54 protein-coding genes and 2 pseudogenes (2 of these 56 running past the window's edge) are annotated in these 55,656 nt (G+C 65.8%); 35 read left to right on the top strand and 21 right to left on the bottom strand.

Annotated elements, in window-relative coordinates; translation table 11 throughout:
• The 19 genes and pseudogenes from DAT35_RS49045 to DAT35_RS48955 form a co-directional block, all read left to right on the top strand.
• A protein-coding gene (locus DAT35_RS49045; protein WP_158502194.1) for a UbiA family prenyltransferase crosses the window boundary here: on the top strand, positions 1-495 show its 3' portion. 414 nt of this gene lie to the left of the window's left edge; 495 of the gene's 909 nt are visible here — the last part of the coding sequence; its start codon lies beyond the left edge, outside the window; its stop codon occupies positions 493-495.
• A 39-nt stretch (positions 496-534) separates the two neighbouring features.
• Positions 535-813, top strand: a complete 279-nt coding sequence (locus DAT35_RS49040) for a hypothetical protein (protein WP_108076281.1) — start codon at positions 535-537, stop codon at positions 811-813.
• Positions 814-934: 121 nt separating this feature from the next.
• A complete protein-coding gene (locus tag DAT35_RS49035; RefSeq protein ID WP_108076280.1) occupies positions 935-1,621 on the top strand; it encodes a hypothetical protein in 687 nt (228 codons plus the stop codon).
• A gap of 204 nt (positions 1,622-1,825) precedes the next feature.
• Complete coding sequence (locus DAT35_RS49030) at positions 1,826-2,932, top strand: enolase C-terminal domain-like protein (RefSeq protein ID WP_108076279.1); 1,107 nt, start codon at positions 1,826-1,828, stop codon at positions 2,930-2,932.
• 214 nt (positions 2,933-3,146) lie between these two features.
• The gene (locus tag DAT35_RS49025) at positions 3,147-3,650 is read left to right on the top strand and encodes an excisionase family DNA-binding protein (RefSeq protein WP_233262163.1); all 504 of its coding nucleotides are present in this window, start codon (positions 3,147-3,149) and stop codon (positions 3,648-3,650) included.
• A gap of 75 nt (positions 3,651-3,725) precedes the next feature.
• Positions 3,726-4,244, top strand: a pseudogene (locus DAT35_RS49020) (PIN domain-containing protein); the annotation flags it as partial.
• Between the two features lie 180 nt (positions 4,245-4,424).
• Positions 4,425-5,072, top strand: coding sequence for a cytochrome c3 family protein (locus tag DAT35_RS49015; RefSeq protein ID WP_108076276.1), 648 nt, complete (start codon positions 4,425-4,427; stop codon positions 5,070-5,072).
• The gene (locus DAT35_RS49010) at positions 5,060-8,077 is read left to right on the top strand and encodes a TAT-variant-translocated molybdopterin oxidoreductase (protein WP_108076275.1); all 3,018 of its coding nucleotides are present in this window, start codon (positions 5,060-5,062) and stop codon (positions 8,075-8,077) included. The genes DAT35_RS49015 and DAT35_RS49010 overlap by 13 nt, the downstream gene beginning before the upstream one ends.
• A complete protein-coding gene (gene nrfD / locus DAT35_RS49005) occupies positions 8,070-9,506 on the top strand; it encodes an NrfD/PsrC family molybdoenzyme membrane anchor subunit (RefSeq protein ID WP_108076274.1) in 1,437 nt (478 codons plus the stop codon). Before DAT35_RS49010 ends, nrfD begins: the two co-directional genes overlap by 8 nt.
• A 3-nt stretch (positions 9,507-9,509) precedes the next feature.
• Entirely contained in the window at positions 9,510-10,043 is a 534-nt protein-coding gene (locus tag DAT35_RS49000; protein ID WP_108076273.1) for a DUF3341 domain-containing protein, read from the top strand.
• On the top strand, positions 10,040-10,663 hold the full coding sequence (locus tag DAT35_RS48995; RefSeq protein ID WP_108076272.1) for a cytochrome c: 624 nt from the start codon (positions 10,040-10,042) through the stop codon (positions 10,661-10,663). Before DAT35_RS49000 ends, DAT35_RS48995 begins: the two co-directional genes overlap by 4 nt.
• Positions 10,664-10,668: 5 nt before the next feature.
• The gene (locus DAT35_RS48990; protein WP_108076333.1) at positions 10,669-11,844 is read left to right on the top strand and encodes a hypothetical protein; all 1,176 of its coding nucleotides are present in this window, start codon (positions 10,669-10,671) and stop codon (positions 11,842-11,844) included.
• Positions 11,841-12,236 carry a hypothetical protein gene (locus DAT35_RS48985; RefSeq protein WP_108076271.1) on the top strand — a complete coding sequence of 132 codons (396 nt, stop codon included), beginning with the start codon at positions 11,841-11,843 and terminating at the stop codon, positions 12,234-12,236. The genes DAT35_RS48990 and DAT35_RS48985 overlap by 4 nt, the downstream gene beginning before the upstream one ends.
• A gap of 80 nt (positions 12,237-12,316) precedes the next feature.
• Positions 12,317-13,417 (top strand): cytochrome c oxidase subunit II, encoded by a 1,101-nt coding sequence (gene coxB / locus DAT35_RS48980; protein WP_233262169.1) that lies wholly within the window; start codon positions 12,317-12,319, stop codon positions 13,415-13,417.
• On the top strand, positions 13,395-15,017 hold the full coding sequence (locus DAT35_RS48975) for a cbb3-type cytochrome c oxidase subunit I (protein WP_108076269.1): 1,623 nt from the start codon (positions 13,395-13,397) through the stop codon (positions 15,015-15,017). The genes coxB and DAT35_RS48975 overlap by 23 nt, the downstream gene beginning before the upstream one ends.
• Entirely contained in the window at positions 15,007-15,645 is a 639-nt protein-coding gene (locus DAT35_RS48970; RefSeq protein WP_108076268.1) for a cytochrome c oxidase subunit 3, read from the top strand. Before DAT35_RS48975 ends, DAT35_RS48970 begins: the two co-directional genes overlap by 11 nt.
• A 12-nt stretch (positions 15,646-15,657) precedes the next feature.
• Positions 15,658-16,053 carry a cytochrome C oxidase subunit IV family protein gene (locus DAT35_RS48965; protein WP_108076267.1) on the top strand — a complete coding sequence of 132 codons (396 nt, stop codon included), beginning with the start codon at positions 15,658-15,660 and terminating at the stop codon, positions 16,051-16,053.
• Between the two features lie 609 nt (positions 16,054-16,662).
• Positions 16,663-17,664, top strand: a complete 1,002-nt coding sequence (locus tag DAT35_RS48960) for a YwqJ-related putative deaminase (RefSeq protein ID WP_158502193.1) — start codon at positions 16,663-16,665, stop codon at positions 17,662-17,664.
• On the top strand, positions 17,661-18,086 hold the full coding sequence (locus tag DAT35_RS48955; RefSeq protein ID WP_108076265.1) for a toxin-antitoxin system YwqK family antitoxin: 426 nt from the start codon (positions 17,661-17,663) through the stop codon (positions 18,084-18,086). Before DAT35_RS48960 ends, DAT35_RS48955 begins: the two co-directional genes overlap by 4 nt.
• A 164-nt stretch (positions 18,087-18,250) precedes the next feature.
• Here DAT35_RS48955 and DAT35_RS48950 read toward each other — a convergent pair whose 3' ends face one another.
• Entirely contained in the window at positions 18,251-19,684 is a 1,434-nt protein-coding gene (locus tag DAT35_RS48950; protein WP_108076264.1) for a hypothetical protein, read from the bottom strand.
• A 268-nt stretch (positions 19,685-19,952) separates the two neighbouring features.
• Complete coding sequence (locus DAT35_RS48945; protein ID WP_108076263.1) at positions 19,953-20,468, bottom strand: hypothetical protein; 516 nt, start codon at positions 20,466-20,468, stop codon at positions 19,953-19,955.
• A 291-nt stretch (positions 20,469-20,759) separates the two neighbouring features.
• Between DAT35_RS48945 and DAT35_RS48940 the strand changes: the two genes are divergently transcribed.
• Complete coding sequence (locus DAT35_RS48940; protein WP_146210195.1) at positions 20,760-21,386, top strand: hypothetical protein; 627 nt, start codon at positions 20,760-20,762, stop codon at positions 21,384-21,386.
• A complete protein-coding gene (locus tag DAT35_RS48935) occupies positions 21,383-22,408 on the top strand; it encodes an alpha/beta fold hydrolase (RefSeq protein WP_108076261.1) in 1,026 nt (341 codons plus the stop codon). Before DAT35_RS48940 ends, DAT35_RS48935 begins: the two co-directional genes overlap by 4 nt.
• Before the next feature lie 112 nt (positions 22,409-22,520).
• On the opposite strand, the gene DAT35_RS48930 is transcribed toward DAT35_RS48935, so the two are convergent.
• Together DAT35_RS48930 and DAT35_RS48925 are read right to left on the bottom strand one after the other, a co-directional pair.
• On the bottom strand, positions 22,521-23,171 hold the full coding sequence (locus DAT35_RS48930; protein WP_146210194.1) for a hypothetical protein: 651 nt from the start codon (positions 23,169-23,171) through the stop codon (positions 22,521-22,523).
• An 89-nt stretch (positions 23,172-23,260) separates the two neighbouring features.
• Positions 23,261-24,397, bottom strand: coding sequence for an epoxide hydrolase family protein (locus DAT35_RS48925; RefSeq protein ID WP_108076259.1), 1,137 nt, complete (start codon positions 24,395-24,397; stop codon positions 23,261-23,263).
• 323 nt (positions 24,398-24,720) lie between these two features.
• On the opposite strand from DAT35_RS48925, the gene DAT35_RS48920 reads away from it, so the two are divergent.
• Positions 24,721-26,295: a dienelactone hydrolase family protein gene (locus DAT35_RS48920; RefSeq protein WP_199243238.1), complete on the top strand. Its 1,575-nt coding sequence runs from the start codon at positions 24,721-24,723 to the stop codon at positions 26,293-26,295.
• A 245-nt stretch (positions 26,296-26,540) separates the two neighbouring features.
• On the opposite strand, the gene DAT35_RS48915 is transcribed toward DAT35_RS48920, so the two are convergent.
• The 3 genes from DAT35_RS48915 to DAT35_RS48905 all read right to left on the bottom strand — a co-directional run bounded on the left by DAT35_RS48915 (position 26,541) and on the right by DAT35_RS48905 (position 28,476).
• A complete protein-coding gene (locus tag DAT35_RS48915) occupies positions 26,541-27,023 on the bottom strand; it encodes a hypothetical protein (protein WP_108076257.1) in 483 nt (160 codons plus the stop codon).
• A 269-nt stretch (positions 27,024-27,292) separates the two neighbouring features.
• The gene (locus tag DAT35_RS48910; RefSeq protein WP_158502192.1) at positions 27,293-27,745 is read right to left on the bottom strand and encodes a hypothetical protein; all 453 of its coding nucleotides are present in this window, start codon (positions 27,743-27,745) and stop codon (positions 27,293-27,295) included.
• 65 nt (positions 27,746-27,810) lie between these two features.
• Positions 27,811-28,476 (bottom strand): hypothetical protein, encoded by a 666-nt coding sequence (locus tag DAT35_RS48905; protein ID WP_108076255.1) that lies wholly within the window; start codon positions 28,474-28,476, stop codon positions 27,811-27,813.
• Positions 28,477-28,924: 448 nt separating this feature from the next.
• Between DAT35_RS48905 and DAT35_RS48900 the strand changes: the two genes are divergently transcribed.
• The 3 genes from DAT35_RS48900 to DAT35_RS48890 all read left to right on the top strand — a co-directional run bounded on the left by DAT35_RS48900 (position 28,925) and on the right by DAT35_RS48890 (position 30,739).
• Positions 28,925-29,503, top strand: coding sequence for a GNAT family N-acetyltransferase (locus DAT35_RS48900; RefSeq protein WP_199243237.1), 579 nt, complete (start codon positions 28,925-28,927; stop codon positions 29,501-29,503).
• A 164-nt stretch (positions 29,504-29,667) separates the two neighbouring features.
• Positions 29,668-30,210 (top strand): TetR/AcrR family transcriptional regulator, encoded by a 543-nt coding sequence (locus DAT35_RS48895; RefSeq protein WP_199243236.1) that lies wholly within the window; start codon positions 29,668-29,670, stop codon positions 30,208-30,210.
• Positions 30,211-30,334: 124 nt separating this feature from the next.
• Positions 30,335-30,739, top strand: a complete 405-nt coding sequence (locus tag DAT35_RS48890; RefSeq protein WP_199243235.1) for a VOC family protein — start codon at positions 30,335-30,337, stop codon at positions 30,737-30,739.
• Between the two features lie 86 nt (positions 30,740-30,825).
• Here the strand turns inward: DAT35_RS48890 and DAT35_RS48885 are convergent, their stop codons facing one another.
• Positions 30,826-31,806 carry a hypothetical protein gene (locus DAT35_RS48885; RefSeq protein ID WP_108076252.1) on the bottom strand — a complete coding sequence of 327 codons (981 nt, stop codon included), beginning with the start codon at positions 31,804-31,806 and terminating at the stop codon, positions 30,826-30,828.
• Between the two features lie 396 nt (positions 31,807-32,202).
• Here DAT35_RS48885 and DAT35_RS48880 point away from each other — a divergent pair, with 396 nt between their 5' ends.
• The 5 genes from DAT35_RS48880 (at position 32,203) to DAT35_RS48860 (ending at position 40,025) form a co-directional block, all read left to right on the top strand.
• Positions 32,203-34,056, top strand: coding sequence for an SBBP repeat-containing protein (locus tag DAT35_RS48880; protein WP_108076251.1), 1,854 nt, complete (start codon positions 32,203-32,205; stop codon positions 34,054-34,056).
• 452 nt (positions 34,057-34,508) lie between these two features.
• The gene (locus DAT35_RS48875) at positions 34,509-36,416 is read left to right on the top strand and encodes an MBL fold metallo-hydrolase (RefSeq protein ID WP_108076250.1); all 1,908 of its coding nucleotides are present in this window, start codon (positions 34,509-34,511) and stop codon (positions 36,414-36,416) included.
• Positions 36,417-36,631: 215 nt separating this feature from the next.
• The gene (locus tag DAT35_RS48870; protein ID WP_108076249.1) at positions 36,632-37,831 is read left to right on the top strand and encodes a hypothetical protein; all 1,200 of its coding nucleotides are present in this window, start codon (positions 36,632-36,634) and stop codon (positions 37,829-37,831) included.
• 183 nt (positions 37,832-38,014) lie between these two features.
• Positions 38,015-38,860: an IPTL-CTERM sorting domain-containing protein gene (locus DAT35_RS59515; RefSeq protein WP_158502191.1), complete on the top strand. Its 846-nt coding sequence runs from the start codon at positions 38,015-38,017 to the stop codon at positions 38,858-38,860.
• 271 nt (positions 38,861-39,131) lie between these two features.
• On the top strand, positions 39,132-40,025 hold the full coding sequence (locus tag DAT35_RS48860) for an alpha/beta hydrolase (protein ID WP_108076248.1): 894 nt from the start codon (positions 39,132-39,134) through the stop codon (positions 40,023-40,025).
• Positions 40,026-40,109: 84 nt separating this feature from the next.
• Here the strand turns inward: DAT35_RS48860 and DAT35_RS48855 are convergent, their stop codons facing one another.
• Both DAT35_RS48855 and DAT35_RS48850 read right to left on the bottom strand, forming a co-directional pair.
• Positions 40,110-40,814 (bottom strand): autoinducer binding domain-containing protein, encoded by a 705-nt coding sequence (locus DAT35_RS48855; protein ID WP_108076247.1) that lies wholly within the window; start codon positions 40,812-40,814, stop codon positions 40,110-40,112.
• A 294-nt stretch (positions 40,815-41,108) separates the two neighbouring features.
• Entirely contained in the window at positions 41,109-41,684 is a 576-nt protein-coding gene (locus tag DAT35_RS48850; RefSeq protein ID WP_199243234.1) for a reverse transcriptase domain-containing protein, read from the bottom strand.
• 69 nt (positions 41,685-41,753) lie between these two features.
• Here DAT35_RS48850 and DAT35_RS48845 point away from each other — a divergent pair.
• Positions 41,754-41,927 (top strand): annotated as a pseudogene (locus DAT35_RS48845) (response regulator transcription factor); the annotation flags it as partial.
• Between the two features lie 64 nt (positions 41,928-41,991).
• Here the strand turns inward: DAT35_RS48845 and DAT35_RS48840 are convergent.
• From DAT35_RS48840 to DAT35_RS48825, 4 genes are read right to left on the bottom strand one after another with little or no spacing between them, the layout of a single operon-like run.
• Complete coding sequence (locus DAT35_RS48840; protein ID WP_108076245.1) at positions 41,992-42,588, bottom strand: hypothetical protein; 597 nt, start codon at positions 42,586-42,588, stop codon at positions 41,992-41,994.
• 4 nt (positions 42,589-42,592) lie between these two features.
• Complete coding sequence (locus tag DAT35_RS48835) at positions 42,593-43,639, bottom strand: hypothetical protein (protein WP_146210192.1); 1,047 nt, start codon at positions 43,637-43,639, stop codon at positions 42,593-42,595.
• Positions 43,567-43,950, bottom strand: a complete 384-nt coding sequence (locus tag DAT35_RS62565; RefSeq protein ID WP_108076243.1) for a transposase zinc-binding domain-containing protein — start codon at positions 43,948-43,950, stop codon at positions 43,567-43,569. Before DAT35_RS62565 ends, DAT35_RS48835 begins: the two co-directional genes overlap by 73 nt.
• Complete coding sequence (locus tag DAT35_RS48825) at positions 43,950-44,939, bottom strand: aldo/keto reductase (protein ID WP_108076330.1); 990 nt, start codon at positions 44,937-44,939, stop codon at positions 43,950-43,952. Before DAT35_RS48825 ends, DAT35_RS62565 begins: the two co-directional genes overlap by 1 nt.
• Before the next feature lie 201 nt (positions 44,940-45,140).
• Here DAT35_RS48825 and DAT35_RS48820 point away from each other — a divergent pair, with 201 nt between their 5' ends.
• Entirely contained in the window at positions 45,141-46,076 is a 936-nt protein-coding gene (locus DAT35_RS48820; protein ID WP_108076242.1) for an AraC family transcriptional regulator, read from the top strand.
• Between the two features lie 78 nt (positions 46,077-46,154).
• On the opposite strand, the gene DAT35_RS48815 is transcribed toward DAT35_RS48820, so the two are convergent.
• The 3 genes from DAT35_RS48815 to DAT35_RS48805 are packed head-to-tail and all read right to left on the bottom strand — an operon-like array spanning position 46,155 to position 48,231.
• Positions 46,155-46,934: an Imm49 family immunity protein gene (locus DAT35_RS48815; protein WP_108076241.1), complete on the bottom strand. Its 780-nt coding sequence runs from the start codon at positions 46,932-46,934 to the stop codon at positions 46,155-46,157.
• Between the two features lie 12 nt (positions 46,935-46,946).
• Complete coding sequence (locus DAT35_RS48810) at positions 46,947-47,867, bottom strand: hypothetical protein (protein ID WP_108076240.1); 921 nt, start codon at positions 47,865-47,867, stop codon at positions 46,947-46,949.
• A gap of 22 nt (positions 47,868-47,889) precedes the next feature.
• Positions 47,890-48,231, bottom strand: coding sequence for a DUF4150 domain-containing protein (locus DAT35_RS48805; protein ID WP_233262168.1), 342 nt, complete (start codon positions 48,229-48,231; stop codon positions 47,890-47,892).
• A gap of 414 nt (positions 48,232-48,645) precedes the next feature.
• On the opposite strand from DAT35_RS48805, the gene DAT35_RS48800 reads away from it, so the two are divergent.
• Positions 48,646-49,419, top strand: coding sequence for a hypothetical protein (locus DAT35_RS48800; protein ID WP_108076238.1), 774 nt, complete (start codon positions 48,646-48,648; stop codon positions 49,417-49,419).
• A 66-nt stretch (positions 49,420-49,485) separates the two neighbouring features.
• On the opposite strand, the gene DAT35_RS48795 is transcribed toward DAT35_RS48800, so the two are convergent.
• The 4 genes from DAT35_RS48795 to DAT35_RS48780 all read right to left on the bottom strand — a co-directional run bounded on the left by DAT35_RS48795 (position 49,486) and on the right by DAT35_RS48780 (position 53,188).
• Complete coding sequence (locus tag DAT35_RS48795) at positions 49,486-49,899, bottom strand: hypothetical protein (protein ID WP_108076237.1); 414 nt, start codon at positions 49,897-49,899, stop codon at positions 49,486-49,488.
• 294 nt (positions 49,900-50,193) lie between these two features.
• Positions 50,194-50,757 carry a hypothetical protein gene (locus DAT35_RS48790; protein WP_108076236.1) on the bottom strand — a complete coding sequence of 188 codons (564 nt, stop codon included), beginning with the start codon at positions 50,755-50,757 and terminating at the stop codon, positions 50,194-50,196.
• A 161-nt stretch (positions 50,758-50,918) separates the two neighbouring features.
• A complete protein-coding gene (locus DAT35_RS48785) occupies positions 50,919-51,983 on the bottom strand; it encodes a ribonuclease T (RefSeq protein ID WP_108076235.1) in 1,065 nt (354 codons plus the stop codon).
• Positions 51,984-52,258: 275 nt separating this feature from the next.
• Entirely contained in the window at positions 52,259-53,188 is a 930-nt protein-coding gene (locus DAT35_RS48780; protein WP_108076234.1) for a polysaccharide deacetylase family protein, read from the bottom strand.
• A gap of 185 nt (positions 53,189-53,373) precedes the next feature.
• Here DAT35_RS48780 and DAT35_RS48775 point away from each other — a divergent pair, with 185 nt between their 5' ends.
• Together DAT35_RS48775 and DAT35_RS48770 are read left to right on the top strand one after the other, a co-directional pair.
• Positions 53,374-54,255, top strand: a complete 882-nt coding sequence (locus DAT35_RS48775) for a LysR family transcriptional regulator (protein ID WP_108076329.1) — start codon at positions 53,374-53,376, stop codon at positions 54,253-54,255.
• Positions 54,256-54,340: 85 nt separating this feature from the next.
• Positions 54,341-55,656: the 5' portion of a protein kinase gene (locus DAT35_RS48770; protein ID WP_108076233.1), read on the top strand. Its footprint extends 391 nt past the window's final position; 1,316 of the gene's 1,707 nt are visible here — the first part of the coding sequence; the start codon lies at positions 54,341-54,343; its stop codon lies beyond the right edge, outside the window.

Genomic DNA, 55,656 nt, shown 5'->3' with positions numbered 1-55,656 from the left:
GTCATCGTGCTCCACAACGAGTGGGGAGGCGCGAGGCGGTGGTGGGTGAAGAACCTGCTGATGGGCGTGGGGGTGTTGTCGCAGCTGACAGCGGCGTGGGAGTTGGTGACGCCGCTGACGCCGACGGCGTGGCGGTGGATTGGGGTGCTGTCGTCCGTGGTGTGCGTGCTCGTGTCGCTGCAGGACCTGAGGGACATGGGGGGAGACCGGGCGGGAGGGCGCAAGACGTTCCCGATTGTCTTCGGGGAGAGGTGGACGCGCTTCCTGCTGGCGGGGCTCTTCGGGCTGATGCCCCTGGTCATCCACCAGGTGCTGATGGTGCCGCTGGGGATGACGCCGTGGGTGGTGCTGAGTGACGCGGGCCTGGCGCTGATGAGCTGGGTGGTCGCCGTGCGCGTGGTGCGCTGGAGGACGCCGGCCGCGGACCACCGGACGTACCTGTTGTTCACCGGGTGGTACTGCCTGGCGCTGCTGAGCACGATTGTCATCCTGTGAGGCGGGCACCCGCGGGGCCCGAGACCACATGAGACACTGGTGGACACTCTTGCTAGGGTGCTGGTCATGATGTCGCCAAGAACCTGGGGACGGCTGGGCCTCTCGATGCTGGCCGCCATGGCGCTGACCGCCTCAGGATGCGCACCCAAGGCCATGGATGATGACCTTGTGCGCCCCAATCCCGGAGAGCCTTTTCTGGAGAAGCTTCCGGGGCCGCTGACGGAGTCGTTCGACTCCTTCTCGGACGCGCTGCTCGCGGCCTGCAAGAAGATTATTACAAAACCGAATGCGGTCGCTCCACGCGAAGACGCTTGTTGAGAATGACCAGCACGGAAGGGCAATGGCGATGTGAGCAGGTTGGGCTTGTCAGATGGGATGACAAGGGAGAAACCCCCATCATTGAAAAAGCTCAAGGGCCCTGCTCTCAGAAAGGGTCTCCATGAGAAGCCTCCCCCTTCTGGTTGCGCTCGCTTTCGCCAATTGTGTGCGGAGTTCGGGCTCTCCTTCCGAGCCGCTGGCGGAAGACACGTCCATTGTGTTTCCGAGCTTCTTCGAGCGTGCCGCCATCGGTGTGGGTGAGCAGGGTACGCCGTATGAGTTGGAGGGTGTGACCCTCAGGGCCATCACGGTTGCGGCCAATGACTTCATCCCCCCGGACTCCAAGGAGCGGCCATGCTGGGACAGGCAGGAAGCATACCGCTATCGGGTCATTCGCCAGGGGGACATCATCTTCGTTCGTATCTTCACTGACCCCACGCATTGCCGGCGCGGATTCCTGATGCTGGATGCTGGTGCGCAGTACGCCATCAGCACGGATGGCCGCATTCTTCGGCGCGTCTTCGACGGCGAGCCTGAAGGGCCCTCCGGTATCCCTCTGCCTGACGCCGGTGGCCAGAGGTTGTCCGGCGAACCTGTTCCCTCCTCCTCCGTTGGGACCCTGTCGGGTGAGCCGTCGCTCCAATTTCTTCCGAAGCGGAGAGATGGAGGGACTGCACCTGCGCTCCCCGATGCACAACGCCCGCTCCCCTCTCCTCTCGACGGTGGTTCGTCATCAGCTCTGGAGGGTGGTTCTTCAGCGGCACCTGATGGCGGTTTGCCCGCGGCCCTGGACGCTGGCCTGAAATAACGCCCCTCCAAGTGGCATCCCCTCTGTGCCATGGGGCTCCCTCCGGGAGAAGAACCGACGCGCCCGCGTGGGCCGTCCGGGTGTCCCCGGGAGCGGGCGGACACGGGTCCCTCGGGTGGCTCGCGGCGGGAGCGGGCGAGCGGCACGCGCTGCGCTGGACACTCGGACGACCCTAGGGTGAGAGGCGACGCGGGGGGATCGACCATGGCCCAGAGGAGCAGTGGGGTGGTGCCCATCGAGCGCATCGAGGCTCGGGCGTATGAGATACCGACGGATTCGCCGGAGTCGGACGGCACCCTCGAATGGGACAGGACGACGCTGGTGGTGGTGGAGCTGACGGCGGGAGGGAAGCGAGGGCTCGGCTACACGTACGCGGACGCGGCGGCGGCGAGCCTCATCAACCGCTCGCTGGCCGAGGCGCTCGAGGGGCACGACGTGATGGACGTGCCGGCGCGGATGGTGTCGCTGCTGACGCAGGTGCGCAACAAGGGGCGGCAGGGGCTGGTGGCCATGGCGCTGTCGGCGGTGGACGCGGCGCTGTGGGACACCAAGGCGCGGCTGCTGGACGTGCCACTGGTGGGACTGCTGGGGGCCGCGAGGGATGAGGTGCCTGTCTATGGCAGTGGAGGCTTTACCTCGTACTCGCTGGAGAAGCTGAAGGAGCAGCTCGCGGGGTGGGTGGAGCAGGGGATTCCGCGAGTGAAGATGAAGGTGGGCCGGCACCCGGATCTGGACGGGGACCGGGTGTGGGAGGCGCGGGAGGCGATTGGCCCGGACGCGCAGCTCTTCGTGGACGCGAACGGGGCGTACACGGCGAAGCAGGCACTGGTGATGGCGGACAGTTTCGCGGAGGCGGGGGTGGTGTGGTTCGAGGAGCCGGTGTCGAGCGACGACCTGGAGGGGCTGCGTCTGCTGAGACAGCGGATTCCGAGCGGGATGAACATCGCGGCGGGAGAGTACGGCTGGGACGCCATCTATTACCGGAGGATGCTGGAGGCCCAGGCGGTGGACGTGTTGCAGGCGGACGTGACGAGGTGCTTGGGGGTGACGGGCTTCCTGCAGGTGGACACGCTGTGCGAGGCCTTCATGGTGCCATTGTCGGGACACTGCGCGCCGAGCCTGCACCTGCACGTGGCCTGCGCGGCGAGGCACGTGGTGCACCTGGAGTATTTCCACGACCACGTGCGAATCGAGCACATGCTCTTCGACGGGGCGCGCAGGCCGGTGAAGGGAGCGCTGACGCCGGACCTGTCGAGGCCAGGGCTGGGGCTGGAGTTCAAGCGCCAGGACGCCGAGCGCTACGCCTTGTGATGTATGACGTGGTGGTGCTGATTGATGAAATAAGAAAGTCTTGGATTCCTCGGTGGCGAGCGACTCGTGCAGGGGATCTCCTCCGAGCGGAGTTCGTCGTGGCCTGTATCCGGCCGTAGCCAATGGGTTGCGAATTTGGCGAATTGCTCCTACATAACGGAGTACTTCTCCGAGAGTGTCGAGGCTTCGCGCTCGCGGAGGGATGGGAGCGACGATGCTGCCGTTTCAACTCAACGACCCTGTGGATCTGCCTGCGGAGAAGCGGGGGGTTGCCGAGCGAATCAGCGCCCGCTTGCTCGAGACGTCTCGTGGGACGGGTCGCAAGCCGCGCCTGACGCTGCCCAACGGCGAAGAGATTGAGCTCCCCTCGGAACTCCTCCTGCTGCTTCGGGACATCACTGCGGCGCTAGCGCGTGGAGAGCCCGTCAGTGTTGTACCGCTCCACCGGGAGATGACCACCCAGGAGGCCGCGGACCTGCTCAACGTCTCCCGCCAGCATCTGGTTGATCTGCTCGAAGCGGGTGAAATCCCGTTCACCCGCCCTGGGAAGGGAAAGCATCGTCGGGTGCTGGCCGCGGACGTGCTCGCCTACAAGAAGACACGAGATGCCGAGCGGCGCACGGCCCTCCGCGAGCTGACACGCATGAGTGAGGACGCGGGCGATTACTTTGGGGACGCCCCCGGGAACTTCAAGCGGCTCGACGACCTCGACGAGTGACGGGGGGTCTGTGTTCCCGGCCATCTTCCGTGTCTTCCTGGACACCAACGTTCTTTTCCATCCGCCCTTCGGGACACGCTGCTGCGGGCAGCGGAGACAGGGCTCGTCCAGGTGTATTGGCGCGCGGATGTGTTGATGGAACTCGAGCGGAATCTGGTGCGCTTGGGTCGCTATGATGCACAAGGTGCTGTACGCCTCACCCGTGCGATGCGAGCGGCGTTTCCGTCGGCGGAGGCACGAGCGTACCAGCACCTCATTGCCTCCATGCAGAATCACCCGAAGGACCGGCATGTGGTGGCGGCGGCGCAGGTGGCTGGTGCTCAGGTCATTGTCACCAACAACCTGGCCGATTTCCGCACACTGCCCGCGGGCATTGAAGCCCAGGACGCGGACTCTTTTCTTCAAGGACTGTTTGATTTGAGCCCGGAGGCATTGGTGCGAGTGCTCACACAACAGGCCGCTGACAAACGCAACCCGCCACTCACGCTCGACCAACTCCTCGAGGGGCTCGCCAGATCGGTCCCCGGTTTCATCGCCGAGGTGCGCGCCTGGCGCGCCGAGCGGCTCTTGGAGTCCAGGCCTGATGAGGAGTAACTCTCCCGTTCTTCTGCGCGGGTAGGTCTCTCCGACGCGCGATTCCTGACAGTTCGCCTGTAGCCTCGGTTCACAACTGGAAGCACGCGAAACACTGTGATTGTTGCCCCCGGCCGCCCTCTCTAGGGTCGAAAGCCCTCGGAGCCGAGCACACGCGTGCGGAGCCATCCGAGGCGCTCTATGGCCTGGATCTTCACACGCCGTGCCAACACGGTGGCTCGGGTCGTCGCCCTGGGCGTACTGGCCACTCCAGCGCTCGGAGTGTTCCTGCTCTGGCTCTACGCGCGCAGCCCCCTGGCGCAGAACATGCGCCAACCCGTCGCGCAGCCCGTGCAGTTCGACCACCGCCACCACGCGGGCGATGAGGCCATCGACTGCCGCTACTGCCACAGCACCGTCGAGATCTCCTCGAGCGCCGGCTACCCCTCGGTGTCCACCTGCCTCAACTGCCACTCGCAGATATGGACCCAGAGCCCGCTGCTCGAGCCCGTCCGCCAGTACTACTTCACCGACCGGCCGATTCCGTGGAACCGCGTCCACAACCTGCCGGACTACGTCTACTTCAACCACTCCATCCACGTAAGCAAGGGGGTGGGCTGCGTCACCTGCCACGGCCGCGTGGACCTCATGCCTGAAATCACCCAGGCGCACCCGCTCTCCATGGGCTGGTGCCTCGAGTGCCACCGCGACCCCACGCCGAACCTGCGCCCGCTCGACACCATCACCTCCATGCGCTGGCAGCCGCGCCCGGGTGATCCGCCCGCGGAGGAGCTGGCGCGCGCCTACGACGTCCACCCTCGAACGAACTGCACGACATGTCACCGCTGACCGACCGCTACCCGCTGCCCGTGCTGAACGCCTCCGGTGCCGGGGAGGACGCGGAACGTCCGCGCGCCTGGCGCAGCCTCGAATCCCTGCACGGCCCACCCGAGCACGCCGCGCATGAATTCCCTCCCGGCGCCACCGAGCCACCACGGGGACTCGGCCGCAGGCACTTCCTGAAGCTCGCGGGCACCACGGCGGCGCTGGCGGGGCTCGCGGCGTGCAAGCGGCCGGCGGAGAAGGTGATGCCGTACACGCACCAGCCGCCGGACGTGAAGCCGGGCATTCCCAATGCGTACGCCACGGCCTGGACGCACGAGGGCTACGCGGCGGGCCTCGTGGTGACGAGCTGGGAGGGGAGGCCCACGAAGGTGGAGGGCAACCCGGACCACCCGGCGAGCCTCGGGGCGACGAACCACCTGGCGCAGGCGCTGCCCGTGGACCTCTACGACACCTCGCGCACCCGGGGCGTGAAGCAGCGCGGCAACCTGAGCTCCTTCCAGACGTACCTCGAGCAGATGCGCGAGCACGCGCGCCAGTTGGAGGCGAAGGGCGGAGAGGGCCTGTGGTTCCTCCTGGAGCCCTCGTCCTCGCCGACACGGCGCGAGCTGCTCGACCGCATCCGCCAGCGCTACCCGAAGGCGCGCGTGGAGACGTACCACGCCATTTCCCGGGACAACGTGTACGAGGGCGCGAGGCTCGCCTTCGGCCGGCCGCTGGAGATGCGCGTGCGCTACGACGAGGCACGCGTGGTGCTGTCGTTGGACTCGGACTTCCTCACGCAGGGCCCGTCCTGCCTGAGCGAGGCCCGTGAGTACGCGCACTCGCGCACGCCCGACCGCGACACCATGAGCCGGCTGTACGTGGCGGAGAGCCATTTCAGCGTCACGGGGATGAACGCGGACCACCGCTTCAAGCTGAAGCCCTCGGAGGTGGAGCGCTTCGCCCTGGCGGTGCTCGGCGAAGTGGCCCAGCAGGCCGGGGACAAGGCGGTGCTCGCGCGCTTCCGGGGCGTGGACCTCGCGTGGCCGGAGAAGGCGAGGGAGGCGCGCGTGGTGGCGGCGGACCTCCTGAAGAACGGGGACCGCTCGGTGGTGGTGGCGGGCCCGAGACAACCTCCGCGCGTGCACGCGGTGGCGCACCTGCTCAACGAGGCGCTCGGCAGCGCGCGCCGCCTCATCACGCTGCACGAGCCCGGAGTGGACGCGGTGCGCAGCGGCCTCGAGGTGCTGCGCGAGCTCTCCGAGTCGGCGGGCGCGGGCCGGGTGGACACGCTGGTGGTGACGGCCTTCGACCCGGTGTCGACGGCGCCGGTGGGGGTGACGCTGGGGGCGGCGGTGAGCGCGGTGCCGAACTCGGTGTACCTGGCGTTCCGCGAGGACGACACGGCGAAGCAGAGCGCATGGGTGCTCCCGGCGGCGCACGTGCTCGAGTCCTGGGGCGATGCGCGAGCCGTGGACGGCACCGCGGGCATCCTCCAGCCGCTCATCCAGCCGCTCTTCCAGGGGGTGACGGAGCTGGACGTGCTCGCGCCCTTCGCGGGCGTGGCGGAGAAGACGGCGTACGAGCTGGTGAAGGCCCACTGGACGAGGCAGCAGCGGGGCGGAGGCGGAGCGCTCTTCGAGGATGCGTGGGAGCAGTGGCTCGCGGTGGGGACAATCCCAGACACCGCGGTGCCGGCCATCACGGCCACGCTGGACGCGGGCGCGGTGGAGACGAGCATCCGGGCCTTCGCGCGCAAGGCCTCACAGGGGCTCGAGCTCAACCTGGTGCCCGGCTACAAGGTGCACGACGGGCGCTACTTCCAGAATGCGTGGCTGCAGGAGATGCCGGACCCGCTGACGATGCTCGCGTGGGGCAACGCGGCGCTCATCAGCCCTCGGACCGCCGAGCGCTTGAAGCTGGATCCCCAGGGCAGGGTGAAGCTGACGCTGCGCGGCCGCTGGCTGGAGGCGCCGGTGTTCGTGCTGCCCGGGCACGCGGACGACACGGTGACGCTGGAGCTCGGCTGGGGCCGCGAGTGGCTCGACGAAGACCTCGAGAAGCTCGGGGTGCTCGGCGTGAACGCATACCTGCTGCGGCACGCGGACGCGCCGTGGTTCGCGGATGGGCTCCAGGTGGAGAAGGCGGAGGGGAAGGGCGAGCTCGCGACGACGCAGGAGCACTGGACCATGGAGGGCCGGGAAGTCGCCATCCAGGATGACCTGGACGAGTTCGAGAAGAAGAAGTCCAGCTACCTGCACCACCTCAAGGGGGACGTGGTGACGCTGTACGACCCCTTCAAGTACGAGGAGCCGTACCAGTGGGCGATGGGGGTGGACCTGAACCGTTGCATCGGGTGCGGGGCGTGCGTGGTGGCGTGCCAGGCGGAGAACAACATCTCGGTGGTGGGGCCCGCGCAGGTGCGCAAGGGGCGCGAGATGCACTGGCTGCGGGTGGACCGGTACTTCGAGGGCTCGCCGGACGAGCCGCGCGCGATTCCGCAGCCGATGATGTGCCAGCACTGCGAGGCGGCGCCGTGCGAGTACGTGTGCCCCGTCAACGCCACCGTCCACTCGGACGAGGGCCTCAACGAGATGGTCTACAACCGCTGCGTGGGCACGCGGTACTGCTCGAACAACTGCCCGTACAAGGTGCGGCGGTTCAACTTCCTCAACTACCACTCGAAGCGGAGCGAGCTGGACAAGCTGCGCTACAACCCGGACGTCACCGTGCGCTCGCGCGGGGTGATGGAGAAGTGCACGTACTGCGTGCAACGGATTGAACGGGCCCGCATTGAGGCGCGCAAGGCCCGGCTGCCCATCGACACGGATGCGCTCCAGTCCGCGTGCGCGCAGGTGTGCCCCACGGAGGCCATCGTCTTCGGCTCGCTGCACTCCGTGAACTCCGAGGTGTACCGGCGCCACCGGGACGTGCGCCATTACGCGGTGCTGCACGAGCTGGGCACGCGCCCGCGCACGGCGTACCTGGCGCGCATCAAGAACCCCAACCCGGAGCTCGAGCATGGCTGAGAGTCAGCCCACGGAGACTCCCACGAAGGATCCGCTCGAGCCCATTCCGCTCATCGCGGGAGAGCAGAGCGCGGAGAGCCTCACGGGCTCGCTGTTGCAACCCGTGCAGCGCAAGGCGGGCCGGGTGTGGTGGGCGCTGTTCCTCCTGTGCCTGGGGGGCACGGGCGTGTTCGTGGTGGCCATCACGGTGACGCTCACGGTGGGCATCGGCGCGTGGGGCACCAACATCCCGGTGGGGTGGGCGTTCGGCATCATCGACTTCGTGTGGTGGATTGGGTTTGGCCACGCGGGCACGCTCATCTCGGCGATTCTGGTGCTCTTCCAGCAGAAGTGGCGCGCGTCGGTGAACCGCTTCGCGGAAGCGATGACGCTCTTCGCCGTCATGCAGGCGGGCCTCTTCCCCCTGCTGCACATGGGCCGGCCATGGGTGGCCTACTGGCTCATCCCCTACCCGAGCACCATGCGCGTGTGGCCCAACTTCCGCAGCTCGCTGCCGTGGGACCTGGTGGCCATCACCACGTACCTCACGGTGTCGGTGCTGTTCTGGTACCTGGGCCTCATTCCGGACCTGGCCTCGGCACGCGACAGGGCCACCACGCCCCGGAGGCAGTTCTGGTACGGGGTGTTCTCGCTGGGGTGGACGGGCTCGGCGAGGCATTGGCACCACTGGCAGACGGGCTACCTGCTGCTCGCGGGCCTGGCCACGCCGCTGGTGCTCAGCGTGCACACCATCGTCAGCTTCGACTTCTCCATCGCCCAGGTGCCCGGCTGGCACAGCACCATCTTCCCGCCCTACTTCGTGGCGGGCGCCATCTTCTCGGGCCTCGCGCTGGTGCTCACGCTGTTGCTCCCGGTGCGCAAGCCCCTGGGGTTGAGCCATGTCATCACCGAGAAGCACGTGGACATCCTGACGAAGCTGCTGCTGGCCACGGGGCTGATGGTGTCCTACGGCTACCTGCAGGAGCAGTTCTTCGCCTGGTACAGCGGCGACCCGTTCGAGATGGCCGCGTATGCCTTCAAGCGCAAGGGCGATTGGGGCTGGCTCTTCTGGTTCCAGATCTTCACCAACGTGCTGGTGCCGAACCTCTTCTGGATTGGAAAGCTGCGCACCAACCTGGTGGTGGTGTGGTGCGCGGCGCTGCTGGTGGACGCCGGCATGTGGGTCGAGCGCTTCACCATCATCGTCCCCTCGCTGTCGCACGACTTCCTGCCCAAGAGCTGGCACCACTACACGCCCACGTGGGTGGACTTCAGCCTGCTGGGCGGGTCCATGTGCTTCTTCGGGGCGCTGTTCCTGCTCTTCCTCAAATTCGTCCCGCCGGTGCCCATCAGCGAGGTGAAGGAGCTGCACCACGAGTTGAAGGAGGCGCTGGAGGAGAAGGAGAAGCGCGAGCGCACGGAGAGCTCCCTCCGCGAGAAGGAGGCCTGAGCCATGCGCTACTGGGTGGTGGGAGAGTTCGGCTCGGGCGACGAGGTGAAGAAGGCGGTGAAGCGCCTGCGCGAGCTGGGCTACGCGAAGGAGGCGATGGATGTCTTCTCGCCCTACCCGGTGGAGGGCATCGACGAGGTGCTGGAATTGAGGCCCTCGCCGGTGCGCGGCTTCGCCTTCGTGGCGGGGCTGGGCGGGGCGGCGTTCGCGTACGCGGTGCAGTGGTTCTGCAATGCGTATGACTGGCCGCTCAACGTGGGCAACCGCCCGCCGCACGCGGGGCCGGCCTTCTTCCCCATCACCTTCGAGACGATGGTGCTGTTCGCCTCGCTGACCATCTTCTTCAGCCTGATGGCCATCTACCGCTTCCCGAGGCCGCACCATCCGCTCTTCGAGCTCGAGTCCTTCCGCACCGCGTCCACGGGAGGCTTCTGGGTGAGCGTCACCACGGAGCGCCAGGCGGAGACCGAGCCGGTGCTGCGCCACCTGCGCGAGCTGGCCGCGAGGACGACGTCGGTGGTGGAGGAGGAGACATGAGGCGCGCGCTCCTCCTCCCGCTGGTGGCGGTGCTGGCCGGCTGCGACGTGGACTTCCAGGGCTGGGCGGGGATGAAGCAGCAGGCCAAGGCGCTGCCGTACCGGGAGAATCAATTCTTCGCGGATGACCGGGCCATGCGCCAGCCGCCGCCGGGCACGGTGCAGAGGAGCCGGAGGGGACAGAACCGCCTCTTCCTCACGGGCCGGCTCGCGCTGCCGGACGCGGGCATACCGGACGCGGGCATGCCGGACGCGGGCTACACGGACGAAATCCCTCTCACGCTCACGCGCGAGGTGGTGGAGGGCGGAGAGAAGTCCTTCGAAATCTACTGCGCCACGTGCCACGGAGTGCTCGGGGACGGGCAGAGCCATGTGGCGCACAAGATGGGCCTGCGCGAGCCGCCGTCGCTGTTGGACCTGCCGCCCTATCCGAACGGCTACTACTACGTGGTCATCAGCGAGGGGTACGGGTTGATGCCGTCCTACGCGGAGAAGCTGACGCCCGAGCAGCGCTGGGCGTTGGTGGCCTACGTGCGAGCGTTGCAGGCGAGTCAGCGCTCGAGGCTCGAGGACGTGCCGCCCGAGGCCCGTCCGCTGCTCATGAAGGAGGGGACGCCGTGAAGGTGATGGAGCGCTTCACGGGGGGGCGCACGCCCATGCTGGCCTCCGCGGCGGTGGGCGCGGTGGGGCTCGCGCTGACGGGCGTGGGCTTCGCGGTGGACACGAAGCGGGCGCTCTTCTCGTACCTGTTCGCCTTCGTGTACTGGGCGGGCCTCGCGGTGGCCTCGCTCGTGCTGCTGGGCGCGTGGCATGCGTCGAAGGCGCGCTGGCCGGTGGTGCTGCGCCGCATGCTGGAGACGATGGCGGCCTCGCTGCCGCTCTTCGTCGTCCTCTTCATCCCCATCCTCGCGGGCGTGGGCCAGCTCTACCTGTGGATGGATCCGCATCCGCGGCAGCTCGTGGAGAAGGACCTGGCGAAGCTCGACCACAAGCGGCCCTTTCTCAATCTGCCCTTCTGGGTGGTGCGCTCGGCCATCTACTTCGCGGTGTGGATTGTCGTGGGTGAGCTGCTCCTGCGCTGGTCCCGCCGCCAGGACGAGTCCCGCGAGCTGAAGCTCACGAAGTGGCAGTGGTGGCTGGGCGCGGGCACGCTGCCGGTGGTGGGGCTGGCGATGTCCTTCGCGTCGCTGGACTGGCTCATGTCGCTGGAGCCGCTCTTCGTCTCCACGGTGTATGGGTTGTATTGGTTCTCCGGAGCCTTCGTGGGAGCGCTGGCGATGCTGACGCTGGCGACGGTGCTGGCGCGCGGGCCGAACCTGTATGGCGAGCTCGTCAATGACTCGCACCGCGCGAGCCTGGGCAAGTTCCTGTTGGCCTTCAGCATCTTCTGGGCCTACATGGCCTTCAGCCAGTTCTTCCTCATTTGGATCGCCAACCTGCCGCACGAGGTGCCCTGGTACGTGCTGCGCGCCCGCGGCCCGTGGGAGCCGGTGGCGCTCTTCATCGTCAACGCGCGCTTCGTCTTCCCGTTCATCGTGCTGCTGTCGAGGCCCTTCAAGCAGCACCGCCGCACGCTGGTGGCGATGGCGGTGTGGCTGCTGCTGGCGCACGTGGTGGACACGTGGTGGCTGGTGGTGCCGGTGGTGAGCCCGGACGCGATGCGGGTGCACTGGGCGGACGCGACGGCGTTCCTCGGAGTGGGAGGTGCGGCGGTGGCCTTCACCCTGTGGCGGCTGCGAGGCCACGCCACCGTGCCAGTGGGAGACCCGTACCTGCACGAGTCCCTGAGGTACGACGAATGAGCGGCGAAGACGAATCCAAGGTGGAGTGGAAGACGCCCGAGCGCGACAAGCAATCGGTGAGCGGCTGGTTCGTCAGCGCCGTCATCGGTGGCGCGCTCATCGTCTTCACGTTCTTCGTGGTGGGCACCTATGCGCAGCTCCAGGAGCGAGAGAAGCAACTCAATCCCGCGGGCCCCTACCAGCCCCAGGCGCTGGAGAAGGCCGAAATCAACATCGTCAACACGGGGCTCATCCAGCTCGACACGCGGGCGTACGAGGAGAAGAACCGGCAGCTCCAGAAGCTGCACGAATACGGCTGGGTGGACCGGGACGCGGGCGTGGTGCACGTGCCCATCGAGCAGGCCATCGACCGCGTGGTGAGCGAGCAGCAACGGCGCGGAGGTGGCCGGTGACTCCGTCCAGCAGCGAGGCGTATGCGGGCACGGTCCACACGCAGGCGGAGAGCGGGTGGCTCGAGGAGCTCTTCCGCAGAATCCTCTTCCTGCCCGAGCAGGCCTCCACCGTGGCGAAGGACGTGGACCATCTGCACTACGTCATCATCACCACGGCGATGGTGATGGCCACGCTCATCTTCGGGGTGGCGGCGTACTTCCTCATCCGTTTCCGGAGGCGCTCGGAGACGGACGTCACGCCGAAGATACAGACGACGCTCCTGTGGGAGGTGCTCTTCGTTGGCGTGCCGCTCACCACGTTCCTCGTGTGGTTCTTCATCGGCTACCACGACTTCGTCCGCATGCAGACGCCACCGCCGGACGCCATGGACGTCTACGTGGTGGGCAAGCAGTGGATGTGGAAGTTCACCTATCCCGAGGGCCCCAATTCCCTCGGTGTCCTCCGGGTGCCGGTGGGCAGACCGGTGCGGCTGTTGCTCACGAGCCGGGATGTCATCCACTCGTTCTATGTGCCCTCGTTCCGCATCAAGCAGGACGCGATTCCCGGCGCCTATACCCAGACATGGTTCCAGGTGGTGAAGCCGGGCAGCTACCGCGTCATGTGCGCGGAATACTGCGGGCTGAAGCACTCGGAGATGTGGGCCGAGGTCGTGGCGCTCTCACCCGGGGACTACGAGTCCTGGATGAAGGAGCAGCGCCAGGGGCTCATGGCGCGCCGGGACGCCACGCCCAGCGGCCCGGAGAAGGAGGAGCCGCAAATCCCCGCGAGGAAGGCGGCGCGCTACGACGCGCAGGAGCCGCACGGCGAAGTCATGTACGCCGAGCGCGGCACCCTGGCCGAGCGGGGCGAGCGGGTGGCGGCGGAGAAGGGCTGTCTCAAGTGCCACTCGGTGGATGGGACGCAGCACATCGGGCCCACGTGGGTGGACCTGTACATGCGCCATGAGCGGCTGACGAATGGCCAGACGGTGCTGGCGGACGAGGCCTATCTCACCGAGTCGATGATGAAGCCGCTGGCGAAGGTCGTGGCGGGCTTCGAGCCGGTGATGCCGTCGTTCCAGGGGCAGCTCGAGGCAGCCGAGGTGGCGGCGTTGCTCGAGTACATCAAGACACTGCGCAGCACGCGGATTCAAAACATCGAGTCCAGGGGGCCGGTCTATGAACCCGTCGGCGGAAAGTAGTCAGCCGGCCATCACCTATCTCAACCACGAGACGACGGTGCGCTCGTGGCTGCTGACGCGCGACCACAAGCGGATTGGGGTGATGTTCCTGGTGGGTGTCATCTTCTCGCTGCTGCTCGGCGGCGTGTTCGCCATGGCGCTGCGAATCGAACTGCTCACCCCGGGGCCCACCATCATGAGCCCCCTGACGTACAACCGCATGTTCACCCTGCACGGGGTGACCATGGTGTGGCTGTTCATGATTCCGGCCATTCCCTCGGCGTTCGGCAACTTCGTGCTCCCCATCATGCTGGGGGCCAAGGACGTGGCCTTCCCGAGGCTCAACCTCGCCTCGTTCTACATCTACCTTGCGGGCGCGATGCTCACGGTGTTCGGCATGCTGTGGAGCGGCGCGGACACGGGGTGGACGTTCTACACTCCCTACAGCACCACCTCGCCCACGGCGCTCACGCCGATCCTCCTCGGCGTCTTCATCATTGGCTTCTCCACCATCATCACCGGGCTCAACTTCATCACCACCGTGCACACGCTGCGGGCGCCGGGGATGCACTGGACGCGGATTCCGCTCTTCGTGTGGACCATCTACGGCACGTCCGTCATCCAGGTGGTGGCCACGCCGGTGCTGGGCATGGTGCTGCTGCTGGTGTTCGTCGAGCGCGTGCTGGGCTCGGGCATCTTCGACCCCTCGCGCGGCGGAGACCCGGTGCTCTTCCAGCACATGTTCTGGTTCTACTCGCACCCGGCCGTCTACATCATGGTGCTCCCGGCCATGGGCGTCATCAGCGAGGTGGTGTGTGCCTTCAGCCGCAAGAACATCTTCGGCTACAAGATGATCGCCGTGAGCACGTTTGGCATTGCCTTCGTGGGCTTCTTCTCGTGGGGCCACCACATGTTCGTGTCGGGCCAGTCCACGTTCACCTCGGGCATATTCGGCGTGCTGAGCATGCTCGTGGCCATCTTCACGGCCATCAAGATCTTCAACTGGGTGGCCACGATGTATGGGGGCTCGATTGATTTGAAGGTACCGCTGCTCTACGTGCTCGGGTTCATCTTCCTGCTGATGTTCGGCGGGATGACGGGCGTGGCGGTGGCGACGACGTCCCTGGACATCCACTGGCACGACACGTACTTCGTGGTGGCGCACTTCCACTACATCATGGTGGGCGCGGTGCTGATGGCCTTCCTGTCAGCACTGCACTACTGGTGGCCGAAGATGTTCGGGCGGCTCTACCCCGAGCGCTGGAGCTTCCTGGCGGCCATCACCATCATCTTCGGGTTCATCGTGACGTTCCTGCCGCAGTTCCTCCTGGGGAACATGGGGATGCCGCGGCGCTACTACGAGTACCCCAAGGAGATGCAGTGGCTGCACGTGCTGAGCACGGCGGGCGCGTCGCTGCTCGCGTTCGGGTTCGTGCTGATTGCCATCTATTTGCTGTGGTCGCTGAGGTACGGGCCTGTGAGCTCGCCCAACCCGTGGGGCTCGCGCGGGTACGAGTGGTTCAGTGGCTCGCCGCCCGCGCCGCACAACTTCACCGAGTCTCCGCGCTTCGAGAACGAGGTCCACGACTACACCGTCCCCGAGGCGCCCCGTGTCTACTGAATCGTCCCCCTGGGAAGACCATTTCAGCGGCCCGGAGAACCAGAACCACGCGGCCCAGCTGGGCATGTGGATTTTCCTGGGCTCGGAGGTGCTGCTCTTCACGAACCTGTTCGTCGGGTACGCGGTGTACCGGTACTACTACCCGGAGGTGTTCCACGAGGCGAGCAAGCACCTGAAGGCGGACTGGGCCATGGTGCAGACGCTGCTCTTGGTGACGAGCAGCCTCCTCGTGGCGCTCGCGGTGCACTTCATCCGCAAGGGGAAGCAATTCCTGACGGCGGGGGTGCTCGGGGTGGCCATCGTGATGGGCGTGGGATTCCTCGTCATCAAGTTCTGGGAGTACTACGAGCACTACAAGGAAGGCGCGCTGCCGGGCGAGTTCTATCACTTCGCCGAGTTGCCCCAGAAAGGCGGGGCGATGTTCTACACGCTGTATTTCCTGCTCACGGGGCTGCACGCCATCCACATGATGGTGGCGCTCGGGATACTGGCGTGGCTGGTGTGGGGCTTGGTGATGGGGAAGTACTCGGCCGAGTACCACATCCCGGTGGAGGTGGGCGGGCTGTACTGGCACCTGGTGGATATCTTCTGGCTGTTCATCTTCCCACTGCTGTACCTGGTGGAGTGACGGGGGCGCGCCATGAAGGAGCAAGCGGAGGCCAAGGAGAAGTCCGCGTGGGGCTACGTGGGCATCTGGGTGGTGCTGGCGGTGCTCACGGTGCTGACGTGGGTGCTCGGGACGAAGGTGCAACTGGGGCCGTACTCGCTGCCGGTGTCGCTGTTCATCGCGGTGGTGAAGACCTTTCTGGTGGCCACGTTCTTCATGCACCTGATTGAGCAGCAGGGCGCGAGGCGCGTGGTGTTTCCGGTGTCGGTGGTGTTCCTGGCGCTGCTGATGGGCGTGACGCTGATCGACGCGATGACGCGCATCCACATGGCGAGGCCGGACGGCATCAAGCACGAGCTGGAGCCCAACCGGCCCGCGTCGACGCGCACGGCGCCGCCGGGCTCACCGAACCGCTGGATGGGCAACTGAGGACTCGCTCCTCTCCCTTTGGAGAGTGAGCGGGGCTGTCGGATACGCAGGTGGGCAGCTCCATGGTCCTGGCGACGCGGGCAACGACGCCGGGGCGCTCTGATTTGCTTGCCAGAACGCGCCCGCGGCCATCGCCGGTCTGTTGTGCACTGGACAGCATGGCGAGTCTGTCAGTCTTCCGTGAAATCATGGAATGCGTGTTTCCACGGAGGACTTCCTGTGCGCTATATAGGCCTGATGCTGTGCGGCTTGCTGGTCGCTTGCGCGACGACGAGGCCTTCCCGAGGAGAGCAGGGAGCCGTTGCCGATAGGCTGGAAATCCTGGAGGACGAGTGCGGCGAAACCAGCGTGCTCGCCCTCTGCGACTCGGAGGGTTGCGAGCTGTTTTGGTGCCAGGCCGTGGCACCCTACCTTGCGTCAGACCAGCCGCTGCAGAGCCCCGACGGTAGCTGGGGGCGCCTACCCGGTTCCATCGGCCTGCGCACGGAGACGAAAGCCCCGCCCGCCCGCTCCGCGACCTTCTCCATCAGGCGAGTCAGCCATGGGGGCGACTCCCCCCAACCCGAAGCGCCAACGGCCGAGGGGGTCCGTGTCTTCAGCGGGCGCGATGTGATCCAGCAACTCGTCCGCCTGGGGAAGCCTGGGGACGTGGCCGCCTGGTGGGGCTCGGAGCCCGGGGCCCATCCCGACCAGTGGCTTCACCCGCTCTCCTACTGGGAGCGCGAGTATCTTCAGGCCATGACCTCTCCTACCGTCTCCGCTCCCCTGCGCATGCGGCCACCGATCGACCCCGGAAATCTGACTCCGAAGGAAGCTCGAGAAGCGGAGCAACTCTTCGGCAGAGGTTTGGATGTGGCACAGCGGTACGCCCACTTCGCGAACAGGAGGAGCATTGTCTCCCACTACGTGTGGTCGCATCCCGCCACCATCCGGCTGCACCTGGGCCTGTACGGGTTGTTCAGGGACTCCAACCCGCTGCACTTCGCGCTGGAGCGGGGCTGGCAGGTAGGCAGCGGCAAGGAGATGTTCACGCAACAAGACGTGTTCCGACTCGGAGCAGCGGCGGAGTTCTTCGCTGCGCTGGCGGTGGGAGTGGCCGTGGAGAGGGCGATGGGCCTCGCCCATCCGCTGTCTGCAAGAGGGAGCTCCGCGCCTTACATGACACCGGAGGTAGAGCGTGCCTTCGTCGAGGCAGTCCGCCTGCGCGCCGCTCATATGGTCGAGGTGCTTTCGCTTGAGCAGCGCGGCCCTGTCCTGACGGGCGTTCTCGACACGCGGACGGGAAGGACGTTCTTTGGGCTCAATCAAGAGGAGCCTCTTCTCAACCTGCATCCGCTCCTCAAGAAAAGGCTTGCTGATTACCTCGAAAAAACGGGGGGAGTCACGCCGCCGCGCGCAGGGAAGCCGGGTTCACACTCCGAAATCGTCGCCTTGAATCGAGCTTTGTTTGAACGCGAGGCGGCGCTGGGCCGCCCAGTACAACCCCAGGAACTCTCCGAGTTCGTACTCCACAACCGCACTCTCAAAGGCCCGAGGAAGATCGAGGGCGTTCCACCGCCTTGTCCAAACTGCGAGGCGATTGTCCCCCCAGAAGTCAAGGTCCTGCCATGACAGAAACCCTTCGCGTCCTCCACGATGAACTCGATATCGGTGATGAGCAGTTGATGGTCTGGGAGGGCAAGCCCTTCACGGGAATTGCCGTCGAGTTCTTCCCCGACGGCAAGCTCCAGAGCGAAGTGCCTCACCTCGACGGAGTCGAGCATGGATTGAAGCGCGCGTGGTACCCCTCCGGCCAGCTCGGGAAAGAAGCAAACCTCTGGTATGGAAGTCTCCACGGGTATTTGCGCAAGTGGGACGAGCAGGGACGCCTCATCCACGAAATGCTCGGTGAGCTCGGGGTGGGGATAGCGGAGAAGCGGTGGGATGAGCAAGGCAGGTTGATCAGGGACTGGCACATCAATCCCAAGGACGACATGTATGAGATATTGCAGCTCTGCCGGAAGAAGTGGGGCCATCTCGCCCCTCCGCTCTGAGGATGCGGGCACTCCTGGCCTGCCTGGACGCTCACCATGCGGCTCCAGCGCGCACCGCGTGGCGTGTTTGCTGATGGCCCTGTCCAGCCCAGGGAAGATGTAGAAGAACTCGTTCTGGTACCTCTCGCCCTCCGAGTCGTCTGACACCCTTCTCGGCGGCCTCCTCACCCCGAGAGGGTGACGGTCTCCTCGAAGGAGTTGCGGTCCTTGACGATGAGCGTCTGGAGCCGAGGGAAGCGCTTCTTCACGAGCGCCGTCACGTCGGCCAGCGCCTCCAGTGCATCTCCCTCGGAGTCGTACTCGAGGGTGAGCTGCTCGACGCTGTCCGACCACATCCCGGCCAGGTCATACAGGTACAGCTCTGCGGCCCGCATCCAGATCGTGCGTAGCTGGGGGAGCAGCTCCACCAGGTCGGCGGGGAAGGTGCCGATCGAGAGGTGCTCGAGCGTATCGACTCGCGAGCGCCTGCGCCGCCAGGTGAAGCGAGGAAGCACCTGGATGCGGGTGTCCGCGCTGCCATTCCAATCTGGCTCGAAGCCATGCTTCCGGAGGGCCTCGACGACGGCCTGACCCGTCTGCACGTCCTTGTCGGAGGGCTCCTCGTCCAGCTCACCGAAGGCGATGTGCAGCGAGCCTCCCGCAAGCGCCGACTCGATATCCTGCTCGTGGAAGAACGCCGCGCCCCAGAGCTCCAGTCCGCGCTCCCGCAGCTCGTCCGCTTCTTCCCGGACGGCGCTCCAGCCCGAGCTCAGCGTGTTGCCCCCGCCCATCTGCGCCACGATGCCCGAGTCCAGCAGGTCCTTGAAGGCGGCCTCCAGCCGGTCCGCCTCGAGGACCTCGGGCCAGGCCTTCTCTTCCTCCAGGCGCTTGCGGACGTCCTGGGAGAACTCCTTCAGCACCTTTCGGAGCGCGCGCTCGTCTCCCAGCTCGGTCCAGCTGCTGTGCGAGCAATCATCCAGGAGCCGCGGGAGGGAGTGGACCCCGATATCCAGCCCGAGGCGCAAGGCCTCGACGGCTTCGGGAATCATCGCGGCCTCCTCCTCGGGAAGCGGAGTGTCCTCGGGCCGCACTCCCAGGGCCCCCAGCCGCCGCGCGAGCTCCGCCGCCTGCGCGGAGAGCCCGAGCTTCTCGGCGAGCAGCGGCAAGGGCACGTCGCCCCGCGTGGTGGCGAGCACCCGGAAACGGAGCTCGAACCGCTCTTCGTCGAATACCTCGAGCCCGACCCTCCAATGTCCAGCCTCGTCGAGGCGTACCTCCGCATCTTCACCGGCAGCCTCCAGCACCTCCCGGGCGATGGCGTGCACCTCCTTCTCCCAAGGAGCCAGAGTGTCCTCGGGCCGCACTCCCAAGGCCCCCAGCCGTCGGGCGAGTTCCTCCATCTTCGCGGAGAGCCCGAGCCGGGCGGCCAGCATGGGCTTCACCACCTCGCCCCGGGTCGAGACGATCTTCCTTTCCAAGACCTGGCCCAGGTCACTGATGAGATCGATCCCCACCCCCCAGTGCCCCGGCCCGCCCGTGTAGAGCGCCACGTTCTGCACACCGGCCAGCACCTCGTGGGTGATGGCACGCACCTGCTCTTCCCACTGCTCCTCGTTCATGTTGAGCCCCTGTCCAAGAGAAGCGTGGGATGGCTCCCGAGAGGTGTCAAAGAACTCGAGGGACGCGACCCGGCGCGAAACGAGGAGGGTCCCAAGGGCGAGATGTGGCTGCAGAGCGGCACGTCGGTCGCCCAGGTGTGTGGGCCACAAGCGCCTCCGCGTCCTCGGGGAGGACGACGACTAGCGGAACTGTTCGGGGACGCCGTTCGTCGCCGGCCGGGCGTGTGGGCCGTCCGGCGAGGGGCTTCGGAGGGGCGGGCGGCTAGAGTTAGCCGGGATTTTTGCAGAGTTTATCATTCAGATCATTGATGACGATTGGAAAACGTGACCTGTCGTTGACGTTCTTGCATGCGAGCAGTTGGGCATCGCAGAGCGTTTTGCTGTCAGCTTTGTTTTTCGCAGTGAACGACTTGTCGCACAGTTTCTTCTGCTCGATGCAGGCGTTCCAGCACGCATTCTGGAGCTCCTCGGGCTTGTGTAGGTAGTCGATTCTGCAGACGGCGTCGGGGAAGTCGGTGCCGGGGCCGACGAAGAGCTTGAAGTGGTACCCGACTTTGAACTTCTCCTTGTTGTCGTGGCACGACACGATGGGGGCGTCCAGGCCGCCCAGGGGGAATTGGACATCCCGCCACTTCTTCGCCACGCTCTCGGGCACCGTCGGCTTTATACAAATGCTGGCGGCGCTCTTCGGGGGCAGACCCTCAGCGGACGCCTTGGCGAGCTCCGGGAGCTGGCCGTAGGCGAGGGACGCGGCGAAGAGAGAGGCGGACAGGATGGTCTTCATGGCAAGAGGATAGCGAAGTCGAACGTCTTGCTCAGCAGTTCCGCGAAAGTCCATTCGCGGCGTCCTCTCCTTCTGCGGCTCCTTCCTGGCATGGCCTTCAACCTGGCCGCGTTCGCCTGGGCATCCGAGGCGCCCGAGACCCGAGACGGTGTTTCCCCTGACGGTGTCAAAGGTACACGGACGCGCCCTCGAAGTCGCACGTGCCGTCAGGCGTTCATCAGTGCCCTCCGCGCAAGCGCGGTGACGGTTTGACGGGGCCGCGGTGTTCCATGGGGAGGAGGAACAGCACCCATGGATTTTCAGTTACCCGTCACCCAGGCTGGAACGCCCCTGCGTCTCGGGCCCATCTTGTCTCGCCCATCCGCGCGGCTGGCGCTCGCCGCCGTGATAGCTGCTGCCGCTCTTCTCTCTTCCCCGGCACGCGCCGATGAATCGCCGACGCGTCTTCCGCTGACCGTGGCGTACTTTGGAGAGACGCTCGTTCATCCGGGACTTACCGTTGGGACGGAGCTGAGCCTGGTCCGTGGTGGCAGCGGTGCCGTCGTTCTGACGGGCAATCTGGGCGGCTACGTCCATCCGCGCAACCACGTGGGGCTCTTCGCCTCCGCCGAGGTAGGCGGACGCCTCACGGCTTCCTTTGGCCTGTATGGAGAGCTGCTCGCCGGTGCTGGTTACCTGCACACCTTCCTGCAAGGCCCGGCCTATGGGGTCTCGCCGGACGGCGCCGTGCAGCCGGCCGCGGATGCTGGCAGGCCTGCCCTCATGCCCACCGCCAGCCTGGGCCTGGGCTGGGACCTGCAACGCAATGGGGTGGCCCCGCTTGCCCTCTTCACCCGCATGACGCTCTTCGGTCAATTCCCCTTCAACCAGCGGCTGTTGCCCCATGCGGCCGTGCAACTCGGAGTCCGCTTCCAATGAGAACCCTCGCGACCGTCGCCCTGTTGCTCGCCGCGCTCCTGACTGGCTGCGGCCGGTTCCAGACCGAGGGCGATTTCTTCTTCGTGCGCAGTGCCGGCGCGGACCTGCCGGTGTGGGTGCGTGGCAACACGGACTCCGGTGTCTTCATGGTGGTGCTCGCCGGAGGCCCTGGCGATTCGGGCATCTCCTATGTGTCGCCCGTCACGGAGTCCCTCGAGGAGAAGTACGCCGTCGTCTACTGGGACCAGCGCGCCGCCGGGGTGGCCCAGGGCAACCCCACACCCGAGACGCTCTCTCTCGAGCAGTTCGTCGCGGACACCCACGCCGTCATCAGCACGCTTCGCCAGCGCCATGATGTCCAGAAGCTCTTCCTCTTCGGCCCGAGTTGGGGAGGCACCCTGGGGACCGCCTACCTCCTCAAGCACCAGGAGGGCGTGGCCGGATGGATCGACCAGGATGGCAACCACGACTGGCAGAAGAACTGGGACTTCGCGCTCGACTACGTGAAGGTCCACGCCGAGCGGAAGCTGGCTGCGGGCGAGGAGGTGGACGCGTGGCGCGGTGTTCCCGAGTGGGCCGAGTCGATGAAGGGGACGCGGATGAGCAGCGACAACCTTTGGAAATGGCAGAGCCTGTGCATCAAGGCGGGGGGCTACTTCTATCATCCGTCGAATTCGCCCGGCGGTGGTGCGGATCTGCTGCTCTTCTCGCCCTTCTCGTTGGGGGCCCAGCTCACGAACGACGGTACCGTCCTCGAGAAGCTCCTCTCCGACGACGCCTTCTACGACGCGCTGCAGATGTCCCCGAAGCTCTCGCGCATCACCATCCCCTCACTCGTGCTGTGGGGGCGGCACGACGGCGCGGTCCCGGTCGCCATGGCGCACGACGCCTATGACAACCTGGGTACACCTCCCGAGCACAAGTTCCTCGTCATCTTCGAGAAGTCCGCGCACATGCCACCCTTCGAGGAGCCCGAGGCCTTCCTCACCGCGGTGACTCAGTTCATCGAGAAGTACCGCTGAGCCCGCGCGGGCTCAGGGCTGACTTCTCGAGTCACGGAATGCGGTGCCACATTCCTCCAGTTGGAGAAATGTGGCGAATGCTCAGCTCCCAGAGGGAGAGGGGGCCATGCCGCTACGGCGCGGAGCAGGCGTTGTTCATGCGGCTCTGGCCGAGCGCGAACATGATGAAGTCCCGCAGCTCGCCCGGCTTGTCCGCACGGAAGAAGCTGCCCTTGCCCGCCATCGCGATGCTCTTGAGCATGGGGTGGCTGTCTCCATAGCCGATGACGAACGTACGCATCGTCTGCTTGCCCGGCATGTCGTCGCGCAGATCCATGTGAGACATGAAGAACGCCACGTCATCCATGAAGTTCTTGTTGCCCACGCCGTGGCCGGCCGGCCAGTTGTAGTCGGTGTAGTCGCACGCCGCCTTGGTGGCGCCGAACCGATCGCAGTAGTTCACGCCGCCCACGTCGGGATTCGTGTCCGGGCTGGACGGGTCGAACCTGAGCAACGAGCCATCGTCGTGCCTGGCTTCCTTCGCCTTGAGGAGCTCCATCATCCGGGTGATGGGCACCGTGTTGTCGGAATAGGGCGCCCCACCGCTCACCACGATGACGGCATTGGCCTGGGTGTTGAGGCACACGGATCGCGCTCCTCCAGGCCAGTTGTCCTCCCAGGGCTGACCCGGCAGATAGATACCGGTCGACGAGACGTAGGGCTGCTTCAGCCACTCGATGGAGTCCACGCCCCAATAGAGCCCCGATGTCGTAGGTCCCGCCACCAGCCCTTGGTGTTCAGGCAGCTCACGCACTCGTTGATGAGCGGTGCCAGGGGCGAGTAGGGGTAGTTATTGAGGTCCCGGGAGTGTCCCTAGCGAATCTCCCGGAAGAACGCTCGCACGTCCTCGAGGAACAGCTCGGGCGCGTCGACGGAGGCGAAGTGGCCTCCCCGTGCCATCTCCGTGTAGCGCCTCAGGTTGTACCGGGCTTCCAACCAGCGCCGAGGGGGCAGGGGAATCTCCTTGGGGAACACCGCCACCGCCGTGGGCACCCGCACCGGGCTGCGCTGATCCACGTGCCGCACGCCAAATGTCTCGTAGTACAGATTGGCCGCACTCGCGGCGCTGTTCGTCGCCCAATAGAACATCAGGTTGGTCAGCAGCCAGTCCTTGGAGAGCACTCGCTCCAGCTCCCCACCGCAATCACTCCAGGTCCGGAACTTTTCGACGATCCACGCGGCGAGCCCCGCGGGTGAGTCGCTCTGCCCGATGGCCAGGGACATGGGCTTGGTGCTCTGGACCTGAGTGTGGCTCAGCTCTGTCGCCAGGAGCGCCGCCGCCTTCTGGCCATAGGCTTGCGCCAGCTCGCTTTGCTCTTCTCCGGGCGGCGGCCCCGCGAACGCCATATTGAGATGGATGCCCACCAGGTGCTCCGCATGCTCCACCCCGAGCATCGTCGAGACGATGCATCCCCAATCTCCTCCCTGTGCGCCATAACGCGGATGGCCCAGGTGCTCCGTCATGAGCCGATCGAACGCCGCGGCGACTCGCGAGGCATTCCACCCCGGCTCGCGCGGCTTCCCGCTGAAGCCGTAGCCGGGCAGCGAGGGGATGACCACGTCGAACGCGTCCGCCGCGTCTCCCCCGTGCGCCGCCGGATCCGTCAGCGGGCCGATGAGGTGATGGAATTCGTAGATGGAGCCGGGCCAGCCGTGGGTCAGCAGCAAGGGCAGGGGAGACGGCCCCTTCCCCCGGACATGCCAGAAATGGATGTCCACGCCATCCACCTCGCACATGAATTGAGGGTAGCGATTGAGCTCGGCCTCGTGCCGGCGCCAGTCGTACTGGTGCCGCCAGTACGTGCACAGCTCGCGCACGTAGGAGAGCTCCGCCCCGTGCTCCCACGGGCCACCGGGTAGTGGATTGGGGAAACGAGTGTTGTCGAGGCGGCGATGCAGGTCGGTGAGGACGTCCTGCGGTACGTCGATACGGTAGGAGCGTGGAGGCATGTGGCACCTGGGTGAGGGAACGCTTCACCGTGCCACACGCCCTCCACGTGGAGAGATGCTAAAAAAGCATCGCGACGCAGCCGCTCCTCAACCCTGGAGCGCCTCGTAGGCCGAGCGCCAGAAGTCCACGAAGGCGGCGGGCCCGGACGGAGAATCCCTCATCCGCTGCGTCAACAGCACCCCGATACTGGACCGCGCTGTCGGCCTTCGCACGGAGGCGAGGCGCGCATCGGGGAGCACAGGGCCCTGACACGAGGCAGTGAGTCCCGTGTGCCATCCTCCGCCACGCCCCGGGTGCGCGCCCGGTTTTTGCGATATGGAGCGTGCCCACCGAGGACCCGATGCGTTCACTTCTAGTTCTGCTCCTGTGCGGTGCGGCGTCGCTCGCCCACGCCGCGTCCAACTTCACCTTCTCCAATGCGCGAGGTGCCCACGGCGTCGGCCTGCGCGTCGTGCACCAGTACGACTACTCGCGTGCCTACAAGGGCGACATCGACCTGGTCACCGGCCTGCCCACCCAAGGCGAGCGTGCACGGCCGATCCAGACGGTCATCTGGTATCCGGCTTCGAAGGGAGGGACACCGGTGGTCTTCAACGACTATCTGCGTCTGTCCGCGACCGAGGAAGTGTTCGGCCGGAGCGACGCCGAGATCACCGCCGAGACGGCCGTGTGGGCCAGGTCCATTACCGGCCTGAGTGACGGCGAGTTGCTCCAGGCGACCACCCGTCCGATGTGGGCGGTGCGCGACGCGACGCCGGAAGCCGGCCGGTTTCCGGTGGTCATCTACGCGCCCAGTTTCAATGCGTCCTCGGCCGAGAATGCCGACCTGTGCGAGTTTCTCGCCAGCCAGGGGTACATCGTGATCGCCAGCCCGGACATGGGCGCACATACGCGCGCGATGACCGACGATGTCGAAGGCATCGAGACCCAGGCGGCGGACATCTCGTTCCTGATTGGGTATGCGCACGCCTTGCCGCAGGCCGATACCCGCAGAATCGCCGTGATGGGCTTCAGCTGGGGCGGCATTTCGAACGTGTTCGCGGCGGCGCGCGACAGCCGGATCAAGGCCCTGGTCAACCTGGACGGCTCGGTGCGCTATTTCCCGAATCTGGTGGACGCGGCTGGATACGTGACTCCCTCGCGGGTGGCGGTGCCGATGCTGTACATGGCGGCGCAGCCCCTCACGCTGGAGCAGTTGATCGCGCGCGGGAAGGCGTCCCCCAACAGTGTTCTCAACAACCTGAAGTACTCGGACGTCTATATCGTCACGATGCATCCGATGGTGCATCCCAACTTCTCGTCGACCTATCTGCGTTTGATGCCGGCGGATGCGTTCGCGGATTACTCACTGGAAGAGGTCTCGCTGGCCTACAGCTGGACGGCGCGCTACGTACTTCAGTTCCTCAATGCCTATCTGAAGAACGATGCGGGGGGACTGGCCTTCCTCGGCAATTCAGGCGTGAAGAATGGTGCGCCGCCGCACATGATTTCGGTCGACGCGCGCCGCTCCACCGGAGCGCCACCGACGCAGGCAACGATGGCCGCCGACTTGGCCAAGCGTGGCTTCGAACATGCGCATGAGGTCTATCAGGCCCTTCACCAGCGCGATCCAAAATTCGAGCTGAGTGAAGTGCAGATCAACCTCTGGGGTTATGAACTGCTGCGCAAGCACAAGAACCCCAGGGCAGCCATCGAGATATTCAAGCTGAATACCCTCCTGCATCCGGAGAGCAGTAATACGTTCGATAGCCTGGCCGAAGCGTATGAAGTCAACAAGGACACCGAACTGGCCATCAAGGCCTACCAGCACGTGCTGACCCTGGAGCCCACGCACGCCAACGCGGCCAGGCGTCTGAAGGTGCTGGGACGGACGAACGGCAACGGCGCGCTCAAGTAGAGCGATGGCTCGGACGGCACACCCTGTTCGCCGCCCCTGTCTCCCCCCGGGGTGCGGCCGCCGCTGCATCCCCAAAGGCGTCACAGCGCGGGACTCGGTTCCCATGACAAATCCCTCACCCGCTGGCAAGGTCCTGTCGACAGGCCTGTCCGCAACTGCTAGCCGGGGCAGCATGCGCTCAAGCTCCGAGGCCCTCCTCCTCCCCGTGGGCTGCGCGACCCCCTGCGCGCCAGAGGAGAGTCATCTCAGGGCTCGCAGAAGCCGCCGCGCACCCACTCGTTGGCGACGTCTCTGTTGAACTTGAAGTTCACGGGCACGCGATGCTTCGCGACGGTCGCGCCAGCGTCGTCGACGGCTGAGAGCAGTGCGTGGGGCTCATACTCATCGGCCACGATCTCGAGCCGAACCTCGTACCAGCGGCCCTCCCAGGCGATGGAGAGCTTCTTGGTCATGGCCTGGTCGCGCTGTCGCGCGGAGCGGTCCAGGACCTCCGAGGCCGTTTTCACGAAGGTCGCGAACGCCGTCGCATCGAAGGGCTTGGGGTTCTTTTTATCGCGGCCCATCACCCACGGACTGATGAGGACGGGCTCGGCGAGCCCCTGCTTGCGGATTTCCACGGCCCAGCCGTCGTCCTCTTCGTTCTTGATGACCCTGGCCGTCCAGCCGTTCTTCCGCCAGAACGTGGGCTCCATGACCTCGGGCTCGGCAGGCGTGCGCTCGTCGCTCATGGGCGTTCCTCATACCCTCTGATTGCCATTTGCCAGAGAAGTATCTGCCGGACTTGTTTTTCCATGGACGCAGGGGCCCGCTGCTCCGGGAAGGCGGGGAGGGGACGCTCCGCTCGGCCTGCGGGCTTTCAGCCAACCCGGCACCCGGCTAGTGGGTCTCCGCCAGGCGGCGCCGCCAGTCGTCGAGCTGCTCCTCGGAGAGCACTTCGTCCTCTAGCTTCGCCCCTGCTTGGGGGAGCGGCCCGAGTGGCAGGCGCGGCGGAGCGGGCTCACTTCGTCGAGGTGAACACGGCTCCCATCGCGGCGCCGACCAGCCCCTGGACCGGACCGAGGAAGAGGTTGCTCTTGTTCAGATAGAGGATGATGTCCTGAGCCTCGTCGACCTGCTGGAGGATGAAGGGCATGGCGAGCAGGATCAGGTTCACCACGACGAGGTAGAAGAGCGAGAGCCCGAAGGCCAGGCGGAAGTAGTAACGCTCGACGGTCTGCTGCTGGGGAGAGGGATTGCGCGCCTCGGCGGCCACGATGCCGGTCACCAGGAGCAGGGTCGGCATCACGGTGGGCAGGAACCAACCCCACACCTCATTCGCGTTCAACCCATAACCCTCGTAGAGGCTCAGGAGCGTCTGGGCAATCAGCACGAGGACGGTGGGGGCCGCGCCGATGTACCAGACGAGGAGCAGCCGGCGCTGGCAGTCCGAGAGGCGCATCCTGCGCGGCACGGCGGGCCGCCTGTGGGGGCGAGAAGGAGTCGCGGTGCTGCCTGTGTCGGGTGAGGCGATGCTGCTCATGGCTGACCTTGGAGGGCGTTGGTGATTCCCGCGGCCTTCAGGTGCTCCAACGCCGACAGGGCGCTGGGCATGACAATGTCTGCCCGCGCCGAGGATGAGGGCTTCTCGTATTCATAGATGAACACGAGGACTTTGTGATCCAGCGTATAGGGTTCCGCTCGCATGGCGCGATCCAACTCGAGCGTGCCGGACAAGAGCCATTGCTCGGCCTCCTCACGTCCAATCGGCGCTCCGCGGGGCACGGTGGCGCTGGTGACCAGGAAGACGATGAGCCGGAAGCGGCCCGCGGGCGCCACGAACAGGCCCATCAGATAGTCCCTCAGGTTGCGAATCTTCTCCGGCCTGAGCCTGTCCCCCCACCGATCGGGTGGCGGAACCGGAGTCCCATCCGCGTGGATCTGCTCGAGCTGGGTGACGAGCGCGAAGCCCTGGGGAATCCGGAACCAGGCCTGCTGGGAGTAGCCCTCGGCCAGCAGGGCATTCGACAGACGATCGGCGACCTGTCCCAGCGTGGTGCCCCGGGTGGGGGCTGGCAGGAATTTCCCTGGAACCGTGGTGGAGGCGCTGGGAGCGGGTGGAGGCCAGGGAAATTCCGGGCTGATGTCGCCAGGCCTGACGACCTTCGGCTGCCTCTTCGCCTCGGATTGCTTCTCGGCGCCCATCCCTCCTATTCCTCCCGTGGCCTCGTGGTCCCTCTCGTGCGCTGGGCCTGCATCCGGCGGCGGTGTTGTCTGGGGCGGCGGGCGCGCCTCCACGGGAGGCGGGGCCTCCTCGGGAGGGGGACGGGCAGGCTGCTTCCGGCAGCCGCAGGCAACCACCAGGAGAAGCGTGAGGATGAGCGGAGCACGGCGCATGCCGTCGATTTCCCCTGCTCGTGAGGGGGAGGGCCATACCGCTTCCGAGCGCCCGTTCCGGAGCCGACGCTTCATCCGGAGGGTGTTCGAGAAGAGGACGGAAGGCCCGGCCCCGGGTCGGGTATTCCCCGTCCGCTTCTTGGGCGAACCAGGGAAGGTATCAAAGGACTCCCCGGGGCCGCCGCTGCGGAGTGCTGAGGCGCCGAGGCAACGCGGATTTTGTTGCAACGCGCGTGGCGGGCGAGTTCCACACGCCATGTTGATCGGCGCGGCGCAAGCTGGCACAGACCGTGGCATGAGCGATCTCGACATCAGCATCGCCTCGGCGGATGAGCGGGCGGCCATCGCCAACATGATGCAGCTCTACACGCATGACTTCTCCGAGCTGTGGGCGGGGGAGGCGCGCGGCGAGCTCGATGCGCTGGGGCGGTTTCCGGAGTATCCGCTCGAGCCTTACTGGCGCGAGCCGGACCACATTCCGTTGCTGATGCGGGTGGGCGGGCATATCGCGGGCTTTGCGCTGCTCAACCGCACCTCGCACCTGGGCGGCACACCGGACCGCAATATGGCGGAGTTCTTCGTGGCGCGGAAACACCGGCGCGGCGGCGTGGGGCTGCGCGCGGCGCATGAAATCTTCTCGCGCTGGCCGGGGACGTGGGCGGCGGCGGTCACGCGCAAGAATGTCGCCGCGCAGCGCTTCTGGCGCATGGCGGTGGCGACGCATCCGGATGTGGCGGACATCGCTGAGACGGACGTGACCGAGGGCTGGAACGGCCCGGTGCTGAGCTTCGCGATCAGGCCTTCGCGCAGACCTGATACAATGGGCTCCACCTGAACATGGCCCAAGGCGACCCCAATAGGACGCGACGGATGCAGGCGCGGCCGCCCGGAGGCACACAGCTCCCTCCAGGCGGGACGGCGCGCAGCGCGAAGGGTGCACCGGCCGCTGCGCCGCTGCGCCCGCGCAAGCAGCCCACGCAGCCGCGTGCAGTCGAGACGGTGGCTTCTATCCTGGAGGCCGCCGCGCAGCTCCTGGAAGCCCAGGGCTTCGCTGCGTTCAACACCAACGCGGTGGCCGAGCGCGCGGGCGTCAGCATCGGCTCGCTGTACCAGTACTTCCCAGGCAAGGACGCCCTGCTGATCGCGCTGATGCGGCGCGAGAAGGAGCGCTTCCACGACGACGTGTTGGCCGCGCTCGCGGCGCCGACCGGCCGTGAGTCGCTGGAGCACCTGATCGGCGCGGCCGTGCGCCAGCAGCTTGGCCGGCCGGAGCTGGCGAGGCTGCTGGACGTCGAGGAGGAGCGGCCCGAAACCCGCGAGGCGCTGGACGGCAATAGCGGCTTCGCCCGGCTGATCCTCCAGATCCTGCTGCGGTCGGACCTGCCGCCGCAGCCCGACGTGGAGGTCGCCGCGGACGATCTCGGGCAGCTCGTGCGCGCGCTGACCGATGCGGCCGGCGCGCGTGGCGACACCGACGCCGCGGCGCTGCAGCGGCGCCTGTGCGCCGCGGTGTTCGGCTACCTCGGCATCGCGCGAATGTGAGCAATCGGCGGTGAGCGACCGGCGCGCCCGTGTGCGCCGGATGCGAGTAGGCCGAAAGCACCCCGCCGCTGAATATGAAGGCACGCGAACACGCCGTTCGCCCTCCCCCTGAGAGGAGCCTTCCATGACCCCAACGCTCGCCCCGATGAAGCTCAACCATCTGAGCTTCCCGTCCCACGACCCCGCGCAGACCTCGGCTTTCTTCGCGAAGTACCTCGGCTTCTCGATCGCGCTGGACAGCCCGTTGCACTGGATTTTGAAGCGGCCCGGCTTCGACGTCGTCATCGAGAACGTGCGCGACGCCGCGCCGCATTGGCCGACCACCTTCCACGTCGGCTTCGAGCTGCCCACGCGGGCCGACGTCGAAGCGCTGCACGCCGCGATGGCTGCCGACGGCGTGCCGATGGAGACGCCGGTGATCAGCCATGAACGCGGCTCCCGCTTCTTCTGCCGCGCGCCGGGCGGCGTCATGTTCGAGCTGAACACACGCGACGACGCGGCCGAGCCCTACCGCGGCACGTTCAGTTGATCGACCGGGTGCGGCCCGGACGAAGGGGTAGCGGAGGCGAGAGGCCACGGTGTCGCAGGTGGTCCCTCGCCCACCGCCGCGGCGGCTCAGGCAGCGGTGAGTTTCTTCGAGTATGGCAGCGAGGCATTGCCTGGTGTGTGCACGCGCATGGCAACCGACTGCCTGGCGAGCTCGCCGCCGAGCCGCTCCAGCTGCAGCAAGAGGCCGCTCGGGGCGGTCCGTGCCTCGGCTGTGACGGCGTTCAAGAGCCCCCAGCGGGTGAAGTCTCCCTCCGTTCTGTAGCGGTTGAGCACTGCTTGCATCACCCCGGGGCTCAAGCCGCTGACGAGCGATTCCGCGAGGCCCCCGTCCCCGAGGGGCTCGTTCGCGCTCCGCTGGAAGCTATCGACGGCCGGCTCGAGCACCGTCGCATCGAAGCAGGCACGGATCATTTGCTCGAGCACGTGAGCCAGCGGCTCCACCGCCTCGGAGAGCAGGTGCCGGTGCAGGTGGAGCTCGTGGGAGCGAGCATCCTCCAGGAAGACGATAGCGCCGTTCTGGCAGACCTTGCGGTACATCCGCGGCAGCACCTCGAGCCGGCAGCCACCTCCTCCAGGCTCCCCGTGCAACGCGACGAGCACTCCGGCTGCGACGCTATCGCCCACGCGAACGTCCGCGGTCAGCGTCGGCGAGTACATGCCCAGGAGCATGTGCTCGTCACCTCGATCGCCTTTTTCGATCGAGCAAACGGCGATGCGCGGTTTGAGGGTATGCTGGAAAACGTCGAAGGCGATCTTCGCGGCGGAAGCGACACGCAGCGCGAGGCCGTTCAAAGGCCCGTGATGCCCAAGCGAGCGAAGGGTCGAGAGTAGCTCGGGTGGCTGCTCGAACGCGGGCTGCTCGTCACCCAGCAGGAGCCTGCTCAATGACTTCACGATTATATCTTCACTGCGCCCGCTCTCTATCGCCCGCAAGAGAGCCTCGGCCCAGGAATCGTTGACCTTCTCGCCATCGCTTTGCCTGTGTCGGAGCATGTCGCGGAGCACTCTCACTACCGAGTACCCATATCCATCCAGCGCGTACTCCATCTTGTCCTCCAGTCGGCGAGGCCGAGCCGTTGAAACGGCCGGGGCCATCTTACGCCGTACTCGTGGGGTATGGGTAAGAGGCCGGGCCCTCCGTACAGGAAAGAACAGCCCGCTCTGGGTCACATGCCCTCAACACGGCCTCTGAGGATAGGAAGCATGGGGGCCGTGGATGGCTTCGTGATGAAGCTGGGCCTGCCGTAGCCGCGCGCACGCTTCCTCGTTGAAGCTGGGGCGCCGCCTCCTTAGGGGGCGGCGCCCTTCTCGTTTCGTCCCGCGCGCGGGCGGTTTCGTCCCGCGCCCCGGCGGTTGCGTCACATCCGTCCCGGGCGCTCCGGGGGGAATGGCCTACAAGCGCCCCACTCCCGTGCATGACGCACGCGAACCCAAGGAGTTCTCATGAGAGTCGCGCAGAAACTTCGCAGAACCCTGCTGGCGGGGGCCATGGCCCTGCTGGCCATTCCCGGTTGTCAGGGGGAGGAGCCGGTCGCGGAACCCGCCCCGAGCGCCGAGCGCGCCCAGGCGCTGGGCTGCTTCATGAGCCTGGTGCCGCCGATGACGAGCGCCACCTCGCCCAGCGGTTCCGCGGGGAGCAGCGGGGACTTCAGCAGCTCCTACGCGGCATGGCAGGCGTTCGACTCCAGCCTTACCAGCATGTGGATCTCGGCCGAGGGACAGACCACCGCGTCGCTTTCGTACCAATGGAACGATGGCAGGAGGCGGGTCACCAGGTACGCGCTGCGCTACTCCAATGGCAGCATCACCACGCGCGCACCCAAGTCGTGGGTGCTGTGGGGGTGGAATGGCCAGCTCAGCCAGCTGCCCGTCGCCGTCGACTCGCGCACCAACGAGACGGGCTGGGCGGGCCACGAGCGGCGTGAGTACACGGTGGCCAATCCCGGCTCGTACTCCATCTACCTCCTCGCGTTCTCCGACGACAATGACCCGACCCCGGGCATCGTGGTCATCTCCCTGGGGAACGTGGAGTTCATCGGCTGCGCGCCCGAGGGACTCCCGGTCTGGACGCGCCTCCAGGGGGCCGCGAGCAAGGTCACCCGCGTGAACGACCTCACGGGTGACCCGGAGGGGCGCAACTACGCCGTGGGCATGTCGAACGGCGCCGTGCCGGGTCCGCTCGTGGGCAACCAGGACGCGTTCCTCCACGCCTACGACGCGAATGGCAACGTCCTCTGGACGCGGCAGATGGGTGTGCCGGGCAACCTGACGGCCGGCTACGCCGTCGCACGCAACCGCGTCTCCGGCACCACCGACGACATCTACGTCGGCGGCTTCACGAGCGGGGCGCTCGCCGGTGGCACGAAGACGGGGACGGGCTACGACGCCTTCGTGATGAAGTACGGCTCCAGCGGGACGTTGGCGTGGGCTCGGCAGATTGGCGCCTCCGGCGCGAGCACCGAGGCCTATGGCGTGGGTGTGGACCCCGCGGGCAACGCGTTCCTCGTGGGCGCCACGGAGGGCAACCTGGATGGCAACACGCGCATCGGCGTCAGCGATGCCTTCGTCACCAAGTACGACAGCGCGGGCACCAAGCAATGGACGCGCACGGTGGGCGTGGCGAATGCGCGCACGCACGGGCGGCGCGCCTCCGCCGATGCCGCGGGCAACGTCTACGTGTCCGGTTGGACGGACGAGGCGCTGGACGGCAACGTGAAGGTGGGTCCCCAGGACTTCTTCATCACCAAGTACAACGCGGCGGGCGTGAAGCAGTGGACCCGGCAGTACGGCGCGGCGGCGGGCTCCTCGTACCTGTATGGCTCGGCGCTCGACGCGGCGGGCAATCTCTATGTGACGGGCTACAGCTACGGCAGCATGGACGGCTCCACGAGTGGCACCACGGACCAGACGTTCCTCGTCAAGTACGACGCTTCCGGTACCCGGCAGTGGGTGCGCCAGTTCGGCCTCCCGAATGGTGCGTGGGGCACCAGCCTCACCCTCAACGCCAGCGGCGTGTATATCGGCGGTGTCGGCTCGGGTGACCTCACCAACCCGTCCTCCCCCGATTCCATGGCGCACAGCTACATCGCCAAGTACGACACGAGCGGCAACCGGCTGTACCTCACCCAGCAGGACTTCGCCCGGACTGGCAGCACCGAGCAGTACAGCCACGTCCACGGCATCTCCGTGGATGACTCCGGGTACGCCTACCTCGGCGGGTTCACGGAGGGCAACCTCGGGGGCGTCAACCTCACGGGCAACCCGGATGGCTTCGTGATGAAGCTGCGTCTGCCGTAGCCGCGCGCATGCTTCCTCGTTGAAACCGGGGCGCCGTCTCCTTCATGGGGGCGGCGCCCTTCGCGTTTCTTCGTCCCACGCCCCGGCGGCTTCGTCACATGACCGCCGGGCCTGCCGGGGCCACACCGTTCCCCCAAGAGGGAGCGGAGGAGGCGAGCGAGGCGCCCCAGGCAGCTGCGCGGCAGGAAACGAGGAAGGAGCGGACAGCGCGAGTGGACTGGGCAGGTATGCCAGCACCCTCCTGAGGCCTGCACACCAGAGCAGGCGAAGACATCCAGCGGGAAAGTACAGCGTACACCGCGTGCCCCGCGCTGCGGGGGGCCTCGGAACGCGCAAGTTCCTGGAAGGCCTCCACGGGGCCATCCAAGCAGCGGGCGCTCGCCACCCACCTTGCGAAGCGCGGCTGTCATCAACAGCAGCCGGACACTAGGTTCATTATCGAGGATCCCATCATGAAAACCTCTGTTCGCTGGCTCCTGGGAACCGTGCTTGCCGGGGCATCGCTTGCATGGGTCGTAAAGGGCCGAGCCTCGAGCCCGCCTGCGAGCGCGCCGCATCGGCCCGAGCTCGAGTATCTGAAGGTGGTCAACCGCGCGGGGCCGGCAACCGATCCCCAGCTGATCTTCTTGCTCATGGGCCAGTACGCCAATGCCCACCTGCATCGGGAGGGTGCGGAGTTCTTCTCGGTGCTGTTGAGGGACTTCGAGCCGCACCTGTCGGACGTCCAGAAGGCGCTCTATCTCTCCGCCATCGGCGTCCTGCGGGCAGGGCATGCGGACGAGGTGGCGGTGACCAGCCGGCTTGGATGGGTCCGGGACACGATCGCCATCCTCGAGGAGGCCAGGCGCCTCTCGGGCGGCAACGTCTTTGTCGTGCGGTGGATGGCCGGCGTCGTCCATGCGCAGCTGCCCGCGCTCTTCGGGAAGAAGGAGGCGGCGCTATCAGACCTGACCTGGTGTCTCGCCAACGCGGAGAAGGCGCCGGACGCCGGGTGGCTGCGCGAGGTCTACTATCAGCTCGCGAGCCTGTACCGCGGGGACGGCGACGAAGCGAAAGCCCGCGAACACCTGCGTCTCAGTGGCTACACGGAGTTCGGCAAACCCATCACCCTGACGATGGCGAACGGCCTGGATCTGGCGGCGGGCCATACGTTCTCTTCCAAGCGAATCGCCGAAGTCGTTCCCGGCAAGGTCTTCGCACTCTCGGGTTTCGAGTTCACCGAGTATTACTTCGTCGTCTCCGACGATGGCAGGGAGTTGATCAGCATCGATGCGGGCACGCGCCCCGACTCCGCGAAGGCAGCCTACGAGGCGCTACGCGTCCACGCACCCGGCTTGCCCGCGCTCACCACCGTCCTGGTCACTCATGCCCATTGGGATCACATCGGAGGGCATGCCTATTTCCGCAGCCTCAATCCGCGCATGAAGATCTACGCCAGGGACAACTACCACGAGGAGCTGGCCCTGATGCTGGGCGCGCCGGCTCTCCTCCTCGAGCAGTTCTTCGGCGAGCGCTTCAGCATTCGGGACGTGGAGAGCTTCAAGCCCGACGTGACCATCGACCGCGACACCGAGCTCCGGATCGGCGGCACGCGCTTCGAGTTCATTCCGGTGCGGGGCGGGGAGACCCGCGACGGGCTGCTCATCCACCTACCGGATCATCAGGTGATGTTCGCCGGCGACTTCATCATGCCGTACCTCGGCGCGCCTTTCCTCCAGGAGGGAAGCCTCGACGGCCTGCTGGACACCATCGACGTGGTCGCGCGGAAGAACCCCCGGCATCTTCTGTACGGCCATGAGCCCCTGACCCGGATCTTCGCGGAGCCCGCCGTGTTGTTGACGCTGAAGTCCCATCTTGCCTGGCTTCGTGGCGAGGTTCTCGCGGCGTTCCAGCGCGGCATGGAGCGCACCGCGCTCCAGCAGGCGAATCTCATCCCACCCGGGCTCCTCTCCGAGGACGCGCGCGCCCACGTTCCCTATCTGGTCCTGCGCGAGAACGTCATCAACCGCCTCTACCACCAGATCTCCGGTTATTGGCAGCCCGACCTGGAGGGCGTCGACTATGTCAGCCGTGCCGATCGCGGCTCCATGCTGGTCGATTATCTCGGCGTATCCGAGGAGCAGCTGGCCAAGGCCGTGGAACGCATGGTCGCCGACGGGAAGCACGAGCTTGCGGCGAGCGCCCTCGAATGGACCCGGAATCAGTTTCCGGAGAGCGAGCGCCTGAAGCACGTCGAGTCGCTCACCTATCTCAAGCTGATGGAGAAGTATCAGAACTTCAACCCGTTCAAGGTGATTGTCTACTCGAGGAAGAGCGGAATGCGGATACCCCAGATGGGGCCGAAGGGTGCCGAGCGTTGAGCGCCGTAACATCGAAGTGCGCGGCGCACGCCGCTGAGCTCGTGCGCCGTCTCGTCCATCCGACCGATCCGGGCACAGTGACGCACCTCACACGCCGCGTGTGAGGTGCGTCACTTCCATTTCATGGGAGAGCCTCCAGGATATGCATCCACAAGAGCGACACAGCCCTTGGCGCTCTCCCCGCAACCCAGCGTCGCTCAAAGGAATGGAGACCCATGAAATCCGTGCCCAGCGTTTCGCCTGGCGGCAGTTACGACATCGTTCAAACAGTCTTCAACCTGTCGATCCTGTCGAACGCCGCGAATTCGGTCACCGGCCAGACGGCCACCCAGTTGCAGGCGTTGCTGTCTCAGCGAATCAATGCCGCCTTCCAGAAAGACGTCGGAGACATCGGCCCTTGGGAGATCGTCTGGGGACCGGCGGTGTTTGAGTACAATGACTCTGGTACCGTCGACAACGCGCTCTATGTGGCCCGCAACACGGCCATTGACTACTATGTGGTGGGCGTAGCCGCGACGAACGGCACGTCCCATTACGACATCTACACACTTGACTTGAACGTCAAAAAAACGGTGGCCTTCCCTTCGGGCATTACGCCGACCGGTTGTCCTCCTCCGTCGGGGTCGAGCGCTGGCAACGTTTCCCTGGGGACAGCGCTCGGGATCACCAACCTTCTGCAGCTCACCGACAGTTCGCAGGCGGGTTCTCCCAACCTCCAGACGTTCCTGGCGGGCGCCGCCAGCTCTGGTGCGACGCTGGTGTTCACCGGTCATAGCCTGGGCGGTGCGCTCTCTCCGGCCCTGGCACTGTGGCTCTATCCTCAGCCGACGGCGAGCCCCTGGAAGGCGGTCTACGTCCTGCCGACGGCCGGACCCTCGCCGGGCGATGCTGGCTTCAGGGCGGGTTTCGCCGAGGCCTTCCAGCAGCTCTCCATCACCGGCGTCAACCCGAGCTACGGCTTCTGGAATACGTTGATCTGGAACGAGTTCGACGCCGTTCCGCACGCCTGGACAAACATCATGAAGGTTCAGCCCACGACGACGCCCAACGACATCTTGTGGGGCTCGCTCCTGGATCAGTCGCTCTACGGCCCGCTGAGCAAGGCAGCCCAGGGGGGCGTCGTGCCGCTGGTCGAATATCTGTACAGCCTGCCCGGCATGACCTACGCGCGCCTGCCCGACACGATGTTCAGCTCGGGCTATTCGCCAGCCGAGGTGCCGAACCTCTCCGCTTTCGAGCAGACTGTGCTCACCCAGCACATTCAGGCCTACGGAACCTTCTTCGGGGTGCCGATCAACAGGGACATCGCCTCCGGCATCGGAATCAGTCTCCTGAAGCCCGTTCCGACCGCCGACCGCACCTTCCCGGAGTCCGTCCACCCGGAAGGTGGTATCGCTGTCCGCAACGCCTCGTAAGGCTCTCGCAATCGCGGGTCTGCGCCTTCCCCGACGTGTGCTTCACGCCCCCGCAAACGCCCGCGACTCCGCCGGGCGTGCCGATTCCCTATCACCACCCATGAGCCCGTGCTGCTCAGGACTTCCGACAAGTCGGAAGAAGCCATACCCCGCAGTCCCATACGCAGTTGGAGGAAACGACCCATGAGCTTTCAGATCACAACACCCGGTACAACCACTTACACCGTCCCGGAGGGTACCGAGTCGATCACCGTGACCGCCGTCGGTGGCGGCGGCGGCATCGGCGGTGGAACCGGCGGACAGGGTGGCGCAGGCAGCAGCGTCACGGCCACGATCCCCGTCCAGCCCGGTCAGGTGCTGACCGTGACGGTCGGCGGCCCGGGCGGGCCCGGTGTCCCGCCGGGCAACAAGGCCCCGTGGGGTGCACCCGGCAGCAACGGCGGGGGGGGGGGCGGCGACGGGAAGGCCGACCACTTCGGCGGAGGCGGAGGCGGCGCCACGCAGCTCTCTCTCGGGTCCACCCTCCTGCTCATCGCCGGCGGCGGTGGGGGAGGAGGCAACGGCGTAGGCGGCAGTGGCTACATCGGCGGCAACGGCGGAGGGGGCGCCGATGGCAGCCATGTGCTCTCGGCGACGAGCTGCAACGGGAACGGCGGCGGAGGCTCCGCCTGGGGGACAGGCGGGGGCGGAGGCGGCAACATCAGTCTCGGCTACGGCCAGGGAGGAACGGTCCCCACCATGCCCAATACGCCCGGCGGCGCCGGGCACCCGGCCGATGGCACCAAGGCTGGGTCTGGGGGCGGCGGCGGTACCACCGGGATTTACAACCACGGGTGGGCCGGAGGAGGAGGCGGCGGCGGCGCGGTTGGTGGTGGCGGCGGCTGCGGACAGGCCGACATTGACTCGCACGCTGGAGGGGGAGGAGGAGGCGGCGGCGGCGCGAGCAGCGTGCCTGCCCCGGGTGCCACCAACGTCACGTTCCGGAGTGGCGGGAACGCCGGACAGGCCGGCTCCGTGACCATCGCCTAACGGAGGCGCCCGCGGAGCCGCTGGGACGTGTCGAGGTGCTTCACCCGCGCGAGTCCAATCGCGGCGTGCGCTCCTTCGTCGACTCCACCGTCGCAGCCAGGGCCGGGCTCTCCTCCTCCAGCCCTGGCTCCGCCCCCGCTTGAGGGAACTGGTGTGGAGCGCGCGTCCGAGCCTGAAAGCCAACGAGGTGAGACTTCGGTGAAGTGCGGGCCCTCGTCCATGTTACCCTGATGCACTCGTGGAGAAGTCGGGCCGATCGGGGTGCATCGCGATGAAGGACTGCAGCAACCAGGACAAGGTGAAGACGAAGCTCCTGGCGAACACCTGTCTGGGCATGATGGCGATGCTCCTCGCGTCATGCGGTGCTCCCCCACCCGTCATGGCGCCCATTGAAGCCATGTATGCCCAGACGGGGCCATCCGAGGCCGCCACCCTGGACATCCAGGATGGCTCGGGCAAGAAGCTCTACAAGATATACCATCCCAAGGAGCTCACCTCCGGCCATCCCATCATCGTCTGGGGAAATGGGAGCTACGCACTCCCGCAGGATTACGACGGTCTGCTGACCCATCTCGCCACCTGGGGATTCGTCGTCATCGATACCTACTCCAGCTCCACCGGGACGGGAGCGGAGCTGGTGGCAGCGGCTCAATACATGGCCGAGCAGAACGACACCTCGGGCAGCACCTTCCACGGAAGGCTCGATCCCACCCGGCTGGGCATCGCGGGCCATTCCCAGGGCTCCACCGGCGCCATCAACGCCCATACCAATTTCGCCGCTGGAGCGCTCATCAAGACCGTCGTCTCCATCGCGCTGCCCGCGCTCCACTGGTGCGAGCCGGAAGACGTCTATGAGACCTCGAGGATCTCGGTTCCTTTCTTCATCATGGGAGGAACAGGCGATGGGCTCATCTCACCGCGCTCGAGCAACAAGCGCGCCTACGACAACGCGCCGTCCACCCTGCCAGCCGCCATGGCGATGGCCATCGACGCGAACCACAACGCCATTCAAGGAAACGGAAACAATCACAGAGGCTACCTGACCGCCTGGATGTCCTATCAGCTCAAGGATGACCCGGCCGCCAGGGCGGCTTTCGCGGGAGACAACCCCGAAATCATGACCAGCCCTGGGTGGAAGGATGTCTCCACCCGGAATCTGGAGTGATGGTTGCCCATGCCCACCGAGCCGCCCCAATGTCCGGCGCCTGCCTCCACACCCGGCACAGGCGAAGAACCGGGGCACCCGCTGTCAGAGGAGTCCGCGGTTGGCTGCGATGGCGATGGCGCCGGCCATGTTGGCCGCGTTGGTCTTGGTGATCACGCTGCGGATGTGGAAGTTCACGGTGCTGGTCGACAACGAGAGGATGTGGGCGATGTCCTCGGCGGTCTTGCCGGCGGCAGACCACTTGAGGACTTCCAACTCCCGCTCGCTCAGGCTTGGCTCCGGGGCGAGGAGGGACAGGTGATGCTCGCTGATTAGGGTATGCAAGGTGTTGCACAACCAGAGGACCTGGGAGCTCTTCTCGTAGAACTCGGCGGTGCCGATCTCGCCGCTAGCCCTGGCCACGCTCAGTTGGCTTTCGTTGTGCCGCAGGTCCTGCACGGATTGGGTCCAGCCATGGCGCAAGCCGTGATTGCACGCTGCCTCACGGAAATGCGGCACCTCGCGGTATAGCTCATCGCGCCAGAGCACCGGAAGCGTGGAACGATGGCACAGGGAAGCGACCGGGTCCTGCCTGAAGAAGTCGGCGTCCTGGAGGCGGGCGTTCCATTCAGTGGGGTAGTTGTTGTACAGGACGACTTGAGGGGGATGGGCGGAGACCTGCAAGTGCAGGGTGAGGCCGAGATAGGTCATCTCCAGGCCCTGCACCAGTTCAACGGCAAGCTTGAAGAGTTTCTGGGGTTCCTGTTCGTTAAGCAGCAGTTGCAGTTGCTCGTTTTTCCAATGTGGCATGGGTCGCAACTTCGTGATGACTCCGTGGATCCAAACACTCACTCCCCGGGAGATTTTAGGAAGAGACTTAGCATCACGTTGGGAATTTTTCACTGTGGCGTGCTCGGATTCATACGTTTTCAGGTTCCCCCAAGCAAGTGAGGGGGGCGAGCGTGGCACCTGAGGCAGCGGTCAGGCAGGAGCCGAAGAAGAAGCGGATGCCGCGAGTGGGTAGGGTCGAGGGCTGGCGCGGTGGTGTGCAGGCTGCTCTTGGCCGTATCCGCCGTTTCCGGCTTCGTGCCCGTTTATAGGCTCTCAGCGGAAGTGCGCAACCCAGCCCCTCAGAATCGGGTTGATGACTCGTATCACCCGGTCCACCGGCTGGGACACGTGGCGTCGGAATTCCTCCTTGAGCTTGCGCAGCAGTGCCGTGCGCTTCTTCAGCTTGGGCACATACCGCGGTCGCCTCTTCCCCGTCTTCGTGGGTATCTGGCGGAATTCAAACCCCAGGAAGCCAAACGCCTCTCCCTTGGTCAGGTCGGCGACGCGACTCTTCTCCTCGTTCACTTCCACACCGAGCTTGCCGAGCTCCTCCCTCAGCCGCCGGACCACCGCTCCTTCCAGCCACGCGTATCCGCGGGTGGGGTCCACGAGGACAACCAGGTCGTCGGCGTAACGCGCGTACTGCACGTGCGTCCTCACCTTCTCCCTCGTCACCTCACGGGCCCGCTCCAGCATCCGGTCCACCTCGTTGAGGTAGAGGTTGCTGAGCACGGGCGACAGCACTCCCCCTTGCGGCACTCCGCGCTCCCCGTTCGCCTTCAGCACCATCTTCAGCAGGTGCATCACATCATCGTCGTTGACGCGGCGGGCCACCTTCGCCAGCAGCACATGGTGCTGCTGGCGAAGTGGGCTCTCTGGTCGATGTCGATGAGCACTTGAGGGCGCGAGCGGGAGCGGGAGGTGCTGCTGCTGGTCGCCGACGGCCTCACCAACACGGACATTGCCCGGCGGCTGGGCATCAGCGAGAAGACGGTGAAGTCCCACGTGAGCAACATCCTCGGAAAGCTCCAGGTGGAAGACCGCACCCAGGCCGCTGCCTTCGCCTGGCGCGAAGGCCTCAAGCAGCGCTGACGCGTGGGTGGGGTTGCTGACGGGCGTACCAAGGAGCCCGCGGGGGGGGGCTCCTCGAGGCTCGCTATAAAGGCACGTTTTCAGGATCAGTCGCGAAGAGCGCATGAAAGAGCGTGGTATCAGGCGGTTCCAGCAGATCCACGATGAGTGGGATTCGAGTCTCGGCGATCTCGCGAGGAAGGGCCTCAGCCCCGAACATCGCCTCGATCTTCCTGCCAACGACCTCCGCAGGCACCTGCATCTCGGGCGGAAGCGGATCGAAAAAGACCTTACGGGCGATCACGTCTTTACCTTTGTAGTCATAGTGCAGGCCATAAACTGTATAGACAGGCGCCAGGATGCTGAGGCAGCCGACAACACCCCAGCGGCGCTCCCGCGGCCCACCCTCATGACTCGCCTCCACAGGCTGCAGATCCGTATACACGATACAGCGGAAACAGGAAGTAGAGGTGGCCGTGATATGTCCGATATGGAATTGCGGAAGCGCCGCCCTGAGCTCGCGCACGAGCACGCGCCATTGATCCAGCTTCTTGAGCTCTTGTTTCCACGCGGCGTGGAACCTCTTCAGCTCAGGGCTTTTCTCCAACTTGCCATCAAACTCATGGTCCGAACGCCAGTAGTTCCGAACGATGGAAAGCAACTCTTCCGCTGAAATTGGCATGGGCTTAGAGCTCAACTCGGATGGGATTTGTTTCCTCTTCGCACTGGCCCGTCACTTTCGAGCCAAGCACGGCGCGATTCAGAACAACGTGAAACGTGTTCGTGAATTGCCTGCAGACGAGGCCAGGAAGTGGAGAGGAGGGGGAGGCGATCACCTCCCTCAAAGCCTCGTTGGCACAATCGGCAGCGATTCGCTGGGCAAGCGGCTCGGATACCAACCCGAATGTCTCAGTTTCGATGGGCATTCCTACGCCGAATTGGCAGAAATAAGGCTCCAGGGTCGATTTGTTGACTACGGTCGCATGTATGCACGCGGCCCGCCAGCCACCCGGTCCTGCTTCGGTTTTCTCGACGATGGTGGTGAATTGGAAGTGGCTGGGTTGGTAATGGTTGATGCTGCATCCCGAGAGCACTGGCAGAACCACCCCAAGCAACCGCAGGAGTGCGGGTATCCGCGTGAGTCGCCGTGAAATGCCCATGGCACCACCTCGGCTCAAAAGGCTCAGCCAAGCGCCCGATATTATCCCAGCCTTCACCGCGGGTGCAATTGTCTCGCGCAGAACATGATGGGTCCTCGCAGATAGGGATAATGACGTGCCCTCAGGGAGAGTCCCCGCGTGAGCCAGATGAACATCGAGCAGGTGAAGCAGGCGGCGGAGTACGTCAACGTCGTGCGGCACAAGTACGCACAGCCGGCCAGTGAGCGTGTCTCGCTCGGGCGCCTGCTGCGGCTGGTGGTGTTCCTCTCCGTCTGGCTGGTGCTCACCGGCGTCTTCACGCTCGTGGGCGGAGCGCTCGCGGGCCCCGCCGACGTGGGCGTGGCGCTGCCCGTGGGCCTCGTGCTTGCGGCGATTCCCGCGTTCCTCCTCAGCCGCATCGTGCGCGTAGCCGCGCAGTGGGAGCGCGGCGTCATCCTCCGCCTGGGCCGCTTCCACGGGATAAGAGGCTCGGGCATCCTCTTCGTCTTCCCCGTGGCCGACTACGCTCGCTTCGTCGACAGGAGCCTGCTCACGCTCAACATCCCCCACCAGCAGGTCGAGGATAGGACGCATGGGGGGCCCAGTGAAGGGAGGCGGGCAGGTGAAGAGGGGCCAAGAAGGGCGTCCAGAATGGCGCGCACCCCACCGGGGCCGTCAGGCACGTGCGGCAGCACCCGCTCCACCAGGTGCACGGCCGTTACATGCGCGCGCTTCGCGTTGCAGGACGGGCACACCCCTCGCCCCTTGCACGAGAAGGCGACGAGAAGCTCGTCCTTGCAACTCTCGCAGCGCACCACGGGCCCACCCCAGCACCAATTGGGGCGCGTCACCCTGGGCGCTACTGGGTAACTCGGTCGGCATATGCCCGCCGGCGGTTGCCGCATTACGTCCAGGAGGGCATGTGACCCGGCGAATAGCGCGCGCCGGAACCTCCGTTCGGGAGGAGCTCCGCCACCCGAGCGAGCGTGGACGCAGAGAGAGAGACCTTCGCCGCGCCGACATTCTCCTCGAGTCGTGAACGATTCTTGGTCCCGAAGATCGGCACGATGTCGTCTCCCTGCGCCAGAAGCCAGGCGAGAGCAAGCTGCGCGATCGTCAAATCATTCGAGGCTGCGAGCTGTCGAAGCTGTTCCACGGCCGCGACGTTCGCTTGATAGTTCGCTCCCTGCCAGCGGTCGTCCCAGCGCCGCATGTCTGTTTCCTCGTATTCGGCGGCAGGTTTGACTGTCGACGTCAGGAACCCTCGACCCAGAGGTGAGTACGGCACGAAGCCGATCCCGAGCTCACGAGTCACGGGAAGCACGTCGCGCTCGACCGCACGCTCGAAGAGTGAGTATTCGGTCTGCAGGACCGAGACAGGTTGCACCGCGTGTGCGCGCCGAAGAGTGGCAGGTCCCGCCTCGCTCATTCCGAAAAAGCGCACCTTGCCAGCGGAGATGAGGTCCTTCACCGTTCCGGCGACGTCCTCGATCGGGACCGCTGGGTCGACGCGATGCTGGTAGAGTATGTCGATGTAGTCCGTCTGCAGGTACCGAAGGCTGTTCTCGACGACGAGGCGGATGCGCTCCGGCCGACTGTCGAGTGGAGTGCGCGTGGCAGTCATGTTCGGAATGTCGAACCCGAACTTGGTCGCGATGACAATCTTGTCGCGGAATCCTTTGACTGCTTTGCCAAGGAGGACCTCGTTGGTGCCGGTGCCCCTGCCGTAGAGCTCTGCTGTGTCGAAATGCGTGATGCCGAGCTCATAGGCGCGGCGGATCGTGGCGATGCTCTCGTCGTTGTTGGCCGAACCGTAGGCCATGGTCATCCCCATGGTTCCGAGACCGAGAGCCGATGTCTCAAGACCATTCTTTCCGAGCCTTCTCTTTTGCATGGAGAACCTCACGTGACGTCTCGTGATGCGAGCGTTGAAAGAGCTGACTCCAAGCTACGCCTCGGAGGGCTCAGCAGGTAGAACGATCCTCGAAGAGTCTTGGATGATCCTCCAATCGCCTCCATTGACGAGGCGATCCGCGAGCACCCTGCCTTGCATCGCCATGGGCCACCGCATAGAACGAGCCTCGAGGAGTCTTGAATGATTCTCCAGCGGACTCAATCTGTGACCCGCGCCGCGAGCTCCGCCCTCGCCGACGCCCGCCGCGAGCTCGCGGCGATCATCGCGCGCCACGTTCCCAATGATGGAGAGCGTTCGCCTCTTCCTTCGATTTATCTCGGACGCACGTCGAAGCCGACAGGACCGATGCACGTGCTGTATGAGCCGGCGCTCGTCGTGGTCGCGCAGGGGAAGAAGCTCGTGGTGGTCGGCAGTGAGGAGCTCGCCTACGGCGATACGGCCTACCTCCTCAACTCGGTCGCTCTTCCGGTGACCGGTCGCGTCGTGGAAGCGTCACAGGCCGCGCCGTTCCTCTGCGTGCGGATCCCGCTCTCCGCTGCCCTTATCGGCTCCGTCCTCGCGAATGTAACGCCGTCGCCGGAGACAGGTGCGACTCCCGCAAAGGGGCTCGACATCCGCGCCCTGGAGCTGCCGCTGCTCGATGCCGTGTTGCGCCTCGTGCGCCTCGCCGATACGCCCGAGCACGCTCAGGTGCTCGCACCGCTCATGCTGCAGGAGATCGTCTACTGGCTTGTCGTGGGGGGCCAGGCCGCGTGTCTCCAATACATCGCCACTGTCGGCGGTCGCGCCCATCGTGTTGCCAGGGCGATCGCATGGCTCCGCAAGAACTTCGACCAGCCGATGCGCATCCAACACCTTTGCAAGGTGGTGGGGATGAGCTCATCGGGCCTGCATCTTCACTTCCGGGCGGTGACGGGGATGAGCCCGCTGCAGTACCAGAAGACGCTTCGCCTCCAGGAGGCGAGGCGTCTGATGCTCGGTGAGCACCTCGACGCCGCGACGGCGGGCTTCCGCGTCGGCTACAACGATCCCTCGCAGTTCTCGCGCGAGTACCGAAGGCACTTTGGTGCGCCGCCGCTTCGAGACGTATCGAGGATCCGCACCGGGGCGGAGTAAACGCGGCCCCAGGAACGATGTCAGACGATTCGTAGAGGAGACGAGGTGTCGGAACCAGTCCTTTGACATCTTCCCCGCTCAAGGCCAGGCCGGGTAGCCATCCTGCGGTATGCGTATGCGCGGCTCGAGCAGCTCCGGAGGCAGCATCCGGTGCTCCACCGTCAGCGGCACGCCAGCTCGCCGCGCCACCTGTATGAGCGCCAGGGCCTTGATGTCGATGTCGCCGGCGCCGGGATCCAGTTCCTGCTGCTCCTCTGGAGAAAGCTGATCGAACAGGCTCAGGTACTCAAGCAGGCCCTTGTTGAAAGCCGCAGCATCCTTGTGCACCAAGCTTGCCAGCACAGCCATGTCCCTATCAAACCGGAACTTGCCGGTGCATGTGCGCTGAAACTCCTGGAACGCCCGGAGGGTGAGCGGCTCATCGCCGCTGGCCAGCGCACGCAGCAGGTTTGTATAAGTGAGGAACTCCTGCCCGTCAGGCCCGTTCAGTTGCTTGGGCATGAGCACATCGATTTCATGAGCGAGTTCGAAGTTACCCGCGGCCATGGCGCACAACAGCGGTTCATCTGTGTAGGCATTGACACGCGCTCTGTCCACATCGAATCCCTGGTAGTAGGCTTTGAGGAGTGTGAGGTACGTCAGCGCCCCCCGGTGCAGGTCCTCGAAGTAGCCGTCCACGTCCGCCTGCAGAAGGAAGTGAAGCACGGCGCGGCAGCGGTACATGCCCACCAGGCTCCACAGAAAGCCACCGAGGTTCTTACAGGCTGCGTAGGGGCGGGTGATGTCCTCTCTCAGGAACATCCTTACGGCGGTATTGATGCTAAGCAACGAGTCTTCAAGCAGCTCTTGCTTTGACATGCGATAATGGCCTTAGCGGCTGATGATGGGGGAGGGGGGAGGTGAAGACACGTGGGAGGGTTGTCTCTGCAGCCAGTCTTCAAAGTCCTGCCCCAGCTCTATGAACTCCTGTGGGTCCTGGGGAAAGGGCCACTCGATGCTCAGTTCGTTGACAGAGGGAGTTCCGCCCTCGCCCAAGACGAACAAGTAGACGCCAGGATAGACGGGCACTTGAGCGGCGCCATAGATGTTGACCACGCGCCTGCCGCGTCTGCCTATCGCGGCTCTCAGCATCCGGACGCTCTCCTCGATGATCGATGCCTTCTGGGAGGTAGGGAGCCCTTGGAGGCCAGCGGGATTTCTCAATGCCTCGCTGGCTCGATTCCCGATCCACTCCCAGCTCATCTGCCGGCAAGGTCTGCCGTTGGCCTCGTATCTCCCCAGGCGCTGCCAGACACTCCGCGGGTTGCGCCTCCACCTGGCATAGATGCGCATGTTCGTGGTGAACTTGGACTCGCAGAAGACACAGCTCTGGTCACTGTTACGCCAGAAGAAGCTGTCCACACCACAATTCTCGACGGTCATGGTCGATCCGCCTGAGGAGGACACGGTGTTGACGTACTTCGAGGCCAGCTTCTTATATCCCTCACCAATGTAGCGCCTCTCGGCGCGCATGACGGAGTAGAGTTCGAGCTCGTTGTTGGTCAGCTTGTTGGAGTCATCCCAGACCTTCCATGTCAGCTTCACATCCTTGCTCGTGCCACTGCCAATGGGCTTCTCCTCCGTAGGGAACGGCTTGGGGCCGCCCGCCTTCCCCTGAGGAATGGCATTCCATGTGGTCTCGAGGCGGTTGTTCTCGGCCCATCCACGCCAGGGTTGCACGTGGCCCATGCGCATCACCCGGTGGTTGGTGGCCCCGCTGCTGGTCCAGTTCTCATACTCGACGATGGCCACCGCCTCGTGTACCTGCTCGGGGTTAATTGCCATCCTTCCACTCCACCTTGAGCTTGACAGCCTCCGGATCCGGGTCCGAGGAGGATTGCCCCAAGGCAATCAGCGGCGGCTGCATCACCGGAGCCGGTGGCGTGTTCTTGTCATTGTGTAGCATCAAGTCGAAGGCCCGCGCCACGTTCTTGCCCTCGAACTTGACATCGAACGAGTAGTTGATGAACTCCGCTTTGCCCTGGATCTTGCCGGATGCGACTCCCTTGTTGGTGCCGGCCTCGTCTCCCGTGCTGGTCTTGAAATTGGAGTCCTTGACGCACACCGGGTTCATGTCAGCGGCAAAAGGCGTCAGGTTGACGAAGCCTCTGCGCATCAAGTCCTGCACCGGTTGAGGCATGCCGTGTCCCTTCCGCGAGGTAGCGCTGGCTCGGGGGCCTCTCCAGCCTTGGTTGACGGAAGTGTAGCTGAGAAGGTGCCATCGCGCTTCTCGGTTGGGTTGAGTCCTGGCATCCGCAGTGGCGGTACCAACCCAGTGCGTCGTGTTGGGTGCTTGCCTTGATGGCTACGGTGAGTGCCTCATCGGGTTCGCACCTCTAGGAGCCAGGAACGGTGTCAGACGATTCGTAGAGGAGACGAGGTGTCGGAACGAGTCTTTTGACATCTTCCCCGGCGTACCCGCGAGTAGGCCCCCACTTGGCGCACCGAGTACCTCCTGGAAGTAGGGGTCGGTCCATGCGAACAAGAGCACTTGGCCACCCGCAGTCGGGGAGGCCAGGGAGGAGCACTCATGGACGAGAAGAAGAAGCCCGAAGTGAGCGGGGAGGGAGCAGAGCGGGTGGGGCCGTACCTGATTCAGGAGCAGGTGCAGCAGTCCGACGACAGCCAGGAGGAACTCTATCTGGCCACGAACGAGACGAGCGGGGCCACGGCCCTGGTGCGCAAACACGCCGCCGAGGAGGGCAAGGCACCGCGGAAGGATTGGCGGGTGTTCCTCGGCTCCTGGGGCTCACGAGGCTACTCCGCCATGGAAGTGGAGCACACCGACTGGGCCAGGGCCCAGGACAGGCAGTCGGCGGAGTCGTTGCTGCTCACGTTGGAAGGCGTGCTCGAGGAAGTGAGGCGCATGGTCCGCGGCGTGTCCGCCCCCCACGAGCCCCGCCTCCGGTGGCGTCTGGGATGGGGCGTGGCGAGCGCCGTCACGGGATGCGTCCTGCTCCTCGCGCTGGTGTGTCTGGCCCGCGTCTCCCAATCCCCGAGAGCCCTACCAGTGCCCCCGAGCCACGAGGTGCCCGCGGCAGTCGAGACGTCGGACTTCGGCGCGTGGCTTTCGGACACCACCCCTCCGGGGCAACCCGTGCTCGCCCGACCTCTGCCGAAAGAGCCTCTCAAAGGACAGAAGCGCCCGCCCTGTATACCCTACACCGAGGTCGAGCTCGTCGGCGCCTGCTGGGCGCCTCACAAACTCAAGGCCCCGTGCCCGGATTCCCTCTTCGAGTACCAGGGGGAGTGTTACCTGCCCTCGTTCAGTGCCAAGCCGCCGCCCTCGTCGCTCGGGCAGTAGGGGGCGCGGGGTCGCTCGGGAGCCATCTTCGTCGGAAGCTGGCCCCTCGAGCCCCGTCTCACATCACTACTGGGGTCCGGCGACGCAATACACGTCGAAGGTGATCACCGAACCCGCCGGGGCACCATTCGGCCAGTCGATGATCCAGGACCACTCGTTATAGCCTGTGGGAGAGAGGTCCAGACGGGGCCCATTCCCGAGGACGACCATTCCCGCCTTGGCCGCTGCGTTGGGGAGGAACCCACCGCTCACGGCCACCGGATAGGCCGCCGGGCAGGGGTAGTGGACGAACTGGTCCACGCGGCCGGCCGGAATGCTGAGGGTGTACTTGCCCTGCCAGCCAGCGCCGCCCGGTGTGGCATGCGTCACCTTGGGCAACGTCACGCACAGCGCCGCCGCTCCAGCGAGCGCGAACGCGAGAAGGGCACGGTTCTTACGACGCGCGTTTGCTTCGGTGGGGTTGAGGGGATGCTGGTTCATGTGAAACTCCAATAGGGTGGTATTTCTCGTATTCACGGGTTGACGTGATTTTCTTAAATTGCGCCTCCGCGTGTTTCCTGTCAAGCCAAACGACGGGTTTTGAGATGGATTCAAAATCAGAGCATCAGTGAAGCAGGTGGTTTCAACCACACGGTTACTAATGCATCGCCAATGCAATTCGGACGGCTCTCGCGCCGGGCTCGGCGAAGCGCGGGAGCGCCGGCCCGGCCTCAGCAGCCACGGTCTCGGTGAGGCCGCTCTGGGCGGAGGGAGGGGGAGGGCGGCGCGGGGGCCTCACGGGCTGCGGTCGAGTTCGTTGGAGAGGCCCAGGTCCTCCACGGAGCAGGTGCTCCCGTTGGTCTCGACGATGAGGTCCGTCTGGGCCGGGAAGACGTTGACCCCGTGCAGGTAGCTGCACTCGACGAGCGCGTTCATGTTCCGGCTGCTGCTGTAGGTGAAGACGCGCGCGGGGACGCTGAAGTCGCCGTCACTGCCCGGGGTGGTCGCCACCGCCGTGTTGGGTTTGAAGTCCCAGGACTTCACCTTCACCTGCCAGTGGTCTCCGGGAATGCAGCAGTCGGCGGCCTTCACGTCGATCTGCTTTGTGCCCGAGCAGGTGACGGCGAAGCGGCGCACCTGGCCCGGCCGCTCCAGGATGCAACTGAAGCGCAGTTGATTGCCCTGGTGCTCGGGCCGCCACGTGCGGGCATCGGCGCCAGCGCGGACATTGCCGTCGGAGCGGGCCTGGGCCTCCTCGTCGGACGAGCCCTCCGCGTACCCCAGCGAGGCGAGGCCGAGTACGGCACCACACACCACGACAGCACAACGCTTCCAGGCCTTCATGGACAGACGGAACATGATTTCCCCCTCCTTGGACGAGCATGGGCTCGCACTCACCGGATGGAGTCATCCGGGAGTGACCAAGGAGTGGGCATACCTCGCGCGGGCGGATATTGCTCACAAGCGCGTGTAGGCTTTGGGGTTTCGATAGACAGGACTGACCCGGAAGGGTGTGGGGCTCAGTGCGAGAAGCCCACGGCGTCGATGAGGATGCGCGCCGGGCAGTTGCTGCGAAAGTCCGGAGGGGTGGTCTGGATGAGCTCGCTCAGCTTCGAGCCCGCCGCGATGTGGGCTGGCAGGGCGATGGAGAGGTCGGTCAGCTTGCCGCCGGCACAACCCAGGTGCAGCCGCTCGCGAGCACCGGCTCCCAGGGCATTGTCCACCTGCGCGAGGAAGTCTTCCCGCGCAATCTGCTTGCCCATGTTCAGAGCCATGTATTTGCTCATCCCCGAGTCGTTGAACTGCTGGGCGAGGTTCATGGCCTCCTCGAAATACTCGCTGGGGGTCCAGTCCTGCTGGCAGGTGCCGTGCTTGAACCACTCGTGGCGCTCCAGGCAGGAAGCGGTGCCGGGCATCACCTGCCCCAGCGCCTTGGCCACCTCCGGGTCCAGGCCGACGTCGGGGTAGTCGCAGAACTCGCGCGGCTTGCTCCGGTGCTCACAGTCGCCGTAGTTCGTGCCGCACGCCTCGCGGTTGGGCCACAGGCCGTGCAGGGTGAAGTTGCCCGCAGACTGGAAGGTGGTGGGGAAGCTGGCGCCGCACTCTTTCTTGGAGCGGTGGCTCTCGCAGAAGGCGGGCTGCCAGCTCAGCGCCAGCACGAAGCTGTCCTGCAGGCCTGGAGTGCTGCAGAGGCCCCCTCCACCTCCACCCCTCCTGGAGGAATCCGGGGGCTCGGAGGAGCCATCGTTCACCACCGGGGGCGTGGTCGGCCCGCCCTCCGTCAGCGTCCCGCAGCTCGCCTGGACCCACCGCTCCGGGGGATTGGCCTCCTCCACGCGCACCCGGTACCAATCGGGCTGCTCGGGACGGTTCACTTCCAGAATCACATATGCATCTCCCACCTCGAGGCGCGTCTTGTCCGGGTTGTTCTTCTTTTTCTTCGAGACGAAGGCCTCGCAGTCCTTCTCCGCTTTCAGCGTGCCGCTGCCGGGAACACTCGCCCAGGCGGTGGTGTGCCCGAGGACGAGGAGGACACCGAGGGCCAGGAAGGTGGAAACACGCGGCCGACGCAAAGGCAGACCCATGGGTTCTCCGTGGATGCGAGGGTGGGGGCCGGACCCGATGTGCGAGCAGCGCACCGGTCGCGCACAGTACCCACGTCCCCGCTCCACTTCCGCAGCGGAGCGCCGCAATGACAACAGTCACACGCGTACGGACGCGTGACATCCACTTTCGGCAGTTGGCCTCGAACCCCGGGGCAGGGGCTGGTTCCACCCCACGGCTCAGGCCGCCTTCGCGCCGCACCGCACCTTCGAGTCCTCATGGGAGATGGTCCACCTGGTGAGTGGAAATGGACGCGCTACGCGTTGTTCCTCGAGGGCCCGGGAGGACTGGGCTGTTGCCCTCCACGGTGGTTGTACCAATCGGCGAGCTCTCCGCCGGTCGTCAGCCAGACCTCGCGGCGCGAGGTGATGTGGGCGAGCGCCTTGGCGAAGTATTTGCTGCGGTGGGGATGGCCGATCAAGAACGGGTGCAGGCAGAGCGCCATCACGCGTCCCGATTTCGCGCCGTCCTCGTAGAGGACGTCGAACTGATCGCAGATCATCTGCGCGAAGGTTTCAGCGCTCTGCCCCTGCTCGAGGAAGGCCGTGTAGTCGTTGAGCTCGACCGAATACGGAAGTGACAGCATCGAGCCGCTCTTCACCCGCATGGGGTAGGGCTGCTCGTCGTTGACCCAGTTGGCGACGTATTGGATGCCGGCCTCGGCCAGCAGGTCGAGCGTCCGGTGGGATTCGCTCAGCGCGGGGCTGAGCCAGCCGCGCGGCTGCTTGCCGGTGCTCCGTTTGATGGTGTCGACCACGGAGCTCACGAGCTGCCGCTCCTCCTCCTCCGACTGGCCATTGAGCAGCGTGGAGTTGTTGGTGCCGTGGCCCATCCATTCCCAGCCGAGCGCATTGCCGCCTTCGATGATGCGAGGGTAGTGCCGGCAGACGTCGGAATTGAGCGCCACGGTGCCCTTGACCCCGTGCTTCTCCATCACCTCCATCATCCGCCAGATGCCGACGCGGACGCCGTAGTCGCGCCAGGAATAGTTCAGCACGTCGGGGACGAGGTTCGTGGTGGACGCGATGACGGAGCTGGAGGGACGGTCGAACAGGAAGTGCTCGATGTTGGGGATGACCCAGACCGCCACCCGTGCGCCGTTCGGCCAGTGCAACGGAGGACGGTCGACGATGGCGGAATACGGGAAACGATCGTGCTGCTGCGGCGCTGTTGATGCCTGTGGCATTGCCTCTCTCCTTGCTCGGGATGCGACATGAACGAGGCCGGCCTGACGGAGGCGCCCCTGCCGAAGGCGCGAGGCGATTCGGGCGGCCGCGTTGATGGGCAAAGTAGGTTCATCCAGCACTGCGGACAATTGGGATGGAGTTCCGAACACATCGGACATATGTGTCCGGAATGGAGATGTGGCAGATGGACAGTCTCGGTTCGCTCAACGCCTTCGTTCAGGCTGCGGAAGCGCGCAGCTTCACGCTCGCGGGACGGAAGTTGGGAGTGTCGTCCTCGGCGATCGGCAAGGCGGTCGCGCGGCTGGAGGAGCGGCTCGGCGTGCGGCTCTTCCACCGCTCGACGCGCACGATGACCCTGACGCCGGAGGGCTCCTGCTTCCTCGAACGCTGCCGGCGCATCTTCAGTGAGCTCGAGGCGGCCGAACAGGAGCTCGCGCAGACGCAGGGCGCGCCGCGCGGCAAGCTGCGCGTCAGCATGCCCCTGGCCGGCATGTTGATGATGCCGGCGCTGAGCGCGTTCATGCGAGCGTATCCCCAGATTGAGCTCGAGCTCGATTTCACCGACCGGCTCGTCGATGTGATTGATGAAGGTTTCGATGCCGTGGTGCGCGCGGGCGACGTCAGCGACTCACGGCTGATGACCCGCACGTTGGGCACCTTCCGGCTCAAGCTCCTCGGTTCGCCCGGGTATTTCGCGCGGAGGGGGACTCCGCGGAAGCCGGAGGACCTCGAGTCCCACGCCTGTCTGCATCACCGCTTCGCCACCAACGGCAAGCTCGAGCGATGGCCACTGCGCCGCGGGCGCAAGGACTTCGAGCTGCCGACGACGGCGGTGGCGAACACGATTGAACCGCTGATCTCCATGGCCGAGCAGGGGCTCGGCATCGCCTGCCTGCCGGACTTCGCCATCCGCCGTCAGCTCGAGGAGGGAACGCTCGTGACCGTACTCGACGCTCACCTCCAGCACTCGGGCACGTTCCGGATGCTGTGGCCGTCGAGCCGCTACCTGTCACCGAAGCTCAAGGTCTTCGTGGACTTCATGGCGCAGAACCTCTTCCCGGCGTGAAGTGGCCGCGGCGTCCTGGCTCGGCGCTCTCCCAGGGGGCCCGGACTCGCGTTGCCGCCTTGGCTGCAAGAGAATGAGGCCTCGCATGCCCCACTCCCCTGATGCACGCAGCGTGACCCCCCTCGGCACGAAGTTGCTCGCCGAGCACCTCCGGGCGGATGCCGCCGCCCGCGAGGCCTCCGTGGCCCGGTTCATCAGCAGGGTGGCCAGCGTCTTCACCCTCTCCACGCTCGGGCTGACGCCCCTCATCGGCTGGCCCCGTTCCATCGCCGTCGGGGTCCTGTGCGCCTTCCTCGCCCTCTACTATGGGTGGATCCACCGGCTGCTGCGGCGAGGGTGGTTCCACCCCGCCATCCTCTGGGTCAACGTCACGCTGGAGGCCTCCACCGGAGCGTTCCTCTACGTCTGCGACATCCTCTTCGGGAGTGCCGAGCAGGCGCTGACCAACCCCATGGCCGTCCTCTGGAGCACGCTCATCCTGCTCGCGGCATTGCGCTCCAAGCGCAACCTGGCCCTCTTCGCGGGCAGCGTCGTGGCCGCCGAGACGGTGCTGCTCTACTTCCTCCTGGCCTGGCCGCGGCTGGCCGAGCCCGTCCCGCTGATGTTCTCCCCGCCCCTCGTCGTGCTGCGCGCGGCCTACTACTTCACCACCGGATGGATGGCGGCGCTCGTGGCCGGCCACCTCACGAACAAGGCCGAGGAGGCGCTGCATGCCATCCGGGAGAAGGACCTGTTGGGCAAGTACTTCCTCCACGAGCGGCTGGGGGTGGGAGGCATGGCCGAGGTGTTCCGCGCCACGTACAGCCCGGAGGGCGGCTTCGAGAAGGTGGTGGCCATCAAGCGCATCCTCCCGGCCTACGCCCAGGACGAGGACTTCGTGACGCTGTTCCGCCGGGAGGCGGAGCTGGGCTCGCTGCTCAACCATTCCAACATCGTCCAGGTGCTCGACGTGGGACGGTTCGGGGACACGTACTTCATGGCCATGGAGCACATCGAGGGCATGTCCCTGCGCGAGCTGCTCAAGCGCTACGGGGCGCTGCCACCGGTGGTGGTGGCGTACCTCGGGGCCGAGCTCGGCGAGGCGCTCGACTACGTGCACCGGCGCACGTCGAGCGACGGCGTCCCGTTGAACCTCATCCACCGGGACGTGAATCCGCCCAACATCCTCCTGTCGCGCATCGGCGAGGTGAAGCTGGGGGACTTCGGGGTGGCGCGGGCGGGCATCCACGTGCGTCTCACCCAGGTGGACCAGGTCCGCGGCAAGCGGGGCTACCTGGCTCCGGAGCAGGCTCGGGGCGAGCCCGTCGATGGACGCGCGGATCTCTTCGCGCTCGGCCTCACGCTGCACGAGGCCCTCACGGGACGGTGCCTCTTCGACAAGGAGGATGCCTCCGACATGGT

Origin of the sequence: Vitiosangium sp. GDMCC 1.1324 (assembly GCF_003044305.1) — a bacterium.
GTDB lineage: Bacteria > Myxococcota > Myxococcia > Myxococcales > Myxococcaceae > Archangium.
The sequence above is the reverse complement of the archived record's forward strand: the minus strand, read 5'-3'. Positions and strand labels throughout refer to the sequence as shown.

What these genes read in the sequence shown, in the direction of transcription:
- DAT35_RS49035 (WP_108076280.1), top strand. Translation starts at nt 935, where the DNA reads ATGAGAAGCCTCCCCCTTCTGGTTGCGCTCGCTTTCGCCAATTGTGTG.
- DAT35_RS49030 (WP_108076279.1), top strand. Translation starts at nt 1,826, where the DNA reads ATGGCCCAGAGGAGCAGTGGGGTGGTGCCCATCGAGCGCATCGAGGCT.
- DAT35_RS49025 (WP_233262163.1), top strand. Translation starts at nt 3,147, where the DNA reads ATGCTGCCGTTTCAACTCAACGACCCTGTGGATCTGCCTGCGGAGAAG.
- DAT35_RS49015 (WP_108076276.1), top strand. Translation starts at nt 4,425, where the DNA reads ATGGCCTGGATCTTCACACGCCGTGCCAACACGGTGGCTCGGGTCGTC.
- DAT35_RS49010 (WP_108076275.1), top strand. Translation starts at nt 5,060, where the DNA reads ATGTCACCGCTGACCGACCGCTACCCGCTGCCCGTGCTGAACGCCTCC.
- nrfD (WP_108076274.1), top strand. Translation starts at nt 8,070, where the DNA reads ATGGCTGAGAGTCAGCCCACGGAGACTCCCACGAAGGATCCGCTCGAG.
- DAT35_RS49000 (WP_108076273.1), top strand. Translation starts at nt 9,510, where the DNA reads ATGCGCTACTGGGTGGTGGGAGAGTTCGGCTCGGGCGACGAGGTGAAG.
- DAT35_RS48995 (WP_108076272.1), top strand. Translation starts at nt 10,040, where the DNA reads ATGAGGCGCGCGCTCCTCCTCCCGCTGGTGGCGGTGCTGGCCGGCTGC.
- DAT35_RS48990 (WP_108076333.1), top strand. Translation starts at nt 10,669, where the DNA reads ATGGAGCGCTTCACGGGGGGGCGCACGCCCATGCTGGCCTCCGCGGCG.
- DAT35_RS48985 (WP_108076271.1), top strand. Translation starts at nt 11,841, where the DNA reads ATGAGCGGCGAAGACGAATCCAAGGTGGAGTGGAAGACGCCCGAGCGC.
- DAT35_RS48975 (WP_108076269.1), top strand. Translation starts at nt 13,395, where the DNA reads ATGAACCCGTCGGCGGAAAGTAGTCAGCCGGCCATCACCTATCTCAAC.
- DAT35_RS48965 (WP_108076267.1), top strand. Translation starts at nt 15,658, where the DNA reads ATGAAGGAGCAAGCGGAGGCCAAGGAGAAGTCCGCGTGGGGCTACGTG.
- DAT35_RS48955 (WP_108076265.1), top strand. Translation starts at nt 17,661, where the DNA reads ATGACAGAAACCCTTCGCGTCCTCCACGATGAACTCGATATCGGTGAT.
- DAT35_RS48950 (WP_108076264.1), bottom strand. Translation starts at nt 19,684, where the DNA reads ATGAACGAGGAGCAGTGGGAAGAGCAGGTGCGTGCCATCACCCACGAG.
- DAT35_RS48945 (WP_108076263.1), bottom strand. Translation starts at nt 20,468, where the DNA reads ATGAAGACCATCCTGTCCGCCTCTCTCTTCGCCGCGTCCCTCGCCTAC.
- DAT35_RS48940 (WP_146210195.1), top strand. Translation starts at nt 20,760, where the DNA reads ATGGATTTTCAGTTACCCGTCACCCAGGCTGGAACGCCCCTGCGTCTC.
- DAT35_RS48935 (WP_108076261.1), top strand. Translation starts at nt 21,383, where the DNA reads ATGAGAACCCTCGCGACCGTCGCCCTGTTGCTCGCCGCGCTCCTGACT.
- DAT35_RS48925 (WP_108076259.1), bottom strand. Translation starts at nt 24,397, where the DNA reads ATGCCTCCACGCTCCTACCGTATCGACGTACCGCAGGACGTCCTCACC.
- DAT35_RS48915 (WP_108076257.1), bottom strand. Translation starts at nt 27,023, where the DNA reads ATGAGCGACGAGCGCACGCCTGCCGAGCCCGAGGTCATGGAGCCCACG.
- DAT35_RS48905 (WP_108076255.1), bottom strand. Translation starts at nt 28,476, where the DNA reads ATGGGCGCCGAGAAGCAATCCGAGGCGAAGAGGCAGCCGAAGGTCGTC.
- DAT35_RS48900 (WP_199243237.1), top strand. Translation starts at nt 28,925, where the DNA reads ATGTTGATCGGCGCGGCGCAAGCTGGCACAGACCGTGGCATGAGCGAT.
- DAT35_RS48890 (WP_199243235.1), top strand. Translation starts at nt 30,335, where the DNA reads ATGACCCCAACGCTCGCCCCGATGAAGCTCAACCATCTGAGCTTCCCG.
- DAT35_RS48885 (WP_108076252.1), bottom strand. Translation starts at nt 31,806, where the DNA reads ATGGAGTACGCGCTGGATGGATATGGGTACTCGGTAGTGAGAGTGCTC.
- DAT35_RS48880 (WP_108076251.1), top strand. Translation starts at nt 32,203, where the DNA reads ATGAGAGTCGCGCAGAAACTTCGCAGAACCCTGCTGGCGGGGGCCATG.
- DAT35_RS48875 (WP_108076250.1), top strand. Translation starts at nt 34,509, where the DNA reads ATGAAAACCTCTGTTCGCTGGCTCCTGGGAACCGTGCTTGCCGGGGCA.
- DAT35_RS48870 (WP_108076249.1), top strand. Translation starts at nt 36,632, where the DNA reads ATGAAATCCGTGCCCAGCGTTTCGCCTGGCGGCAGTTACGACATCGTT.
- DAT35_RS59515 (WP_158502191.1), top strand. Translation starts at nt 38,015, where the DNA reads ATGAGCTTTCAGATCACAACACCCGGTACAACCACTTACACCGTCCCG.
- DAT35_RS48860 (WP_108076248.1), top strand. Translation starts at nt 39,132, where the DNA reads ATGAAGGACTGCAGCAACCAGGACAAGGTGAAGACGAAGCTCCTGGCG.
- DAT35_RS48855 (WP_108076247.1), bottom strand. Translation starts at nt 40,814, where the DNA reads ATGCCACATTGGAAAAACGAGCAACTGCAACTGCTGCTTAACGAACAG.
- DAT35_RS48840 (WP_108076245.1), bottom strand. Translation starts at nt 42,588, where the DNA reads ATGCCAATTTCAGCGGAAGAGTTGCTTTCCATCGTTCGGAACTACTGG.
- DAT35_RS48835 (WP_146210192.1), bottom strand. Translation starts at nt 43,639, where the DNA reads ATGCGTCCTATCCTCGACCTGCTGGTGGGGGATGTTGAGCGTGAGCAG.
- DAT35_RS62565 (WP_108076243.1), bottom strand. Translation starts at nt 43,950, where the DNA reads ATGCGGCAACCGCCGGCGGGCATATGCCGACCGAGTTACCCAGTAGCG.
- DAT35_RS48825 (WP_108076330.1), bottom strand. Translation starts at nt 44,939, where the DNA reads ATGCAAAAGAGAAGGCTCGGAAAGAATGGTCTTGAGACATCGGCTCTC.
- DAT35_RS48820 (WP_108076242.1), top strand. Translation starts at nt 45,141, where the DNA reads ATGATTCTCCAGCGGACTCAATCTGTGACCCGCGCCGCGAGCTCCGCC.
- DAT35_RS48815 (WP_108076241.1), bottom strand. Translation starts at nt 46,934, where the DNA reads ATGTCAAAGCAAGAGCTGCTTGAAGACTCGTTGCTTAGCATCAATACC.
- DAT35_RS48805 (WP_233262168.1), bottom strand. Translation starts at nt 48,231, where the DNA reads ATGCGCAGAGGCTTCGTCAACCTGACGCCTTTTGCCGCTGACATGAAC.
- DAT35_RS48800 (WP_108076238.1), top strand. Translation starts at nt 48,646, where the DNA reads ATGGACGAGAAGAAGAAGCCCGAAGTGAGCGGGGAGGGAGCAGAGCGG.
- DAT35_RS48795 (WP_108076237.1), bottom strand. Translation starts at nt 49,899, where the DNA reads ATGAACCAGCATCCCCTCAACCCCACCGAAGCAAACGCGCGTCGTAAG.
- DAT35_RS48790 (WP_108076236.1), bottom strand. Translation starts at nt 50,757, where the DNA reads ATGTTCCGTCTGTCCATGAAGGCCTGGAAGCGTTGTGCTGTCGTGGTG.
- DAT35_RS48785 (WP_108076235.1), bottom strand. Translation starts at nt 51,983, where the DNA reads ATGGGTCTGCCTTTGCGTCGGCCGCGTGTTTCCACCTTCCTGGCCCTC.
- DAT35_RS48780 (WP_108076234.1), bottom strand. Translation starts at nt 53,188, where the DNA reads ATGCCACAGGCATCAACAGCGCCGCAGCAGCACGATCGTTTCCCGTAT.
- DAT35_RS48775 (WP_108076329.1), top strand. Translation starts at nt 53,374, where the DNA reads ATGGACAGTCTCGGTTCGCTCAACGCCTTCGTTCAGGCTGCGGAAGCG.